General features: G+C 70.1%; 51 protein-coding genes and 2 pseudogenes. 32 read left to right on the forward strand and 21 right to left on the reverse strand.

Annotated elements, in window-relative coordinates:
• Positions 1–1314: dihydrolipoyl dehydrogenase (locus R6U01_RS03215; protein WP_410285020.1), on the reverse strand; the 1314-nt coding region annotated here is incomplete at its 3' end.
• Positions 1315–1499: 185 nt separating this feature from the next.
• On the opposite strand from R6U01_RS03215, the gene R6U01_RS03220 reads away from it, so the two are divergent.
• Entirely contained in the window at positions 1500–2285 is a 786-nt protein-coding gene (locus R6U01_RS03220; RefSeq protein WP_410285021.1) for a TSUP family transporter, read from the forward strand.
• Between the two features lie 12 nt (positions 2286–2297).
• On the opposite strand, the gene R6U01_RS03225 is transcribed toward R6U01_RS03220, so the two are convergent.
• Positions 2298–3038: a DUF547 domain-containing protein gene (locus R6U01_RS03225; RefSeq protein WP_410285022.1), complete on the reverse strand. Its 741-nt coding sequence runs from the start codon at positions 3036–3038 to the stop codon at positions 2298–2300.
• 99 nt (positions 3039–3137) lie between these two features.
• Between R6U01_RS03225 and R6U01_RS03230 the strand changes: the two genes are divergently transcribed.
• From R6U01_RS03230 to R6U01_RS03250, 5 genes are all read left to right on the forward strand, one after another.
• On the forward strand, positions 3138–3656 hold the full coding sequence (locus tag R6U01_RS03230; RefSeq protein WP_410285023.1) for a peroxiredoxin family protein: 519 nt from the start codon (positions 3138–3140) through the stop codon (positions 3654–3656).
• Between the two features lie 3 nt (positions 3657–3659).
• On the forward strand, positions 3660–4625 hold the full coding sequence (locus R6U01_RS03235; protein WP_410285024.1) for a prenyltransferase: 966 nt from the start codon (positions 3660–3662) through the stop codon (positions 4623–4625).
• 110 nt (positions 4626–4735) lie between these two features.
• The gene (locus R6U01_RS03240; protein WP_410285025.1) at positions 4736–5095 is read left to right on the forward strand and encodes a winged helix-turn-helix transcriptional regulator; all 360 of its coding nucleotides are present in this window, start codon (positions 4736–4738) and stop codon (positions 5093–5095) included.
• 172 nt (positions 5096–5267) lie between these two features.
• Positions 5268–6257, forward strand: a complete 990-nt coding sequence (locus R6U01_RS03245; protein ID WP_410285026.1) for a S49 family peptidase — start codon at positions 5268–5270, stop codon at positions 6255–6257.
• Entirely contained in the window at positions 6254–7333 is a 1080-nt protein-coding gene (locus tag R6U01_RS03250) for a hypothetical protein (protein ID WP_410285027.1), read from the forward strand. The genes R6U01_RS03245 and R6U01_RS03250 overlap by 4 nt, the downstream gene beginning before the upstream one ends.
• Before the next feature lie 39 nt (positions 7334–7372).
• On the opposite strand, the gene R6U01_RS03255 is transcribed toward R6U01_RS03250, so the two are convergent.
• Positions 7373–8116 (reverse strand): competence/damage-inducible protein A, encoded by a 744-nt coding sequence (locus R6U01_RS03255; RefSeq protein WP_410285028.1) that lies wholly within the window; start codon positions 8114–8116, stop codon positions 7373–7375.
• Positions 8117–8249: 133 nt separating this feature from the next.
• On the opposite strand from R6U01_RS03255, the gene R6U01_RS03260 reads away from it, so the two are divergent.
• From R6U01_RS03260 to R6U01_RS03270, 3 genes are all read left to right on the forward strand, one after another.
• The gene (locus R6U01_RS03260) at positions 8250–10760 is read left to right on the forward strand and encodes a penicillin acylase family protein (RefSeq protein WP_410285029.1); all 2511 of its coding nucleotides are present in this window, start codon (positions 8250–8252) and stop codon (positions 10758–10760) included.
• Positions 10757–11158 (forward strand): hypothetical protein, encoded by a 402-nt coding sequence (locus R6U01_RS03265; protein WP_410285030.1) that lies wholly within the window; start codon positions 10757–10759, stop codon positions 11156–11158. Before R6U01_RS03260 ends, R6U01_RS03265 begins: the two co-directional genes overlap by 4 nt.
• Before the next feature lie 99 nt (positions 11159–11257).
• Positions 11258–12103: a hypothetical protein gene (locus tag R6U01_RS03270; RefSeq protein WP_410285031.1), complete on the forward strand. Its 846-nt coding sequence runs from the start codon at positions 11258–11260 to the stop codon at positions 12101–12103.
• Between the two features lie 67 nt (positions 12104–12170).
• Here R6U01_RS03270 and R6U01_RS03275 read toward each other — a convergent pair whose 3' ends face one another.
• On the reverse strand, positions 12171–12944 hold the full coding sequence (locus R6U01_RS03275) for a pirin family protein (protein ID WP_410285032.1): 774 nt from the start codon (positions 12942–12944) through the stop codon (positions 12171–12173).
• Between the two features lie 81 nt (positions 12945–13025).
• Between R6U01_RS03275 and R6U01_RS03280 the strand changes: the two genes are divergently transcribed.
• On the forward strand, positions 13026–13652 hold the full coding sequence (locus tag R6U01_RS03280) for a class I SAM-dependent methyltransferase (RefSeq protein ID WP_410285033.1): 627 nt from the start codon (positions 13026–13028) through the stop codon (positions 13650–13652).
• Positions 13653–13755: 103 nt separating this feature from the next.
• On the opposite strand, the gene R6U01_RS03285 is transcribed toward R6U01_RS03280, so the two are convergent.
• The 3 genes from R6U01_RS03285 to R6U01_RS03295 all read right to left on the reverse strand — a co-directional run bounded on the left by R6U01_RS03285 (position 13756) and on the right by R6U01_RS03295 (position 17242).
• Positions 13756–15174 (reverse strand): MFS transporter, encoded by a 1419-nt coding sequence (locus R6U01_RS03285; protein ID WP_410285034.1) that lies wholly within the window; start codon positions 15172–15174, stop codon positions 13756–13758.
• A gap of 177 nt (positions 15175–15351) precedes the next feature.
• Positions 15352–15534, reverse strand: a complete 183-nt coding sequence (locus R6U01_RS03290) for a hypothetical protein (RefSeq protein WP_410285035.1) — start codon at positions 15532–15534, stop codon at positions 15352–15354.
• 1 nt (position 15535) lies between these two features.
• The gene (locus R6U01_RS03295; protein WP_410285036.1) at positions 15536–17242 is read right to left on the reverse strand and encodes an L-lactate permease; all 1707 of its coding nucleotides are present in this window, start codon (positions 17240–17242) and stop codon (positions 15536–15538) included.
• A gap of 526 nt (positions 17243–17768) precedes the next feature.
• Between R6U01_RS03295 and R6U01_RS03300 the strand changes: the two genes are divergently transcribed.
• Together R6U01_RS03300 and R6U01_RS03305 are read left to right on the forward strand one after the other, a co-directional pair.
• Positions 17769–18344, forward strand: coding sequence for a universal stress protein (locus tag R6U01_RS03300; RefSeq protein WP_410285037.1), 576 nt, complete (start codon positions 17769–17771; stop codon positions 18342–18344).
• A gap of 164 nt (positions 18345–18508) precedes the next feature.
• Positions 18509–19546: an NAD(P)/FAD-dependent oxidoreductase gene (locus R6U01_RS03305; RefSeq protein ID WP_410285038.1), complete on the forward strand. Its 1038-nt coding sequence runs from the start codon at positions 18509–18511 to the stop codon at positions 19544–19546.
• Between the two features lie 105 nt (positions 19547–19651).
• Here the strand turns inward: R6U01_RS03305 and R6U01_RS03310 are convergent, their stop codons facing one another.
• Positions 19652–19921 (reverse strand): hypothetical protein, encoded by a 270-nt coding sequence (locus R6U01_RS03310; RefSeq protein ID WP_410285066.1) that lies wholly within the window; start codon positions 19919–19921, stop codon positions 19652–19654.
• Between the two features lie 250 nt (positions 19922–20171).
• Here R6U01_RS03310 and R6U01_RS03315 point away from each other — a divergent pair, with 250 nt between their 5' ends.
• The 4 genes and pseudogenes from R6U01_RS03315 (at position 20172) to R6U01_RS03330 (ending at position 22478) form a co-directional block, all read left to right on the forward strand.
• Positions 20172–20576 carry an abortive infection protein gene (locus R6U01_RS03315; protein ID WP_410285039.1) on the forward strand — a complete coding sequence of 135 codons (405 nt, stop codon included), beginning with the start codon at positions 20172–20174 and terminating at the stop codon, positions 20574–20576.
• Positions 20577–20726: 150 nt separating this feature from the next.
• Complete coding sequence (locus R6U01_RS03320; RefSeq protein ID WP_410285040.1) at positions 20727–21020, forward strand: hypothetical protein; 294 nt, start codon at positions 20727–20729, stop codon at positions 21018–21020.
• A gap of 88 nt (positions 21021–21108) precedes the next feature.
• Positions 21109–21333: pseudogene (locus tag R6U01_RS03325) on the forward strand (DNA adenine methylase); the annotation flags it as partial.
• 98 nt (positions 21334–21431) lie between these two features.
• Positions 21432–22478, forward strand: coding sequence for a restriction endonuclease (locus R6U01_RS03330; RefSeq protein ID WP_410285041.1), 1047 nt, complete (start codon positions 21432–21434; stop codon positions 22476–22478).
• On the opposite strand, the gene R6U01_RS03335 is transcribed toward R6U01_RS03330, so the two are convergent.
• Positions 22479–23435 (reverse strand): DNA adenine methylase, encoded by a 957-nt coding sequence (locus R6U01_RS03335; RefSeq protein WP_410285042.1) that lies wholly within the window; start codon positions 23433–23435, stop codon positions 22479–22481.
• A gap of 472 nt (positions 23436–23907) precedes the next feature.
• Here R6U01_RS03335 and R6U01_RS03340 point away from each other — a divergent pair.
• The 4 genes and pseudogenes from R6U01_RS03340 to R6U01_RS03355 all read left to right on the forward strand — a co-directional run.
• Positions 23908–24099, forward strand: a pseudogene (locus R6U01_RS03340) (DNA adenine methylase); the annotation flags it as partial.
• Between the two features lie 127 nt (positions 24100–24226).
• Complete coding sequence (locus R6U01_RS03345) at positions 24227–24676, forward strand: universal stress protein (protein WP_410285043.1); 450 nt, start codon at positions 24227–24229, stop codon at positions 24674–24676.
• Positions 24676–25491 carry a DUF63 family protein gene (locus R6U01_RS03350; RefSeq protein WP_410285044.1) on the forward strand — a complete coding sequence of 272 codons (816 nt, stop codon included), beginning with the start codon at positions 24676–24678 and terminating at the stop codon, positions 25489–25491. The genes R6U01_RS03345 and R6U01_RS03350 overlap by 1 nt, the downstream gene beginning before the upstream one ends.
• 206 nt (positions 25492–25697) lie before the next feature.
• Positions 25698–25868: a DUF1059 domain-containing protein gene (locus tag R6U01_RS03355; protein WP_410285045.1), complete on the forward strand. Its 171-nt coding sequence runs from the start codon at positions 25698–25700 to the stop codon at positions 25866–25868.
• 201 nt (positions 25869–26069) lie between these two features.
• On the opposite strand, the gene R6U01_RS03360 is transcribed toward R6U01_RS03355, so the two are convergent.
• The 4 genes from R6U01_RS03360 to R6U01_RS03375 all read right to left on the reverse strand — a co-directional run bounded on the left by R6U01_RS03360 (position 26070) and on the right by R6U01_RS03375 (position 30450).
• On the reverse strand, positions 26070–26651 hold the full coding sequence (locus R6U01_RS03360) for a DUF2150 family protein (protein WP_410285046.1): 582 nt from the start codon (positions 26649–26651) through the stop codon (positions 26070–26072).
• A gap of 152 nt (positions 26652–26803) precedes the next feature.
• A complete protein-coding gene (locus R6U01_RS03365; protein WP_410285067.1) occupies positions 26804–27913 on the reverse strand; it encodes an SDR family oxidoreductase in 1110 nt (369 codons plus the stop codon).
• A gap of 89 nt (positions 27914–28002) precedes the next feature.
• On the reverse strand, positions 28003–28863 hold the full coding sequence (locus tag R6U01_RS03370) for a TatD family hydrolase (protein ID WP_410285047.1): 861 nt from the start codon (positions 28861–28863) through the stop codon (positions 28003–28005).
• Between the two features lie 60 nt (positions 28864–28923).
• The gene (locus R6U01_RS03375) at positions 28924–30450 is read right to left on the reverse strand and encodes a bifunctional metallophosphatase/5'-nucleotidase (RefSeq protein ID WP_410285048.1); all 1527 of its coding nucleotides are present in this window, start codon (positions 30448–30450) and stop codon (positions 28924–28926) included.
• Between the two features lie 278 nt (positions 30451–30728).
• Between R6U01_RS03375 and rpl7ae the strand changes: the two genes are divergently transcribed.
• Genes rpl7ae through ndk form a run of 4 tightly spaced genes read left to right on the forward strand, consistent with a single transcriptional unit; the run spans position 30729 to position 31994 of the window.
• Entirely contained in the window at positions 30729–31091 is a 363-nt protein-coding gene (gene rpl7ae / locus R6U01_RS03380; protein WP_092565764.1) for a 50S ribosomal protein L7Ae, read from the forward strand.
• Between the two features lie 6 nt (positions 31092–31097).
• Positions 31098–31322: a 30S ribosomal protein S28e gene (locus R6U01_RS03385; RefSeq protein WP_004046478.1), complete on the forward strand. Its 225-nt coding sequence runs from the start codon at positions 31098–31100 to the stop codon at positions 31320–31322.
• A gap of 3 nt (positions 31323–31325) precedes the next feature.
• Positions 31326–31514, forward strand: coding sequence for a 50S ribosomal protein L24e (locus R6U01_RS03390; protein WP_004046480.1), 189 nt, complete (start codon positions 31326–31328; stop codon positions 31512–31514).
• Entirely contained in the window at positions 31515–31994 is a 480-nt protein-coding gene (gene ndk / locus R6U01_RS03395) for a nucleoside-diphosphate kinase (RefSeq protein ID WP_410285049.1), read from the forward strand. It begins immediately after the preceding gene.
• 186 nt (positions 31995–32180) lie between these two features.
• On the opposite strand, the gene R6U01_RS03400 is transcribed toward ndk, so the two are convergent.
• The 3 genes from R6U01_RS03400 to R6U01_RS03410 all read right to left on the reverse strand — a co-directional run bounded on the left by R6U01_RS03400 (position 32181) and on the right by R6U01_RS03410 (position 34560).
• On the reverse strand, positions 32181–33485 hold the full coding sequence (locus tag R6U01_RS03400) for a PQQ-binding-like beta-propeller repeat protein (protein WP_410285050.1): 1305 nt from the start codon (positions 33483–33485) through the stop codon (positions 32181–32183).
• 128 nt (positions 33486–33613) lie between these two features.
• A complete protein-coding gene (locus R6U01_RS03405) occupies positions 33614–34291 on the reverse strand; it encodes a carbonic anhydrase (RefSeq protein ID WP_410285051.1) in 678 nt (225 codons plus the stop codon).
• Positions 34292–34425: 134 nt separating this feature from the next.
• The gene (locus tag R6U01_RS03410) at positions 34426–34560 is read right to left on the reverse strand and encodes a hypothetical protein (RefSeq protein ID WP_410285052.1); all 135 of its coding nucleotides are present in this window, start codon (positions 34558–34560) and stop codon (positions 34426–34428) included.
• 141 nt (positions 34561–34701) lie between these two features.
• Here R6U01_RS03410 and R6U01_RS03415 point away from each other — a divergent pair, with 141 nt between their 5' ends.
• The 3 genes from R6U01_RS03415 to R6U01_RS03425 all read left to right on the forward strand — a co-directional run bounded on the left by R6U01_RS03415 (position 34702) and on the right by R6U01_RS03425 (position 37765).
• A complete protein-coding gene (locus tag R6U01_RS03415; protein ID WP_410285053.1) occupies positions 34702–35367 on the forward strand; it encodes an AAA family ATPase in 666 nt (221 codons plus the stop codon).
• 127 nt (positions 35368–35494) lie between these two features.
• A complete protein-coding gene (locus R6U01_RS03420) occupies positions 35495–35779 on the forward strand; it encodes a translation initiation factor eIF-1A (protein ID WP_410285054.1) in 285 nt (94 codons plus the stop codon).
• Between the two features lie 144 nt (positions 35780–35923).
• Positions 35924–37765, forward strand: coding sequence for an SLC13 family permease (locus R6U01_RS03425; RefSeq protein ID WP_410285055.1), 1842 nt, complete (start codon positions 35924–35926; stop codon positions 37763–37765).
• 26 nt (positions 37766–37791) lie between these two features.
• Here R6U01_RS03425 and R6U01_RS03430 read toward each other — a convergent pair whose 3' ends face one another.
• Positions 37792–38433, reverse strand: a complete 642-nt coding sequence (locus tag R6U01_RS03430) for a hypothetical protein (RefSeq protein WP_410285056.1) — start codon at positions 38431–38433, stop codon at positions 37792–37794.
• Positions 38434–38570: 137 nt separating this feature from the next.
• On the opposite strand from R6U01_RS03430, the gene R6U01_RS03435 reads away from it, so the two are divergent.
• Both R6U01_RS03435 and R6U01_RS03440 read left to right on the forward strand, forming a co-directional pair.
• A complete protein-coding gene (locus tag R6U01_RS03435; RefSeq protein ID WP_410285057.1) occupies positions 38571–39257 on the forward strand; it encodes a helix-turn-helix domain-containing protein in 687 nt (228 codons plus the stop codon).
• A 103-nt stretch (positions 39258–39360) separates the two neighbouring features.
• Positions 39361–39552, forward strand: coding sequence for a hypothetical protein (locus tag R6U01_RS03440; RefSeq protein WP_410285058.1), 192 nt, complete (start codon positions 39361–39363; stop codon positions 39550–39552).
• Positions 39553–39614: 62 nt separating this feature from the next.
• Here the strand turns inward: R6U01_RS03440 and R6U01_RS03445 are convergent, their stop codons facing one another.
• The 3 genes from R6U01_RS03445 to R6U01_RS03455 form a co-directional block, all read right to left on the reverse strand.
• Positions 39615–41015, reverse strand: coding sequence for a M28 family peptidase (locus R6U01_RS03445; RefSeq protein ID WP_410285059.1), 1401 nt, complete (start codon positions 41013–41015; stop codon positions 39615–39617).
• 55 nt (positions 41016–41070) lie between these two features.
• Positions 41071–41262: a hypothetical protein gene (locus R6U01_RS03450; protein ID WP_410285060.1), complete on the reverse strand. Its 192-nt coding sequence runs from the start codon at positions 41260–41262 to the stop codon at positions 41071–41073.
• A 95-nt stretch (positions 41263–41357) separates the two neighbouring features.
• Positions 41358–41693: a hypothetical protein gene (locus R6U01_RS03455; protein ID WP_410285061.1), complete on the reverse strand. Its 336-nt coding sequence runs from the start codon at positions 41691–41693 to the stop codon at positions 41358–41360.
• 111 nt (positions 41694–41804) lie between these two features.
• On the opposite strand from R6U01_RS03455, the gene R6U01_RS03460 reads away from it, so the two are divergent.
• Together R6U01_RS03460 and R6U01_RS03465 are read left to right on the forward strand one after the other, a co-directional pair.
• Positions 41805–43730, forward strand: a complete 1926-nt coding sequence (locus R6U01_RS03460; RefSeq protein ID WP_410285062.1) for an ATP-binding protein — start codon at positions 41805–41807, stop codon at positions 43728–43730.
• Between the two features lie 85 nt (positions 43731–43815).
• Positions 43816–44277: a universal stress protein gene (locus R6U01_RS03465; protein WP_410285063.1), complete on the forward strand. Its 462-nt coding sequence runs from the start codon at positions 43816–43818 to the stop codon at positions 44275–44277.
• Between the two features lie 60 nt (positions 44278–44337).
• Here R6U01_RS03465 and R6U01_RS03470 read toward each other — a convergent pair whose 3' ends face one another.
• A complete protein-coding gene (locus R6U01_RS03470; RefSeq protein ID WP_410285064.1) occupies positions 44338–44625 on the reverse strand; it encodes a transcriptional regulator in 288 nt (95 codons plus the stop codon).
• Between the two features lie 158 nt (positions 44626–44783).
• On the opposite strand from R6U01_RS03470, the gene R6U01_RS03475 reads away from it, so the two are divergent.
• The coding region (locus R6U01_RS03475; protein ID WP_410285065.1) for a DUF4013 domain-containing protein at positions 44784–45163 on the forward strand (380 nt) is incomplete at its 3' end.

Here is a 45163-nt window from a genome sequence, read left to right on the forward strand (position 1 = left end):
GACCTCCTCGATCAGGTTCGACGCCTCGGGACCGAGGATGTGACAGCCGAGAATCTCGCCGTCGAGATCGATGAGCACCTTCACGAACCCGTCGGCGTGCATCGCGCTCCCGCGGGCCGTCTCGTCGTACGCGTAGGTGCGGGTGGCGTACTCGGCGTCGGTCGCCCGGAGGTCCTGTTCGCGCGCGCCGACGCCGGCGACCTCGGGCGAGGCGAACACCGCGAACGGCATCGCCGAGTAGTCGACCGGCTCCGGCTCGTCGCCGAGCAGGTTCCGGATCACGGCCTTCGCCTCGTGGTTCGCGCTGTGTTTCAGCAGGTACTCGCCGACCACGTCGCCGAGCGCCCACACCCCCTCGGCGTCCGTTCGGAGGTACTCGTCGGTCTCGACGAACCCCCGCTCGTCGGTCGCCACGCCGGTCGCGTCGAGGTTCAGCATGTCCGTGTTCGGACGGCGGCCCGCGGCGATCAGGAGCGCGTCGCCCGTCACCGTCACGTCCTCCGCCTCCTCGGGCGCGCCCACCGTCTCGCCGCCCGCCCGGACCGAGTCGGCCTCGGGATACGGCCGGGCCTCGACGGTCACCTCGCCGTCGGCCTCGTCGGCCGCGACGGCCTCGTACCCGGCGTACACGTCGAACCGGTCGGCGTAGCGGTCGGTGAACGCCTCGCCGACCTCGGCGTCCGCCTCCGGGAGGAGGTGCTCGCGCCGGCCGACAATCGTCACGTCGCTGCCGAACGTCCCGAAGAAGTGGCCCAGCTCGGCCGCGATGTACCCGCCGCCGACGATCACGAGGCGGTCCGGCGGCGATTCGAGGCGCAGCGCCTCCGTGCTCGTGAGGTAGTCGACCGCCTCGATCCCGTCGATCGGGGGGATAGAGGGGCGCGTGCCGGTGGCGACGAGGACGGTGTCGGCGCGGAGCGTGGCCCCCTCGTCGTCGCCGTCGACGATCTCGACGGTGCGGTCGTCGACGAACCGCCCGGTCCCCGAGAACAGGTCGTGGGCGTCCGAGGACGTGAGGCCCCGTCGGATCGACTCGGAGCTCCCCGAGACGTCCTCGTTGACCTTCCGGACGATCTCCGCGAAGTCGACGCCCTTCACCTCGGCGTCGATCTCGAACGCGCCGGCCCCCTCGATCGTCTCCAGCACGTCGGCGTGGTACAGCAGCCGCTTCGAGGGGATACAGCCGCGGTTGAGACACGTCCCCCCGAGCCGACCCTCCTCGACGATGGCGACCGAGTTGCCCTGGCCCGCCATCGCGTTCGCCACGTCCAGTCCCGACCCCGATCCGATCACGAGGAAGTCGAACTCTTGCATGGCTCCGACGACGGCCGCCAGCGTCATCAAAGCCCCTAAAGAGCGGTGACGGAGGCGTATGAGCCTCGGCCGACCGTGCGAGATAACCGCACACATGCGAAAGCGGAGTCGGTGCCGACCGCCGAGCGTGCCCGCGCGTCGCACACCCAACGGTCATTTATCACCGCCGGACGCCTCCGGATCGTATGACCCTCGCGCTCTCGGCCGAACTGGTGGCGACGATCGCCGTCGTCGTCGCGGTCGCGGGCGCCGTCAACGGGGTCGCCGGATTCGGCTTCGCCGTCGTCGGGACGATGGTGCTCGCCGCGACGATCGACCCCGCGACCGCCGTCGCGTTCATGATCCTCCCGATGTTCGCCGTGAACGTCGCGCTCGTCGGGGACCTCACCCGCGAGGAGCTCCGCACCTGCGGGACCCGATTCGCGCCGCTGCTCGTCGCCGCGCTCGTCGGGACGATCCTCGGGATGGCGCTGCTCAACCGGCTGCCCCAGGCGCCGGTGCGCGTGCTGCTCGGGCTCGTCTCGCTCGGCTTCGTGGCGACCGCCCAGCGCGCCGTCCCCCTGCCGGCCCTCCCGGTCGCGAGCGACCGAGACCGCGCCGGGAGCCCGCCGGTCATGGCGGTCGTGGGCCTCGTCTCGGGCGTCCTCTTCGGCGCGACGAACGTCGGCGTGCAGCTCGTCGCGTTCGTCCGAAGCTTCGACCTCTCGCACGGGCTGTTCGTCGGCGTCGTGGCGCTCGTGTTCGTCGGGATCAACGGCCTGCGGGTCGCGGCCGCGGGCGCGCTCGGCCTCTACCCCGACCTGGGATTCGCCCTCGCGTCGGCGGCGGCCGCGGTCCCGGCGGTCGCCGGGGTCGCCGTCGGAAAGCGGCTTCGCGGTCGGGTGACCGAACGGCTGCGCCGGGGCGTCGTCCTCGGCCTGCTGACGGTAATCGGCGTCAGGCTGGTGCTCGGCGGCGCTGGCGTCCTCTGAGGGACGGTCCCGTCACTGCGCCGGCCCTCGCTCCCGGAAGGCGTCGAGCGCGAGCGACCAGTCGTACTCGCGGTACCGGACCCGCGAGACCTCGTCCGGGTCGACGACGTCGTACTCGCGCAGGATCCGTCGGATCCCGCTCCCCCCGCCGAAGTCGCCCCGGTACCAGAGGAGGAGCCGCGGCAGGTAGGCGGTCCCGTCCTCGACGACCGTCTCGCTCCGCAGGTAGCGCTCGGCGGCCGCGTCGAGGTCGGCGTCGACCGACTCGGCGTCGTAGGCGAGGACGGCCGGACAGGAGGCCGCACCGCAGTTGACCGCGAAGTGGATCCGGAAGTCCCGCTCGGGGAGGCGGTGACGGCGGACGAACCCGGAGGGGAACGGGTTCGGGACGTACCCCAGTCCGTACTTCCACTGCGAGCCGCGGAGGACCCCGTGCTCGATCGCGTCGAGGCTCAGGTCCTCGCCCGCGACGGTGACGACGGGTTTCGAGAAGAAGCGCCGCCGGTCGTCGAACTGCGCCGGGTCCGAGAGCAGCGCGTCGCCGGTCGCGGCGTTGTAGACGTTCAGCCAGAGGGCGAGCCGCTCGTCTGGACCGAGGCGGTCCAAGTCGCGCTGGTCGAGCCCGGCGAGACGCTCGCGCGCCGCCTCGCGGTCCGGACCGCCGTCCGAACCGGCGCGGACGGCGCGGAGGAACCGCCGCGACTCCTCGACGGGAGCGGAGTCGGACGCTGACTTCGACTGCGACGCGGTCATACCCGGATCTCTCGGGCCGTGCGTGAATAGCCGCTGCGGTTGGGTGCGGCGCGTGTCAGACCGACCGAACATTATGTCTCGAGGCCGTCTACGTCTTGTATGAGCGACACGACGGTCCCCTCAGAGCGCGTGCCCGACTTCGAACTGCCGAACGTCGCGGCCGGTCCCGACCCGTTCTCGCTGGCCGCGGCCGCCGCGGACCCGGACGTCGACGCGGTCGTCCTGCTGTTCCAGCGGGACTACCACTGCGGGAACTGCCGGAAGCAGGTGCAGGCGATCGCCGACCGGTACGAGGAGTTCGAGGCGCTGAGCGCCTCCGTCGTCTCGATCCTCCCGGAGCCCGTCGACCGCGTCCGCGAGTGGCAGGCGTCGTACGACCTCCCGTTCGCGCTGCTCGCGGACCCCGACACCGGCGTGAGCGACGCCTACGACCAGCCGGTCCGGTTCGGCATCCTCGGCTCGCTCCACGACCTCGTCGGGCGGATGCCGGTCGCGATGGTGCTCGACGTCCGGTCGAGCGAGCCGGTCGCCGCGTACACCTACGAGGGACGGATGCCCGCCGACCGCCCGGAGATCGACGACCTCCTCGAGGAGATCCGGTCGCTGCGGGCCGACTGACGAATGGGCGGGACCGGACCGCGAGCCGAGGTCGACGGACGGAGCGTGGACGAGCGCGACGAGTCAAACCGCCGCGTCGTCCTCGTCGCGCTGTGGCGGATGTCGCGTCCCGCACAGCTGGCGCTGATCGCGCTCGTGTACGCCCTCGGCGTCGCGATGGCGCTCGGTCGGGGCGCGACGGCCGACCCCCGGAGCGTCGGTCTCGGACTGGTCGCGCTCCTCCCGATCGCCGCGAGCGTCCACTACGCGAACGAGTACGCGGACGTCGAGACCGACGCGCTCACCGACCGGACGCCCTTCTCAGGCGGGAGCGGCGCCCTCGTGGAGAGCGACCTCTCCCCGCGACTCGCGTTGCGCGCCGCGGTCGCGTCCGGGGCGATCGGTCTGACCCTGCTCGCTTCGGCCGCGGGCCCGCTCGGCGACCGGGCGCTGTCGGGGGTCGCCGCGGCCCTCCTCGTCGGTCTCCTCGTCGTCGGCTGGCAGTACTCCGTCGGGCCGCTCCGCCTCGCGTGGAAGGGGCTCGGCGAGGCGACCAACGCCGCGCTGGGCGGCGTCGCGCTGCCGCTGTACGGGTTCGCCGTCGTCACCGGCCGCCTCACGGCCGCGGCGGCGCTCGCGACCGTCCCGTTCGCGCTCGTGGTGTTCGTGAACCTGCTGGAGACCCAGTGGCCGGACCGCCGGGCGGACGCCACGGTCGGGAAACGCACGCTCGCGACGCGCTGGTCGGCCGAGCGGCTCCGGGTCGCCTACGGGCTGGCGAGTCTCGCCGCCGCGGGCGCCGCCGTCGCGCTCGCCGGCCGCGTCCTCCCGCCGACCGTCACGGTCGGCACGCTCGTCCCGATGGCCGGGCTCGTCCCGGGCGCGTCCCGGTTCACCCGTCGAGACGAGCCGTTTCCCGCGGTCGTCACGATGGTGTTCGTTGCCGTCGGAACGACGGTCGGGTGGGCGGTCGTCGCCGGTCTCGCGTGACGCCTTATTAACAGAGACCCTCCGGCGACCGAGCCGCGCGCGATTCCGATTACGTCTTCACAGTTACTTACTAAACGTATCTTTATTTCGCCGGAGTCCGTCCAGCCGGTATGAGTACCGATCCGGAGCCGCTGGAGGTGCGGTGTGCGGGGACCGAGTGGTGTCCGATCACGACGACCGCGTCGCTGATCGGAAAGAAGTGGCATCCCGTCGTCGTCCATCGACTCTTAGAGTCCGGGCCGCTGGGGTTCAACGCTCTTAAAGAGGAAGTCGACGGGATCTCGGGGAAGGTCCAGTCGGAGGTCCTCGACGACCTCAAGGAACACGGCTTCGTGGACCGGACGGTCGTCAGCGAGAAGCCGTTCCGCGTGAACTACTCGCTGACCGATCGGGGGGCGTCGCTGGAGCCGGTGATCGTCGCCATGCGCGACTGGGGGAGCGAACACCTCACCGCCCCCGACGACCAGTGAGCGACTCCCGCGATCCGACCACGGACGCCGCGTCGCCGACGAGCCTTCGGTGGTCGACGGCCGTCGCGTCGCGCGCGGTCCGGCGAGCGGTGTCAAGGGGCTCGCGTGACTACAGCGATTAGTTAATTTTCCGAAATTTTTATTTCCCGCTTGGCGCAGTGTCTACCCGGTCATGTCAACCAAACAGCCCTCCACGGCCCTCACGTCGCGGCAGCAGATCGCCGCCGTCGTGGTGGCCGCGGCGGTGGTCGGCGCCGTGCTCGCCCCCAGCGTGTACGCGGCGACCAACGACCCGGACGACACCGTCGCCGTCGTCGAGATCGAGGGGCCCGTCAACGCGGCCCTCGCCGACGACGTCGAGAGCGAACTCGCGGACATCCGCGCCAACGACTCCGTCGGCGCGGTGGTCCTCAAGATCGACACGCCGGGCGGCGCGCCGGTCGCCTCCGAGCGGATGTACAAGGCGGTCCAACGGACGAGCGAACAGATGACCGTGATCGCGAGCGTGCAGTCGATGAGCGCCTCCGGCGGCTACTACGCCATGGCGCCCGCGGACGAGATCTACGTGCTCCCGACCTCGACGGTCGGCAGCATCGGGCTCAACGCGCCCGCGCCGCAGACGGGCTCGCCGGTTCAGGGCCCGAGCGGCCCCGATAAGGCCGGCGGCAACGAGATCCAGGGGTGGGCCGAACGGCAGACGCTCGCGGACACGTTCGTCGACGCGATGATGGCCGAGCGCGGCGAGGAGTTCGAGATGCCGCGCGAGGATGTCGCGCAGGCCGACGTATACCTCGGCACCGAGGCGGTGCAGAACGGCTTCGCCGACGAGATCGGCTCGCTCAACGAGGCGGTGCACGCCGCCGCGACCGAGGAGGACCTCGGCGAGTACGAGGTCGACACCAGAGAGACCGGGCCCGACACCGGCTTCCCGATACTGCTCCGCACCGACACCCAGGTCGTCGCGGTCCACGCGAACGACCCCGGCTACGGCGAGGTCGAGCCGATGGGGCTCACGTACGTCCACGTCGAGGCGATCCCGCACGTCGACACGGTCGAGCGCTTCTCCGAGAGCGACCTCGACGTCGACCGCGGCGGATCGGCGGCCGGCACCGGCGCGACTGGCAACGAGACGGCACGGCTCTCGGGGGGTGTCGGCGCGTGAGCGACCTCCGCACGCTCGCGGCCGCGTTCGTCGTGACGTTGGCGGCGATCACCGGCGGCGCGGCGCTCACGGGGTACGTGACCGCAGACGGCGCCGCCCCCGCGCCCGAGATCCAGAACGACCACTACGTCGACGGCGACGCGGTCGCGAACGACACGCCGGGCGAGGCGACGGTCGAGATGGAGGCCGCGACGCGGCCCCAGACGGTGCTCGTCGACCCCGGCGTCGAGCCGACTGGCGCCGTTCCGGCGAGCCCGCTCGCGCTGCTCGGACTCGGGAGCCCGGGCGTCGCCGACCGCGACGTCCGGCCGCTGGCGAACGCCCTCATCGAGAACGGGCACGACGTCGACGTCTACGTGCCGGATCCGGAGCAGCAGCAGCAGCAGCGCGCCGCGCCTCCCGGTGCCGAGCGGGGACCGACCCAGCTCGGCGAGCGGCTCGCCGAGGCGGACGCGTTCATGACGTTCCGTACGGACTACGACGCGGAAGAGCTGAAGGAGATCGAGTCGTTCGTCGAGTCGGGCGGTCACGTGATCGTGGCGACGGAGCCGGACGCGGCGTTCGATCAGCCCGGAGCGACCGCGCTCGACGGGACGCTCGGCGTCACGACCGAGCCGGGGTACGTGTACAACATGGCGGAAAACGACCTGAACTACCAGCGCGTCTACGCGGAGCCGACCGGCGAGTCCGACGCCGCGCTGACCGCGGGCGTCGACCGCGCGGTACTGCCGTCGGCGACGCCTGTCGGGACGACGGTCGCCGGCAGCGACGTGCTCGGCCCCGTCGAGGGGAGCGAGCTGTCGACGACCCGCGCGTCGACCGAGTCGCCGCTGCTCGTCCGGACGGACGGCGTCGTGATGGTGGGCGACAGCGATTTCCTCTCGCCCGAGAACGCCCAGCGCGCCGATAACGACGCGCTGATCGGGAACCTCGCCGACTTCCTCGTGACGAACGACCGGACGCCGCCGGGACCGGGCGACCAGCAGCCGCCGACCGGGCCCGCCGAACCCGAAGGGCCGTCCGACCCGCAACGGCCCGCGGGGAACGAATCGGCGGAGAACGAGACGGCCGGCTGATCCGCACCGTTCTCGCGGTCGGCCGCGGTCGCTTTTTTATCAGTCCCAGTTCCGTCGAACAGGCGTCTCGCTCGCGTTCACGTGCTCCAGCAGCCACGCCCCCGCGTCCGCCAGCGCGTCGTCGTCGGTCGCGGTCAGCTTCAGGCGGTTGTGGTCGCCCTCGCGGTCCGGGTAACAGCCGACGGCGACGTCGAACCGCTCCATGGCGTCCTCCAAGGCGGGCACGATGTTGGACTCGGGCTCCACCGTGTAGAGGAACCGCGAGCGCCTGTCGCCGGCGAACTCGTCGGCGACGCTCGCGAACGCGGCCCGCAGCTCGTCCGGGATGCCGGGCATGACGTAGACGCCCTCGATCACGCAGCCGGGGGCGAGCCCGGCCTCGGTCGCGAGCGGGCGACTCCCCTCGGGGATCGCCGCCTCCGCCTCCACGTCGATATCGAACTCGCGGTCGGGGACCCGTTCGCGGATCGCGGCCAGCCGGCGCTCGACCGACTCGCGCGTGAAGTCGGTGGGCGCCATCTCGCGGTCGAACGCGTCCGCGACCGCCTCCATCGTCACGTCGTCGGGGGTGCTGCCGATTCCGCCGGTGACGATCACGGCGTCGAACGTCGCGGCGTACTCGCGGACGTGGTCGGCGATCACGGCTCGGTCGTCGGGCACCGAGAGGATCCGGGGCACGGTCACGCCGCGGTCGCTCAGCTCGTCGGCGAGCCAGTTCGCGTTCGTGTTCACCGTGTCTCCCGAGAGCAGTTCGTCGCCGACCGTGATCAACGCGACCTCCATCGGACCGTCGTTGGAGCGGCGGACGGATGTACGTTTCCCGCCGGGGTCGCCCCACGGCGCCGCCGCGGTTCGGACCGAACGACGCTCCGGTCCGATCCAAATAATCATGACTGACCGCCGGCTCTGTCACGAGGTGAGGAACGACATCACGCGCCGGGCCGTGCTCGCCGCGGCGCTCGCGGCAGGCACCGTCGGGCTGGCGCGCTCCGAGGCCGCCGCCCTCCTCGACTCGTTCGCGCCGCTCTCCGGCGACGCGTGGGGCGCGGCGGAACGCTCGCTCACCGAGACGGTCGAGAGCCCCCACGGCGACGCGACCGTCCGCGTCGACGACCGCGGGGTCCCGCACGTCGAGGCCGACGACGAGGCGGCGGCGTACTTCGCGGTCGGCTACCTGCAGGCGTTCCACCGCCTGTTCCCGATGGACCTCCAGCGCCGCGTCATGCGCGGGCGGCTCTCCGAGGTCGTCGGCGAGGCGACCGTCGAGAGCGACGAGTTCAACGTCGCGATGGGCTTTTCGGCGGCCGCCGAGGCGACGTGGGACCTCGTGAGCGAGACGGAGACCGGCTCTCTCGTCGAGGCGTACGCCGGGGGCGTCAACGCCGCGATGGCCGCCGAGACGCTCCCGATCGAGTTCGAACTGCTCGGCTACGAGCCCGCGCCGTGGACGCCAGTCGACTCGATGCTGATGGAGAAACAGATCTCGTGGACGCTCACGGGGAGCTTCGCCGGGCTCCGCCGGGCGCTGGTCGAGGACCGGCTCGGCGCGGACCGCGCCGCGGAGCTGTTTCCGCGACGGCTGGACCACGACGCGCCGATCCTCGACGGCGACGAAACGCGACTGGACGGCGACGAAACGCGACTCGACGGCAACGAAACGCGACTCGACGGCAACGAAACGCGACTCGACGGCGACGAGGGATTCGACGCGAGGAACCGACAGGCGCGCCGGGGCGATCGCGACGCCTCTGCGACCCGCCCGGACCCGATCGAGCCCGAACTGACCGGCTGGCTCTCCGGCTTCGAGTCGCCGACGGGCGTCGGGTCGAACAGCTGGGTCGTCGCCGGCGAGCACACGGCGAGCGGGACGCCGACGGTGACGTACGACCCGCACCTCTCGCTCACGGCGCCGCCGCTGTGGTACGAGCAGCGCGTCGAGACGTCCGAGCGCTCGGTCCGGGGCGCGACGTTCCCCGGCGTCCCCTTCGTCATCGCCGGCGCGAGCGACCGCGCGACCTGGTCGTTCACCAACGTCGGCGCCGACGTGCTCGACTGCTACCGCTACGACGTCGACGAGGCGGGCGAGCGCTACCGCTACGAGGGGGAGTGGCGCGAGTTCGAGACCGAGACGCGGGAGATCACCGTCTCCGGCGGCGAGGACCGGACGCTGGAGACCAAGCGCACGGTCCACGGCCCGTTCGTCGAGCGCGAGGGGCGCCACGTCGGCGTCGCGTGGACGGGCCACACCGCGACGCGAACGACGCTCGCCATCGACGAGCTGGGTCGCGCCGACGGGTTCGAGGACGCGCTGGCGGCGACCCGGAAGTTCGACCTCCCGACGCAGAACCTCGTGTACGCCGACGCCGACGGCCGGACGATGTACTACGCGACCGGGCAGCTTCCGATCCGGCGGATCGACGGCGAGGCCGTCGCCGGCGACCGGGTGTTCGACGGCTCCGCCGGCGAGGGGGAGTGGGAGGGGTTCGAGCCGTTCGGCCGGTCCTCGTGGGCGGGGTTCGTCCCCTTCGAGGAGAAGCCGCACGCGCTCGACCCCGACGTGCTCTCGACGGCCAACCAGCGCGTGATCGACGAGCCGACCCACTACGTCGGCGTCGACTACGCGGCCCCCTACCGCGGCGCGCGCATCGCCGAGCGCCTCGACGCGGCGGTCGCCGGAGACGAGCCGGTCGATCCCGACTTCCACCGCGAGCTCCAGCGGGACGTGCGCGACGGGCGGGCGGTCCAGCTCGTGTCGGACCTCGTGGCGGCGGCGGAAGCGCGAAGGGAAGGTGACGCGTCCGAGGACCCCGACCGCCTCGCCGCGGCGGCCGCGACGCTCGACGCGTGGGACCGCCGGATGACCGCCGACTCCCGCGGCGCGCTGCTGTTCGACCGGTGGATCGACCGCTTCCGGCGGCTGGTCTTCGAGCCTGCCCTCGCCGCGGTCGACCTCGGCGAGGCGTACTACCCGAACGACTGGGTGCTCGCGACGCTGCCGCCGGACGACCCCCTGTTTGCCGACCGCTCGCGGGCCGCGACGATGGTCGCGGCGCTGGAGGGGGCGCTCGACGAGATCGACGAGGCGGGCTGGGAGACGTACGGCGACCGGAACACGACGGGGGCGATCGCCCACCCGCTCGGCGGCGAGGCGCCCTTCCTGAACTACCCGGCGCTCCCGGCGGACGGCTCCCCGGCGACCGTGATGAACTACCGCGTCGACGACGCGGTCGGGTCGAGCTGGCGGATGGTGGTCCGCCCCGGCGAGGACGCCGCGGCCGTGATCCCCGGCGGCAACTCGGGCGACTACTTCTCCGAGCACTACGACGACCAGCTCCGCGCGTGGCTGGCGAACGACCAGAAGCCGATGTCGCTCGACCCGGACGACGAGAGCGGCGAGACGGTCGCCTTCCGGGGTGACTCGTCGTGAGCGACGACGGCTCCGGAGAGGACCCCGCGTCGCCCGCGCCGTCCGCTCCGCCCGCGCCGTCCGCTCCGCCCGCGCCGTCTCCGATCGCCCGGGTCCGCCGCGAACCGCGTCGTCGCGCCGCCGCCCTCGCGGTCGTCGTCGCCCTCGGCCTCGCGCTGGCGTCGGTCCACTGGCTCGGCCTCGTCGCGGCCGGCGCGGCGGCCTCGCTCGTCGCACCGACCGCCCGCCGGGGAGTCGCGTACGCGCTCGGCGTCGGCGCGCTGACGCTCGTCGCGTTCGCGGTCTCGCTCGGTCCCGCGGCCGCGTCCCTCCCCGAGGTGACGCCCGTCGTCTACGTCGCGGTCGCCGCCGCGCTCGGGCTTCCGCTGCTCGGGTCGCTGGCGAGAGGAGTTATTTAAAAGGCCGCTAGTGAGCGCTAGTGAGCGCTCGGGATCCCTCCCGACGGCCCGATACCCCTCATATAAGCGTTTACGAGGAGGAGTCGCCACGAGTGCGGTATGACAACGACCACCGGTGGGCCGGACGAGTCCCGCACGGTCCTCGACGACGCTCGGGAAGCGGTCCGGGTTGAGCGGCGCCGCACCGTCGACGAGCGCGAGGCGTTCCGGGCGTTCCGCGGTCGGGTCGAAGCGGTCCCGACCGAGCCGGCCTCCCCGAGCGGATCGCCCGCCTCTGCGGGCCCGGCGGACGTCACGGGTTCGGCGAGCGGGTCCGGTACCGCGGCCGGCACGGGAGTCGACGGTCCCGCCACGCCGCCCGGATCCGGACTCGTCGCCGTCAGGGACGCGTACGCGGAGACGGTGATGTCGGTACCGCACTACGAGGAGGAGTACGACGACACCTACGAGCGCAGCGTCGCCGCGGAGTTCGGTCCCGAACTCGCGTACGCGCTCACCCGGAGCTCGGGCTATCACCCCGAGTACGAGCCGGCCCTGCTCGACGCGATCGACGCCGCGATCGAGGAGCGCGACCGCTTCGTGGAGCGGCTCCGAGTCGAGGCGGAGTCGCTCGACCGGGCGGGGTCCCGGCTCGCGGCGATCCGGCGCGAGATCGACTCGCTCGAGGCGCCGGTCCCGGAGGGCGGGTTCGGCGCGCTCGACGCGTGTCGGGCCCGCGCGGGCGTCCTCGTCGGGGACTGCGACCGAATCGCCGCGCGACGCCAGCGCGTCATCGCGGAGCACGAGCGCGAGCTCCGGCTCGGCGAGGACGTCGTCGACCTCCCGACGTACCTCTATCAGTCGACCGCCGCGACGTATCCCGTCCTCGCGTCGATCGGGTCGATCGGCGACAGACTCGACGACCTCACGCGACGGATCGAGCGGGCGATGGCGCGAGTGGGTTGAGCGCGCTTCGCGAACCGGACGACCGCTCGCCTCCCGGACGACCGCTCGCCTCCCGGACGACCGCTCGCTACCGCCCGATCGTCCCCTGCCGCGTGATCGGCGCCTCGGGATCGAGCCGGAAGGCGACGACGACCGCGTCCTCGGTCGCGGTCAGCGTCGGCGTCGGACCGCCGGTCCAGAGGCCGCTCTCGGCGCGGTCGAACGACCGTCCCGCGGCCTCGACCGCGCCCTCGAACACGTAGAAGTAGACGTCCCAGCCGCCGGTGTCGGCAGTCGAACCACCGGATTCCGGAAGGCCGACGCTCTCGCCCGCGTCGAGCCGGAGGTCGTAGCAGTGGACCGCGTTGCGGACGGTCAGCGGGTGGTCCGTGCCGGCCGGCGCGAACAGGTGTCGCCACTCGTTCGCGACCGGGTCCGGGAGGGGCTCGTGTTGGATCCCCGGTTCGAGACCCAGGTCGTGGGGACGGACGAAGATCTGTAACATCCGGAGCGGCGGGTCGTCGGCGAGCGTCTCCTCGGAGTGCCGGAACCCGCTGCCGGCGTTCATGATCATGAGGCGGTCGGCGTCGGTGACGAGCCGGTTGCCCTCGCCGTCGTCGTGGCGCATGGCGCCCGCCGGCACCCACGAGACGATCTCCTCGTCGCGGTGCCGATGCATCGGGATCAGCGTCCCGGGGTCCATGAACGACTCGACGACGGTCGACAGCGGGCCGTACCCGTGGTCCCCGTGGTCCGGCCGGTTCCGACCGGGGAAGTTGAAGTTCGTCCTGAACGCGCCCTGATCTCGGGAGGCGGTCGTCTTCGGAGCCTTGTACAGCGCCGATCCGCTCGCGTGTCCCATTGGCCCTCGTACGCCGCTCGCGGACAAAAGCCGAGGGGTGGCGACGGGCTCTTCCGCGCGGCGCCCCTCCCTTCGACATCCGTGACGACCGTCCTCTCCGACCGCGACCGGCGGAAGCGCGACGACCGACCCGACGAGACGTTTTATAAAGAGCCGCGGTTCGTCACCCACGCCGACGACGCCTTTATCGCCCGGCTGACGGCGCTGTACGACGAGCTCCTCGACCCGGGCGACCGCGTGCTCGACGCGATGGGGAGCTGGGTCTCGCACCTCCCGCCCACGCCGTTCGAGCGCGTCGTCGGTCACGGCCTCAACGAGGCCGAACTCGCCGCGAACGACCGGCTCGACGAGTTCGTCGTGCGGGATCTCAACGCCGACCGGACGCTCCCGTTCGACGACGGTGCCTTCGACGCCGTCTGCTGTGCCCTGTCCGTCCAGTACCTGGAGTACCCGGGGCCCGTGTTCGCGGAGTTCGCGCGCGTCCTCGCGCCGGGCGGGGTCGTGGTCGTGAGCTTCTCGAACCGGCTGTTCCCGACGAAGGCCGTCTACGCGTGGCGGGCCGCCTCGATGGAGGAGCGGGCCGACCTGGTCGAGCGGTATTTAAGTGCCGGCGGCCTCCCGGTCGCGGACCGGATCGCGGAGCGACCCGGAACGGACCCGTTCTACGCGGTCGTGGGACGGAAGCCGGCGAGCGACGAACGCCAGTGACCGCGACGGCGGGATGCGGTCAGTCCGCCGACGGCGCCGCAACAGCGTCAGTCCGTCGACGGCGCCGCAACAGCGTCAGCCCGCCGACGGCGCCGCAACAGCGTCAGTCCGCCGGCGCCGGCGTCTCGGTCTCCAGTCCGGAGCCGCTCGGCGGGCGGAGCGCGAGCGCCGCCAGTCCCGCGGCGACCGCGAGACCGCCGCCGAGCGCGAACGTCGGGACCCAGCCGAACGTCGCGACGAGGTAGCCGGTGACGGTCCCGGCGAAGACGCCGCCGCCGACCTTCGCGGTGTAGAGGACCGCGTAGTTCCCCGAGGAGTTCTTCGCGCCGTAGTAGTCCGCGATCATCGACGGGAAGTAGACGTACAGCGGCGAGGAGAAGAACATCGCGCCCATCACGAACGCGACGAAGGCGACCCCCGAGCCGGCGGATCCCGCGCCGATCAGCGCGATCCGGAACAGCCCGGCGAGCACGAACGAGACGGCCATCACCCGCTTGCGGTCGAAGCGGTCGGACACCTCCCCGAGGATCATCCGCGAGACGCCGGCGGCGACGGGGAGGAGCGTCGCCGCCACGGTGGCGACGACCGCCGCCAGACCGAACTGCTCCGCGAACCGGACGACGTTGGCGATGACGATCAGGTCGGCGCCGGCGGTCGCGATGAACATCGCGTACAGCAGCCAGAACTGCCACGTCGAGAGCATCTCCCGAGTCGTGTACGCGCGTCCGCGGAGCGAGGCGGCCAGCCCCTCGTCGCTCCCGTCGCCGTCCGCCCGGTCCTTCAGCCCGAGCCAGTCGTCCGGGGGGTCCCGCAGCAGGAACGCGCCGACGAGGGTGACGACGAGGATGGCGAGTCCGACGTTCCGGAGCACGTCGCCGTACGCCGAGACGGTCGCGTTCGCGCGAACGTACGGGACCACGAGGGCGCTCCCGCCCGCGAACGCCATCGTGCCGATGCCGGTGGTGAGCCCCGTTCGGTCGGGGAACCACTTGACCGCGGTGTTCACCGCGACCGTGTACACGATCCCCACGCCGACCGCGCCGAGCGAGTACAGCAGGTACAGCTGCCAGACGGCCGTCGCGTACGCCAGCCCGACGTAGCCCCCGCCGGCCAACAGCGCCGCGAGGAAGGTGATCGCGCCCGGCCCGCGGCTGTCACGCCACTTACCGGCGGGAAACTGCGAGAGCGACTGGAAGACGACGTAAAACGAGAACACCGCGCCGAGCGCCGGCAGCGCGATGTCAAGGCTCTCCGCGAGCGGCTGCTCGATGGACGACCAGACGTACTGGTAGGGACTCACCGCGGCCATCATCCCCGCGGCGGCGACGATCTGCCACCAGCGGGAGAAGCCGAGGATCGACGACGCCCGGCCGGCGTAGTCGACCCCACCGCCTGACTCGTCGACCGCGGGGTCGTCGCCGACGGGGTCCGGTCCGGCGTCGTCGCCGATCGGATCGCTCCCGGCGTCTCCGTCCCCAGCCTCGCCGTCGTCCCTCCCGCCTCCGCCGCCCTCCTCACCCATCGTTTCCGTCCGTCGGCCGCGTGGTGGTGTTCGGTGTCATGTCGTGTGCCCCGGCCCGCGCCGCGGGAGTCGGTCCGCCGCGCGGTCCGCGCTGCTATCGGTACTGTTCGGACTGAGTAATTAAAACGCGTCGTTGGGGTCGTCCTTGCCTCGTCGGCCCCCCGGCGCGGGGAGCCCTCAGAGCGCGTCGGGGTCCGCCGCCGTGAAGCGCACTGCCGGCGGGATCAGCCCCCCGACGGCGAGCATCGCGAGGCCGATAACCCAGAGGACCGCGATATCGGCCGTCGTGCCGTAGCTGATCAGCGGCAGCGAGAGCGCCATCAGGACGAACGCCAGCGTGAACCGGTCCAGGACACCCATGTCAGGCCACCCCCAAGAGCCCCGCGGCGTTCAACAGGACGATCGCGAGCCCGACGAGCGCGCCGACGGCGGCGACCCACGGGATCGTGACCCGCAGGACGTCGCCCTCGCGGCCGACGATGCCGGCCGCCGTCGTCCCGAGGATGACGTTGCCCGGCGAGATCGCGTTCCCGATGGCGCCGCCGGCGCTCTGGCCGCCGAGGATCAGCGCCTCCGAGATCCCCCCGAGCTGGGCGGCCGTCTGCTGTTGGAGCCCGCCGAACAGGATGTTCGACGCCGTGTTGCTCGACGTCATGAACGCGCCGAGCGAGCCGATGAGCGGCGAGAGGAACCCGTAGGAGTTCGGGGTCGCCACGCTCGCGGTCCCCTCGGCGAGGACGAGCACCTGGCCGCTGTGGTCCATCAGCTTCGCCATGACGAGGAATGAGATCACGGCGATCGACGCCGGGATCGCGGTCGCCAGCACAGCCCGCGTGAACGCCGGCCGGTCCGCGTCGGCACGCGCCGCGGCGCCCTCGTAGTAGCCGCCGCGCCGGTACGCGAGGAACGCGGCCAGCGCGCTGACGAGCAGGAACGTCCCCGGGTGCGACAGCGGCGCGAACGGCGAGTACGGCGCGGCCGCCTCGGTCGCGACGCCGAGGCCCGTCGTTATCTCGGGGAAGCTCAGCCCGACCTGCAGGCCGCCGAGCGCGTCGCCGAGCGGGGTCACGACCGCGGTGACGAACGCGACCGCCGCGAGCACCGCGAACGGCAGCGCCGCCAGCGGGAGGCTCATGAGGTCGTCGTCGGGAGCGACGGCGTCGGCGGATGCGTTCACGCCGCCGTCGGCGACCGCCCCCGATCCCTCTCCGTCGGCGCCGGCGGCGGGGGGCAGGTCCCCGGTCATCGCGAGCCGCTTCCCGATCGCGTCGGTCGCGGTGGCGTACCGGTCCCACATCGCGAGCGGGGCGAGCGCGACCAGACCGACCGTCGCCGCGAAGAAGTTCGCGAACTCCGGCGGGATGACGGTCACCGCGGCCAGCTGGCCGCCGCCGTGGATCAGCGAGACGATGAGGACCATCGGGACGGCGTACCGGACCGCATCCATCCGACCGTAGATCCAGGCGATCGAGAAGCCGGCGACCAGGTTCGGGATCCACAGCAGAACGGCGAGCGCGAGCGCCGTGACCGCGACGCTCTGCATCTCCGTGACCTGCACCAGCGCGAGCCACGCCACCCCGAGGGTGCCGAAGGTGTTCGCCCACGCGTGGCCGATGAGCGGGATCGCGACCGAGTACACCGGCTTCACGCCGAGCGCGAGCAACAGCGGCGCGACGACGACGATGGGCGTCCCGAACCCGGAAATCGACTGCATGAACGAGACGAACACCCAGCCGAACGCGAGCACCAGGAACAGCTCGTTGTCGGTGAACGACGTGATCCGCGTCCGAAGGGCCTCGAAGCCGTCGGCCCGGTCGATGACGTGGTAGAACACCAGCGCCGGGAGGATCACGTAGAGGACGAACACCGCGTCCCACACACCCTTCGCGCTCGCCACCGAGAGCGCCTCCACCGGCATCCTGTACGCGGTCACGGCCACCGCCGCCGCCGAGAACATCCCGACCGACGCCGCCTCGTGGGCCCGCCACCGCAACACCACGAGCGTGAACAGCAGCACCGCCAGCGGCAGCGCCGCCAACCCGGCGTAGATCGGATTAACTGGCAGCACGGGCCCCCTCCCGGGACGCGTTCGCGCCCCACCGGTCCCCGACCGCCTCGGCACCGCAGTACGTCCTGTTCGTTCGCTTCCCTCCCGTGATCGACCGTACTTCACAGGTTTTATCCGGCATATGCTGACGACACGATCGGGAATAGACGGAATAATAAAAACATACTTATTATACTGATTGCAGGGCCTGTATCGTGTATTGGGTGTCTGAATACCTATTATTCGTCCAATTAGCTGCTCAATAGAGAAACGAACGAGTACCGGCCGTCGTGTTTCGGAGATGTCGGTTCCGAACGACCCTCGTCGCGGTCGGCGCCGAGAGCGTACCGGTCGGCCCTCGCACTTCCGGCCATTCGTATACAAAAATCGGCAATAAGCTGGTGTATGCTTAGTTGAGCCGCTAATTACCTTCGGATAGATAATGATAATCGTCTATACTGTCGAAAAATGTTAAGAGTCGCTCGCTCCAAGGTGGAAGCGAACACGACCGGCGCCCGGCCGACGGGCGAGTCCGGCACCACCCATCATGTCCGCCGACACCGCCGACATCGAGACCGACGACGCGAGCGCTGCCACCCGAACCGACACCGCCGATTCGGCCGCCTCAACCGAGACCGGCGTCCCGAACGCGGTCGACGACGGGACTCCGCGCGCACCGCGGTCGGCCGGGTCCGCGCGAGGAGCGTCCGTCTTCGACCGCGTGCTCGTCGTCACCGGCGACGACGAGGTCGGACGCGCCGCGGTCGACGCGGGACTCGACGTCGCCGCCGCCCACGGGGCGACCGTCGACGCCCTCTACGTCGTCGACACCACCGAACACTGGGACGTGGTCGTCGAGCGTCGCGAGCGGACGGGCGAGGCCCTCGTCGAGGACGCCGCGGCCCGCGGCGAGGCGGTCGGCGTCGACGTCGAGAAGCGGTTCCGGTACGGGACCCCTCACGAGGAGGTGCTCGACTTTGCCGACGCGCACGACGCCGATCTGATCGTGGTCGGCTCCGCGCGCCGGACCGGATTCGCCCGGCTCGTCCGCCCCGAGACGCTCCCGGTCCGTGTCCAGCGCGACGCCTCCGCCCCCGTGCTGGTCGTCGGCGCCGACGACTGAGGTCGCCTTTTCGGGGCGACGCCAGAACGCCCTTTTCCGAGCGACGCCAGAACGCCTTTTCCGGGCGACGCCGGAGCACCCTTTTCAGACCGACTTCCGTTTCTCGCGGACGCCCGCGGATCCGCGAGACGACCGGTTAAGTGACCGCGTCGCCTACGATCGGTATGACCGATATCGGCATCGTCGGGGCCGGCGCCGGCGCGGCGGCCGCGGCGTTCGTCGTCAGCGAGGCGGCGCCCGACGCGGACGTGACCGTGCTGGAGAAGTCGGGCGGGCTCTGCGGTCGCGCGGCGACGCGTCGCCACGGCGACCTGACGTACGACTACGGCGCGAACTACCTGAAGTCCGACGACGAGCGCGTCACGGAGCTGATCACCGAAACGCTCGACGACGACGGGCTCGTGGATATCACCGAACCGGTGTACACCTTCGACGCGGCCGGCGAGGTCTCCCCGGGCCGCGACGCCGACGAGCACAAGTGGAGCTACCGCAGCGGACTCACTCAGATCGCGAAGCGGCTCTTCGCTCAAACCGACGCGACGGTCCACCGGCGGACGCGCGTCGAGACCGTCCGGCGGGTCGAGGACCGGTGGGAGCTCGACGACGCGGCCGGCGAGACGTGGGGGCCGTTCGACGTCCTCCTCCTGAATCCGCCGGCGCCGCAGACGGCCGAGCTCCTCCGGGACGCCGAGTGGGAGTCGCCGGTCCGCGAGTCGCTCGTCGACGCCGTGGGCGACGTGGCGTACCGGTCAGTGTGGTCCGCGGTGCTGCACTACCCCTTCCCGCTCGACGTCCCGTACTACGGGCTCATCAACACCGACAAGGAGCACCCCGTCGGTTGGATCTCCCGCGAGGAGTGTAAGGCGGGGCATGTCCCGGACGGCGAGACGCTGCTCGTCGTCCAGGCGAGCCCCGACTGGTCAGTCGAGCACTACGACGACGACCCGGTCGCGAACGTCGCCGCGCTCGCCGAGCACGCCGCCGCGATCGTCGGCGACGAGCGGCTGGCGGACCCCGCCTGGAGCGACCACCAGGGGTGGCGCTACGCGCTCCCGGAGGGCGGCGTCGACCGCGGCCCGATCGACTCCGCCCGCCGCGAGGGCCTCTACCTGCTCGGCGACTGGGTCGCCGGCGAAGGGCGGATCCACGCCGCGGTCGCGAACGGGCTCGACACCGGCGAACGCGTCGTCTACAGTCTGTAGCGGCGGTTCGTAACAGAGCGGAAAGCGGAGGAGCGCGGCTGATTTATACCCGTATTCGCCGCGACGCTAATTCGGTCCGTGCGGACGTCGCGCGGGGTCGTCGTCTCAGCTCCGCGCGAAGCGGTACTCCACCGTGCCGAGGCCGGGAAGGCTGACCGTGCGGACGGCCCCGCCGTCGACGTGACGGACGAGCGAGCGCCCCAGCGCGACCACGGCGACGCCCCCGGCGAGCAGTCCCGCGGAGACGAGCGGGTAGGAGGCCACCAGCAGCGGGACCATGATCAACGCCAAGAAGGCGAGCGAGGCGACGAGGCCGCCGTTGGGCGGACCGTCGGACCCCGCCGCGACCGCACGCGCCGTGTCTCGGTCGTTCATCGGTTGCACGTCTACCCGTCCGTCTCCGGCGGGCATAAAATTTCATATTTCTTATATTTTTGAGTAGTGGTACCACGAGACACGCGCCCAGATAGTCTGAAACGATTGTTAACGGTGTGTGAGAAGTACCATGTCACTCGGTCCTGCATCTCTCGAGAAGTTGGAATGTTAGGGGTATCTGGTCGGGTCACCGGGCCTGTCGCCCGGCCGAACCGGAGGGCTTCTACCCTTCGCCGCCCCACTGTTCACCATGGTCTATCCGACGGTCCCGCAGTCCCGATCGAACGTCCCCTTCTGGACGACGGTCGCGGCGGCGGCGCTGTACCTGCCGGTGTCGATCGCGGCGCGCGCCCTCGTCGAGCCGGACTACGCGGCCGCGGTCGAGTGGCTCCCCCGGTCCGTCGCCGACGTCGCTGGGACCTCACTCGGCACGGCGCTGGCGGCGGCGCTGTGGCTCCCCGTCGCCGCCGGGTTCCTCTACGCCTTCGCGACGGAGCTGTCGACGATGCGGACGCAGACCGGGTGGTCACCCCCCGGCAAGGGGTACCTCATCCTCGCGATCGGCTCGCTGGCGGCGCATCCGCTCACCGGGCTCCCCTTCGTGTTCCTCCTGATCGCGGGGTACACGCTGCATCGGACGCTGCGCGTCCGGTAGGTCTGCCGGAACTCGCTCCCGACGCGGCTCGGTTCCGCCGCCGCCGACCCGCCCGCTCGGGCTTCTCTCTCCTTTTATGTGCCCTTTAATCCTTTTTTATTATCCCCTACATTTATTTCGTCGTAATGCAACGTATAGATACGAACAGCGATGTCAACGACACACGACACTTCTTACGGGGGGCTCGAAACAGTGGAGGCGCAGCGGGCGGTCGCCGCGCTCGTCGACGGCGCGGTCGAGACGATCGCGGACCTCCGCGTCCGCGGCCGGTCTGACGAGATTGCCGACGAGCTCCGGCAGAGCCACCTTCCCGCGCTGGAGGAGGCCGGCTACATCGAGTGGGACCGCGAGGCGGGAACGATCGCGCCGGGGCCGAACTTCGAGGAGGCCGCCGCCCACGTCGCCGACCTCCCCCACCCCGACGGCGAGCCGGCCGACGACTGACTCCGGGTCGCCCGACGACTGACTCCGGGTCGCCCGACGACTGACTCCGGGTCGCTTATACGCCGCCGAGGGAGAGTTCCGACATCGCATGGCCGAGCCGATCCTGAAGTGGGCCGGCGGCAAGCGCCAGCTGCTCGACGAGCTGTACGCTCGCTTCCCGGCCTCGCACGGGCGCTACCACGAGCCGTTCGTCGGCGGCGCCCTCTTCTTCGATCTTGAGCCGCCGGACGCGACGGTCAACGACGCGAACCCGCGGCTGGTGAACTTCTACGAGCGGGTGCCTAAGGAACTGGATTTGGTTATTTCCCGTGTTGAACTCATCTCATAGGGGGCAGCTGACTTCCGATAGAGAGACTTTCACTCAAGAGACGATACATAGACTTTTGTCATGTCGCCAAATGGGGATAATTAATGAAGCGTCCGGAGGCCAAAGATGAGCTTCTAGACCGTGCATTGAATATTGAGCCAGAACAGTTTGAACACTTGTGTAAAATTCTCGTGGAGCAAACAGAGCAGACGAGTGATATCGAGCTAACACCTTTCCACGGGGATGGTGGTATCGACATCCGCGGCTCTATCGGACGGGAGTTCTACTCCGGCCAGTTTGGAGTACAGGTGAAACAGTACACGCAAAACATCGGGAGCCCGTCGATGCGAAACTTCGTCGGAGCTCTAAGTACCCACAACTATCAGTTCGGTTCATTCATCACGTCTTCCACGTTCAACAGCGGAGCCATCGAGGTCGCCCAAGGCGAGGTATCTCAACCAATCACACTCATCGATCGTGACCGTCTTACGGACATCATGCTGGAGCGGGAACTGGGCATCGTCCACGTAGGAGACGAGTTCGAAATCGACCACGAGTTCTGGGACTTGTTCGGAACTTCTACTGGTGAGGATCTTGTTAAATCAGATGCGGTTCCGCAGGCCGATTCCTTTGATGTTATGAACATCGTGATGCAGGGCATCGACAAGGGATATCGGTATAAGTATGAAATTTTGGAGTATATGAAGCGTGAGACGGGAGACGACTGGACGCCTAGACAGGCGGACTACTACCCCCAAGCCGCGTGGGCACTCGGATACGTTCACAAGGATCCACAGGGCGAGTATAATGGTCGGCAAATGCGTCAGTGGGGACTCACTCGGGACGGCGAAGAGTATCTAACATTCATTCAGAGCGGGGACGATGAATCCGCCAAAGACAGTCTCCTAGAGCATATTCAAAGGGCCGACATCAGCCAGAGTATACTACAATACCTTCGCGAGAACGGCTCAATCAGCCACGATGAGCTGGGCCAAATCATTGAGGAGGAAAGTGAACTCAACGAAACGACTGCGAACCGGCGGCGCGGGACAGTAGGGAGGTGGCTCAATATGCTTCCTGAGGTCCGGCAATCTCGGGACGGACACACGTATAAATACGAGTATCTGAAAAAGAATCTGGATGATTATTGACTACTCTTCACCGCCGTCAGCCTTGACGAACTGATCAAGGTAAGCGGTCTTTTCCCTTCGGTTGTCTTCTGGCACGTTCGTGACAATAATTTCACCGACCTCTCCCCTCCCATCGCTGTCTGAGTTGATATGTCGCTTCGCACCAATATCGTGAACTTGGAACTCGTCAAGATATTCGTACAGTTCTCGCATCGGTGGTGAATTTGAGATAGCGACATGCGCACCCATATCATTCAGTTCGACGGCTACTTCACAGAGTCGCTCTTGCTGTTCCGGGCCGAACTCCTCCGATGAGTACTCGACGAAACTTGACGTGCGGGAGACAGGCTTGTACGGAGGGTCGAAGTACACTAGGTCATCTTCCGACGCGTGGTCGAGTACGTAAGAAAAGTCGCCGCACTCGATATTTACATTTTGAAGCGCCCGGTGTGCGTCCAATATACGAGAAGCCTGAACCCAGTTGGCCTCACTGTGCCGGCCAATCGGGACATTGAATTCTCCCGATTGATTTTCTCTATAGAGCCCGTTGTAGCAGGTCCGATTCAGGTACATCAGGAGAGCGGCCTCCTCCACTTTATTATAATCCTCCCCGTTTGGACGTCGATTGTAGAGTTCCCGTTGCTGGTAGTAATACTGGTCAATTTCTTTCCCCTTGCGGTTCTCCTTTGAGAAATCTCGATCGGGGTCGGGATTCGATTCAGGGCCATCGAATCCCTCTAGCAACTCAATGAGGTCTTCCGGGTCGTCACGGACTACCTCATAAAAACTCATCAAGCGCTCGTTAATATCATTGATACTACTGCCGGGCGCGTGAGGTCCCGTCTTGAAGAAGAGAGCGCCCCCACCGAAGAACGGTTCGTGGTAGGCATTTACATCAGACTCAGGCGGGAAACACGCCCGTATTTCGTGGAGGATTTGGCGTTTCCCTCCCGCCCATTTCAGAACCGGCTCTACCATCTTATTAGAGCGTGACTTGCCTAGCATTATAAACATCCCCCAAGTAGAGTGGAGGTGGAATGCTGTCTCGTGCCATGACTTGCTCACATCTGATGTGAACACATGAGAACAAAATCTATTTTTAAGTCTCGCCTGAGTGTGATTATCTCCGATTCGGCGTGCCATATTTGACTATCTGGGTTGAGATGAGCAGAGATGGTGGTTCAACGCTCAGTCCAATCCGTGTTCGCCAGCTAGAGAAAATTCAGATCATTGCAAATAGATGGTCTCCCACCTACGAACGCGACGGTTTCAGTTGAAACATTCATTCGTCTTCCTCAATTCGTTTCTCACCCGCCGCCGCGCACAGGTAGCCGTCCAGAGCGTTTTTATGATGAGCCTCAAGAATTGTTGAACCTTCTCGCACTGTATCTATTCCGTGGCATCCCGGCCGATGTCATCGCCCTTTGCCGTCAACGGGCTCGACTTCCGGATCATAGTGGGCAACAGCGGCGTGATGTACGAGCCGTACGCCGAGGCCGGGTTCAACGTCGAGACCGAGGGCGCGACCCGCGCGATCAACAGCGACGCCGACAACCGGGACGCCGTCGAGGAGATCGTCGCGACGAACGTGCCGCCGGAGGAGCGGCGGGGGGCGGGGCAACGCGAGCTCTCCGGGTTCTGAGCGGGAGCCTTCCGGGTGCTGAGCGGGAGGTCGCGAGACCGGGGGGCCGCCGGTGGCCCGTCCCGATCGGTCGAGACGCCGACGGCATAGGGCGGGCTTTTTGAACTCCCCCGACGACGACGAGCATATGACCGATCTCGACATCGACCTCGTCCTCGTTCCCGTCGACGGCAGCGAGGAGTCCCACGAGGCGGTCGACTACGCGATCGCGGTCGCCGCCGAGTACGGCGCGGACGTCCACGCCCTCTACGTGCTCGACGAGGACGTCGTCCGCGCCATCGACCACGGCGTGGTCGACGAAGACGACGTCGCCGACGACACCGAGGCGTTCACCGACTCCGTCGCGCGGCGCGCGGAGGCGGCGGACGTCCCCCACAGCTACTCCATCGCCTACGGCTTCTCGACGAAGGTGAAGACGGTCCACCCCGGAAGCGTCGTCCTCGACACCGCCGAGGAGCTGGACTCCGACTTCATCGTGGTACCGCGCGAGCCGGTCACCGGGGACCCCGGCGAAGTGCTGGGGAAGGCCGCCGAGTACGTCCTCCTCTACGCCAGCCAGCCGGTCCTGTCGGTGTGATGGCCGGCGCCGTCCCGTTCCTCCCCGAGGGGACGACGCTCCCGCCGGCGCCGTACCTCGTCGCCGTCCTGCTCGCTACCGGCGCGGTCGTCGCCGCGCTCCGCCGCGCGCCCCCGCGAGTCACCGACCGGCACGTGCTCGCGCTCGCGCCGTGGATGGCGCTCGGCTCCGCGGCCCACGTGCTGTACGCCGTCGACGCGCTCCCGCCGGTCCTCGCACCGCTCGCCGGCTCGCCGACCGTCTACCTCACGGTGGGGTCGCTGGCGGGCGCGTCGTGGCTCGCGCTCGCGTCGGGTCCGCCGGATCGCGTTCCGCCGCGTCTCGCCGTCGCGGGCGCCTCCCTCCTCGGTCCGGTCGTCGGCGTCGCACTCGCGACCGGCGTCTCGCCGGCCGGCGCCCGGTGGTCGGCGGTCGCGCTCGCGGCGACGGCCCCGATCGCCGCCGCCGTCTGGGTCGGTCTGACGCGGCTGCGTCCCGAGGTCGCGGTCACCGGCGGGGTGGGCGCGCTCGCGGTGTTCGGCCACGCCCTCGACGGGGTCTCGACCGCGGTGGGGACGACCCACCTCGGCTTCGGCGAGCGCACGCCGGTCTCCCGGATCCTCCTGGAGTTCGACTGGATCCCGGCCGTCCCGGTGCTCGGGGAGGGGTGGGTGTTCGTCCTGGTGAAGCTCGCGGTGGCGAGCCTCGTCGTGTGGCTGTTCGCGGAGTACGTCCGCGACCGGCCGGTAGAGGGGTTCCTCCTGCTGGGCTTCGTCGCCGCCGTCGGCCTCGGGCCGGCCGCGCACAACCTGCTCCTGTTCACCGTGGCGGCGTGACGGGCCGGGGATACCTGAGCGGGGCTCCGCGCCCGCGTCGCGATCGACGGTCGTCACCGGGCCGTCGTCGCACGCCTCACAGCACGGAAAGCGCTACAGCCGACGGCGACTCGGTGGCTTTCGGCTGGTGTGCGGAGACGGGGGTGTCTCCGCCGTTTGAGCGATAATACCAATATACTCGTTAGCACCTGACATACAGACGAATCATGACGAAGAGACTCGAATGTCCGATGGAAGGGTGTCACGCGACTATCGAGGGCGAAACCGAACAGGAGGTCATGGCCCAAGCCGAGGAACACGCCGGCAGTTCGCATCCCGAACTCGAACTGGACGACGAGACCGTCGAAACAATCAAATCGAACATCACCGAGGTGTGATAGTTATCTGACCTCTCGACCTCTCGTGGTATCGCTGACCGGCGGAAGTAGCGCCTTTTGCGAGACCTATCGCCGACTGAGGAATCTGACGGGTCGCTCGGTTCGGACGAATCCGGTATCGGCCGTCGCGGCCGTTCGGCGGCTCGACGGCTCCTCGGCGGAAGCGAAACGAGAGAAACCAGATCGGACCGGTCGCCGCGCTCAGTCCTCTTCCTCGACGACTTCCGGGTCCTCGATCGCGGACTGGAGCGAGTCGAGCCCGTTGACCCACTCGGAGACGAGCCCGTACTCCAGGTCCTCGACGACGTCGATGTCGAGCGGTTCGCCGTCGATGACGCGGGTCCCGGCCTGAACGATATAGCCGAGCGCGGCGTCGAGGTCGTCCTGGGCCTCGGCGTCGGCGGCCGCGTACACGAACTCGGTCACGTCGCCCTCCACGACGCCGCCGACGACGTACTCCTCGGCCGCGTAGAAGACGGGAACGAGCGAGGTCTGAACGCCGTCGATCAGCATCACCTTGTCCTCGTCGTCGAAGTCGACGTCGGCGAGGACGATCTCGCGCACGCCGCGGATCTCTTCGACCGCGCGGTCCTCGCCGATGCGGTCCTCCTCGAGCGCCGCGAGCACCTTCACGACGGCGATCGCCGCGTCGTCCTGGAGGTTCAACAGGAGCCGCGCCGAGTCCTCGTTCTCGGGGTCCAGGTCCTCCTCTTTCAAGCGATCGAGCCAGTTCTGCCAGCGGTCGTCGGTATAGAACGTTTCAACGGCGTCGTCGTCGGTCATGTGCGGTACGTCGCCCGGATTACTCAAATGCCTTTCCTATCGATCGCCGCGAGAGAGGGCGTCTCACCCGCTCGACCGCGGGATTCCGTCGCGGCGCTCCCGTCGTGCGTTCGGACCGGGGCGCCCGGTGACGAGCGTCCGTGACGTTCCCGTCACGCCATCGGGTCGGCGCCGACGGACGGGTTCTCGCGGGCGAACGCCGCGAGCCGGCCGACGTACGACTCGAAGGGCGGGACCGAGACGTCTGTCCCGGCCAGCGCGTCCCTCGTCTTCGGACACCGATAGCGGGTCGGGTGATCGAAGTAGTCGATCGTCGCCGGCTCCACGTCGACCCCCGCGACCGAGAGCAGCCCGGCGGCCGCCTTCGCGAGCCGCTTCGTGGTCGGGACGGTGACCGTCCGGCGATCGGCGGCGTCACTCAGGACCGCGACGAACGCCGGGACCGTCAGCGGGTCGGGGTCGCAGAGCTGGTACGTCTCTCCGACCGTCTCAGGTCGCCCGCTCAGCTCCGCGATCGCGTCGACGACGTAGTCGCGCGGCACGACGTTCAGCTCGGTCTCGGCCGCGGCCGGGATCGAGAAGGCGAACGCGAGCCGCTCGGGCTGCGCCGAGAGCAGCCGGAGGAGGTTGTACGGCCCGTCGAGCTTGTCGGTCTCGCCGGTCCGGCTGTCCCCGACCGCGATGGCCGGCCGGTAGACCGTCGCCGGGAGCCCGTCGGCCACGCGTTCGCGCACCGCGACCTCCGCCCGGTGCTTCGACGCCTCGTAGTGGTTGTTGAACGACTGGCCCTCCCGGAGGTCGTCGGCGGTGAACACGCCGTCGTACCGGCCGCTGACGTAGCAGGTGCTCACGTGGTGGAACCGGTCGACTGCGAGCCGCTGGGCGGCGTCGAGGACGCGTTCGGTCCCGCGGACGTTCACGGCCTCGGCGACGTCGGAGTCGACGCCCAGGTCGTACACGGCCGCGAGGTGATACACCTCGTCGACGCCCGCCAGCAGGTCCGCGTCGTCGAGCGCCGACCCGAGGCCCAGGCCCGGCTCCGTGATGTCGCCCTCGTAGAGGTGGACCGCCGGGGCGTCTGCGGCGTCCTCGCGCGCGCCGGCCTCGGCGTCCTCCCCGACCGCTCCGACGATCGCTCGGGCGCGCTCCTCGGCCAGCTCGCGGTACTGGGGCTGGATCAGGCAGGCGACCGGCCCGTCGCCGCGGCCGAGGACCCGCCGGAGCAGCGCCGACCCGAGGAACCCGGGGAATCCCGTGAACAGGACGTTCGGCGGGGAGACGGACGGCGATGAGACGTTCGGCGAGGAGACGTTCGCCGATGATGCGTTCGGCGGCGGCGTGCCGTCGTCGCTCACGGCTCCGACGCCTCCAGCGTCGCCTCGGTGTCGATCCCGTACACCGCCTCGGGCGTCTCGACGTGCGCGCGCCGGACCGCGTCGTCGTACCCCGCTTCCAGCATCCAGCGGACGCGGCGCGGGACGGTCTTCGGTCCGAGCACCATTCCCGGCTTCTCCGGGTCGTCGACGAAGTCGGTCTCCATCAGGAACGGCTCGCCCGACTCGGCGGCGCGTTCGAGCCGGTCCTTCTCGCTCATCACGCTCGGTATCGGCCCTTCGAGCCGCCCCTCGGCGTAGTGTTTCACCACGCGCGTCCGGTCGAGCCCGGACTCCTCCGCGAGGACGGCCAGGTCGGTGAGGTCCTCGCTGGTCTCGGTGTGCAGCTGGACGGCGCACTCGAGCGCGGCGCCGAGTTCGAACGCGCGCCGGGTGACCGCGTTCGACGCGTCCCAGACGGCGTCGCTCACCTCGTAGTGCGGCCGGCCTGACTTCAGCGCGAGCCCCCGCCCGTCGGCGACGAACTCGCTCGCGACCTCCAGCCCGCCGCACATCAGGTCGCGGGCCTCGTCGGGCGCGAAGCCGCGCTCGTCGACCAGCCGGCTGATCAGGCCGGGGTGAACGCCGAGGACGGGCCAGGCGCGGCCCGGGAGGACGTCGGTCGCGCCCGCGACCGCGTCGAGCGTCTCCTCGAAGACGGGGCGGAAGTCCGCCGGCTCGTCGGGCTCGACCCCGAGGTGCCACGAGGGCTTGTTCACCACGAGCAGGTGGGTGCCGCCGAGTCGGACGAAGTCCTCGACGGCGTCGACCCCGCGCCCGTGACGCGGGTCGAGGTGGAGGTGATTGTCGAGCACCGGCGTGTCGAGGTCGTCGGTCATACGTGGGCAAGAGAGCGGCCGGCGGTTATAAACAGCGGCCCGGCGCGGGCCCACCGGCGCTCAGCGACGCTCGCCTGCGGCGGCGTCGGCGCGGTTCCGGATCTCGATGCGCCCCTCGACCGCGGGGTCGATGCCGTGTTCGCGGGCGTACGCGGCGAGCACCTCGTACTGGATGTCGGCCTCGTCGATCCGGTGGCGCTGCGCGAGCGTCGGGAACTCGTGTTCGGAGTGGAGGAGGTACTCCGAGACCGCGACGGTGTAGCGCGCCTCGGGGTCGATCGGCTCGCCGCCGACGGTCGCCTCCAGAACCAGCTCGGCGTCGGCGTCCCAGACGACGCGGGCGTTCGAGACGTGCCCGTGCCACCAGTCGTCCTCGCCGAAGTCGACATCGGGCGCGGCCATCTCGCGGAACACGTCGTGCAGCTCCGCCCCGGTGACCGAGGCGAGCGTCACGGGCTCCTCGAACGGGATCAGGCTGATCAGGTCCGCCTTGGTCACCTCGTCCGTCCACGGGTCGCCCTGCCGGAGCCCGCCGGCGTTCGAGAGCCCCACGTCGGCGTCGTGGGCCCACCGGAACGCGTCCGCGACGAAGTTGCCGACGCGGCACTCGCCGCCGTGGACCACGTCGCCGGTGCGCTCGATCGGCTCGCCGACGACGTCGACGGTCTCGTCGAGGTCGGCCGCGGCCATCCGCTCCGCGAGCGCCGCCTCGAGCCCCGGCGCGGGGTCGGCGCCGTCGGGCTCGTGGAGCGTCGCCGCGGGGACGGGATCGCTCGGGCCGTCGGTCGCGACGGCCCCGGAGCCGGTCGCCGCGCGGCCCTCCGACGCGTCGTCGCCCGGTTCGCTTCCGTCGAGGTCGACCTCGGCGACCGTCTCGCCGTTGACGCCCGGGCGGACGATCCGGGTGCCGGCCACGACCTCGTTGCGTCTGCTGTGGACGTGTCCCCCCAGAATCGCGTCGACGTCGAGCGCCCGGGCGAGGTCGTCGTCGCCGGCGCCGAGGTGCGAGAGGACGACGGCGTGATCGAGCGCGTCGCCGTCCGCGCCGCCCCCGCGTTCCGCGTCCGCCCCCGTCCCGCGCTCGGCCGCCGCGATCCGCATCTCGGCGAGGGCGCCGCGCGCGGCGGCGACGGGGTCGTCGAAGGAGAGCTCGGCGGCCATCGGGTTCAGCGAGTCGGTCGCGGGGTCGGTGACGCCCACGAATCCGACCGTGGCCCCGTCGACCTCGAGGGTCGTCCACGGAACGACGCCCTCGGCGCGACCGAAGGGCTCGCCCGCCTCGTCGCGGACGTTCGCGGAGACGAAGGTCGCGGGCGCGTCGGCGACGAGTCCGCGGAGCGCGTCCGGCCCGTAGTCGAACTCGTGGTTACCGAACGTGTCGAGGCGGGTGTCGGTGACCGCGTAGAAGTCGAGGACCTGCCGGCCGCTCGCGACCAGCGAGAGGACGCCCGGCGCGGTCGTGTCGCCGGTGGCGACGACCGCCGCGTCGGGACCCGAGAGCGCCCGGATCCGACCGGCGAGGCGCGCCGCCCGCTCGGACGAGTCGAAGACGTTCTCGATGTCGGAGTAGTGAACGAGACGGGCCATTCGGTGTCGGACGAGAGGAGCGAGCGACGTTTAAAAAACGCGGAGTCGATCGGACCGCGGTCGACGCCGCGAGTTCGAGGGGAACGACATGCGGCCGCCGAGAGGACGGTTCCGACCCGTGACTCCCGCTCGCACACGCGAGGGACATTGAAAGCGCTTTTATGGATGTCCGGACTACGTCGCGTCACAGCCTCTGTGGGGTTGATGATGTGCCGTTCCGTTAGGGACCGACCACGGGACGGACACGCGAGCCCGCACGGAGGACAGGTGAACAACATATGCCCGTTTACGTAGACTACGAAACCCCAGCCGACCTCGCCGAGCGATCCCTCGAGGCGCTCGAGGTAGCTCGAGACACCGGTACCGTCAAGAAAGGAACCAACGAGACCACCAAGGCCGTCGAGCGCGGCAACGCCGACCTCGTCATCGTCGCGGAGGACGTCTCCCCCGAGGAGATCGTCATGCACCTCCCCGAACTCGCCGACGAGAAGGGGATCCCGGTCGTCTTCGTCGACACTCAGGACGACGTCGGCCACGCCGCCGGCCTCGAAGTCGGATCGGCCGCCGCCGCCGTCGTGGACGCCGGCGACGCCGAGGACGACGTCGAGGACATCGGCGAGAAGGTCGCGGAGCTCCGATAACCACCCATGAGCGCAGAAGAGGGCACCGGCGACTCGACCACCGCCGAGGTGATAGAGGTCGTCGGCAAGACAGGGATGCACGGCGAGGCCATGCAGGTCAAGTGCCGCATCCAGGAGGGATCGAACCAGGGCCGGATCATCACCCGGAACGTCCTGGGCCCCGTCCGCATGGGCGACGTGCTCCAGCTCCGGGAGACCCAGCGCGACGCGGACTCCATCGGAGGGCGATAACCAATGGTCGAGACACGCACCTGCGACTACACCGGCGAGGAGATCGAGCCCGGCACGGGCACGATGTACGTCAAGAAGGACGGACAGATCCTCCACTTCGTCGACTCGAAGGCGGAGAAGAACTACTTCCTCGGCCGCGAGGCGCGCGACCTCGAGTGGACCGAGGAAGGGCGCAACCAGGGTGGCGAGTAGATGAGCCACCACGACGAGCGCACCTTCGTGATGGTGAAGCCCGACGGCGTCCAGCGCGGCCTCATCGGGGAGATCGTCTCCCGCTTCGAGGAGCGCGGTCTGAAGCTCGTCGGCGGGAAGTTCATGCAGATCGACGAGGCGCTCGCCCACGAGCACTACGGTGAACACGAGGACAAGCCGTTCTTCGACGGCCTCGTCGAGTTCATTACCTCTGGCCCCGTCTTCGCGATGGTGTGGGAGGGCGCGGACGCGACCCGACAGGTCCGCGCGATGGTCGGCGAGACCGACCCCGCCGAGTCCGCTCCGGGCACGATCCGCGGCGACTTCGGCTTAGACCTCGGCCACAACGTGATCCACGCGTCGGACCACGAGGACGAGGGCGCGAACGAGCGCGAGATCGACCTGTTCTTCGACGAGGACGAGCTCGTCGGCTACGGCCTCGACACCGCCGCGTGGGTGTACGAGGACGAGACGCACTGACGCAGGCCGAACCGCACCGGCGACGAGCCGGGCCCCTTTTCCGACCCGCGGGACCCGGAGAGCGGTCGCGCCGGGGACACACCGCGTTTCCGGTGAACGACCGGCACCGCTCCCGTCGTGTCGTGCGGTTTTCCTGTCAGCGCAGTATAAAAAGGACAGAAGCGTCCGGCGCGACGACCCGGCCGATCAGTCGCTGAGCGCGACGACCCGGCCGTCGGCCGTGACGACGAGCACCTCGTCGCTGCCGTCGCCGTTCACGTCCGCGAACAGCGGTCCGGCGTACACCACGGCATCGCCCACGTCGCCTTGGGCGATGGGCTCGCCCTGCTCGTTCAACGCGAGGACGCCGCCCCCGCGGTTCACCGCTACCGGGCCGGGCTCGCCGTTCCCGGAAACGTCTGCGACGCCCGGGGCGTTCACGCGGGTCTCCCCGCCGTACTGCTGCTTCCAGACCACCTCGCCGTCGCGGAGGTCGACCGCCCAGACGCTGCCCGCGCCCCCGACGTATATCCGGCCGGGGTCCGCGTCGCCGACCGCGACGGGGAGGTCCTGAAGACCGACCTCGTACCTGCTGGACCCGTCGGTGAGCTCGATCGTCTCGAGGTTGCCGCTCGTCCCGCCGAGCGCGAGCACGGGGCCGTCCCGCGTGTCGGCGGCGGCCCACGTCAGGGGCGTGACGGCCGGCGTCGCGGTCCACCGCGCGTCGCCGGTCGCGTCGAGCAGGCGGATCGTCGCCTCGTCTCCGCCCGCGGTCGCGACCGCGACGCCCCGGGGGACCCCGTCCCCGTCGTCGTTCCCGTCGAAGTCGGCGATAAGCGGGCGTCGGTCGACCGGCGCGTCGAGGGCCGTCTCGAAGACCCGATCGCCGGTCGCGTCGACGGCGAGGACGGTCCCGTCGGTCGTGGCCGCGGCCACCTCGCTGTCGCCGTCGTCGTCGAGATCGCCGATCGCCGGTCGGAGCCCGCTCGGGCCGCCGAGGTCGGTCGCAAACCGGGTCGTGCCGTCCGCAGCGTCGAGGACGACGAGCGATCCGGTCTCCGTCGTGAACGCGACGACCGGGTCGCCGCCGAGCGTCGCCGAAACGAAGCCGCTGATCGCGGGCGCGTCGCCGCCGTCGGTCTCGTTGCCGGCGTCGCCGCCGGTCCCGTTGCCGGCGTCGCCGTCGGAGCCGGACTCTCCGTCGCCGCCGGCGGCGTCGCCCACGGCGATCGCCGACAGCGGCGTTCGCCACGCCACCTCGCCTCCGACCGCGGTCGCGCGCACGACCCGATCGCCGTCAGCCGTCGTCGACTGCAGGACGACCGGGTCGCCGTCCACCGTGGCGACGACCGCGCCGCTCCCGTCGTCCCCGTCGACGGGCTCCGTCTCCCACACGACCTCGGAGTCGGCCGTGGCGTCGTCGATACCCACGAACGCGAACAGGGCGACTCCGACGCCGGTCGCACCGCCGGCGAGGAGGATCAGACTCGCGAACAGAACGCGACGGTCCATTAGCCACTCGTTCGGGCGTCGCGGTGATACGGCTGTCGAATGCGAGCCGGGACCTCGGCTGCGACCTGGGGCGGTCGAATGCGAGCCGGGGCCGCGGGTACGGCCAGAGGGCGTGGATGAAGACGGCGCTACAGCAGCGTCGCCACGTTGTCCTCGTGGGAAGCGTCGACGAGCGCGCGGAGCGTCTCCGGGTCGCGATCGCCGTTCGCGTTCACGAGGTACACGGCGCCGTCGCGGTCGCCGTACGCGCCGTGGAAGTCGTACACGAAGCCGTACACGTCGGCGCCGGCGGCGGTGTCCGTCGCGCGGGCGATCGCGACCTGCTCGTGGACGTTGTACTCGACGAGGCGGTTGCGGAGGCTCGCGGCGGTGTCGTCTCCCTCGTCGATCGCCGCCAGGCCGGCCTCGAGTATCGGGACGAGGTCCGCCACGTCGGCCCGGACGCCCGGATCGCTCGGCAGCGCGTCGTCGCGGACCGCGTCGAGAGCGGCACCGACCGCGCCGCAGCCGGTGTGGCCGACCACCACGAGCACGTCGGTGTCGGTGTGAGCGAGCGGGTAGGCGACGCTCCCCGAGAGCACGCGCTCGCCGTCGACCACGTCGCTCACCCGGTTCCCGATGTTGCCGGCGGTGAAGAGGTATCCCGGCCGGTCGACGGACCACATCCCCTCCTGTGACACGCGGGAGTCCGAACAGCAGACGGAGACGACGGGCGGCCGCTGGCCGTCCCGGTGGGCGGCGAGATCGGCGGCCGCGGCGTGGTCGTCGTTCCCGTCGAGGAGTTCGGCGAGGAGCGCAGAGGTCACGACCGAGTGCTCGGTACTCTGGTTTAAAAAGAGGGCGGACCGGACGAACGTTGCCCCGGTCGGCACGTCGACGGGCGGGACCGGAGACGACCCCTCCCGTCAAGCGTTTACGGCGTTTCCGAGCACAGATCGACTCAGATCACGAGCCCGACGATCTGAATCAGAAACCCGAGGACGAAGACGGCGAGCAACGCGATCGTCGCGACCACGACGGCCGGAGCGAGGGCCTCCTCGTCCTGATCGAGGACGACGCTTTCCATGTCTCTCATACGTGGCGCCTCGTCACCGCGGGGTTTGAACGCTTCGCTCGCGTTCCGCGGCCGGGACCGGGTCGTGCGAGCCCCCCGGGGCGAGGGCGTCTCGGCGCCGAAGGGAACGTTCTTTTGCCTCTCGCGAGACCGTGCGAGTGGATGAGCGACAGAGGGGGCCACTCGCCGGACCGGACGGAGGTACCGATGTCGAACCGCGACGCCGTCGACGGCGCGGACCTCGGAGGGTCGGTCGTCGATACGGGAGACGACCAACCGATGGCCGACGACGCGGGAGACGACCAACCGATGGCCGACGACGCGGCCGGGGGCGGCGCCCTCGCGGTCGTCTGCGGGTTGCCGGGGGTCGGCAAGTCGACGGTCGCCGAGCGCGTAGCCGCCCATATCGACGGCGAGATTCTCCGCACCGACGTGATCCGCAAGGAGCTGTTCGACGAGCCGACGTACAGCGACGCCGAGACGGAGGCGGTGTACGCCGAGCTGATCGAGCGGACCCGACGGCGCGTCGCGACCGGTCGAGCCGTCGTCCTCGACGCGACGTTCGCCGACGCCCGGTTCCGCGACGACGTCAGGGAGGTGGGCGAGCGGGTGGCGGGGTCGTTCGACCTCGTGGAGGTCGCGTGCGACGAGGCGGTCGTCGAGCGCCGCATCGAGCGCCGCGACGGGATCAGCGACGCCGACTTCGAGGTCCACCTCCTTTTTAAAGACGCGTTCGACCAGATCGAGACCGACCACGTGGTCGTCGACAACTCGGGCGACGAGACGGAGACGTTCGCGCAGATCGACGCGGCGTTCGGTGACGCGTGAGCGACGGCGAGGCCGACGCACCTCCAGTTCCGCCACGGGCCGACGCCTCTCCGGTCGTGTCATAACGCGTGACAAACGCGCACACGTATCTCCCATCACTTATACCGACGAACGCACTACGATCCGTATGAGCGAAGAATCCGGGCGTCGGAACCTCCGAATGCCCTCGGACGACGAAGTGTTCGCCGTGGTCACCGAACACCTCGGCGGGAACCACGTCCGCCTGCGCTGTGTCGACGGTGAGACGCGACTGGGCCGGATCCCCGGCCGCATGAAGTACCGGACGTGGATTAGCGAGGGCGACGTCGTGCTCGCCGAACCGTGGGACTGGCAGGACGAGAAAGCGAACGTCGAGTGGCGGTACAGCGACGAGGACGCGGACCAGCTGCGGCGCGAAGGACACATCCAGTAACGCTTCTACGCGGTCTGTGAGGCCCGTCTCGAAACGAATCGCCGCGTAGCGACGCGTCGCGCCCGTTGCCGGAGACCCTACCGAAGCGAGGGTCGCGGCGGAGGGAGAGCGAAACCCTTTGTGGCCTCCCCGCGGGGTTCGACCATGTTCGCCGGCGCGTCGACGGGAGCGCTCGCGGTGTTCGGCCTGATAGCCGTCGCGCTGGTGCTGTTCGTCACCGAGGCCATCCCGAACGACACCACCGCAATCGGGATCGTCGTCGCGCTGGCGGCGCTGGAGCCGTGGACGGGCGTCACGGCCCGCGGAGCGATCTCGGGGTTCGCCAACACCGCGACGATCACCATCGTCGCGATGTACATGCTGAGCGCGGGGATCAACAACACGGGGATCGTCGAGCGGCTCGGGGTCCACCTCGCGAGGATGACCCGCGGGAGCGAGTCTCGCGTGCTCGCGGCCACCGTGCTGACCACGGGACCGCTCGCGGGGTTCATCAACAACACCCCGGTCGTCGCCGTGTTCATCCCGATGATCACCGACCTCGCCGACCGGAGCGGGATGTCGCCGTCGAAGCTGCTCATGCCGCTCTCGTACGCCGCCATCCTCGGCGGAACCCTCACCCTGATCGGCACCGCGACCAACCTGCTGGCGAGCGAGTTCGCGGCCACCCTCCTCGCCCGCGGGCCGATCGGGATGTTCGAGTTCTCCCTGCTCGGGGTCGCCGTCCTCGCCGTCGGAACCGGCTACCTCTTGACGGTCGGACGGCGGCTCACGCCTGCGCGCATCCCCGCGAACGCCGACCTCGTCGAGGAGTTCGACTTGGACGAGTACCTGACGCAGGTGCGCGTCCCGCCTGGGACCGACGCGGTCGGGACCCCGGTGGCCGACCTCGCGGAGCGGACTCCGGCCGGCGCGAGCGTCCTCCAGCTTCGCCGGGACGGGAAGGGGTCGCTCGCGGTCGAGTCCGACCGCCGACTGCGCTCCGGCGACGTGCTCGTCGTCCACGGCACGCCCGCGTCGGTCGAGTCCCTCTGTGCGGAGCGCGGCTTCCGGCTGCTCGGCGGTCGGGGGGTGACCGACGAGACGCTCGACGGAGCGACGGTGGACAGGATCCTCGACAAGGCGCTCGTCCCGGAGACGTCGCGGTTCGTCGGCGAGACGCTGGCTGAAACGCGTCTCCTCGAGGTGTACGATACGAGGGTGCTCGCGATCCGACGGCAGGGGAACCTGATCCGTTCCGGACTCGACGACGTCGAACTCGCGGTCGGCGACCTCCTGCTCGTCCGGATGACTCCGGAGTCGGCCGAGCACTTCGCCGAGTCCGGCGACCTCGTGAGCGTGGAGGCCGGGGGGCTCGATCGCCTCCTCGCCGCCGACGCGGAGGCGGTCGCACCGCTCTCGCCCCGCACGCCCGTCGCGGTGGGGATCATGGCCGCGGTCGTCGGCGCGGCCGCGCTCGGCGTGCTCCCGGTCGTCATCGCCGCGCTCGGGGGCGTGTTCCTGATGGTCGTCACCGGCTGTCTCTCGCCGTCGGACGCCTACGGGGCGGTCTCGTGGAACGTGATCTTCCTGCTCGCCGGCGTGATCCCCCTCGGACTGGCGATGGAACGGACCGGCGGCGCGGCCCTGATCGCGGAGGGGCTGGTGGCGACCGGAACGGTGCTGCCGACCGTCGCCGTGCTCCTGCTGTTCTCGCTGGTGACGGGACTGCTCGCGAACGTCATCACCCCGGTCGCGACGGTCGTGTTGATGATCCCGATCGCGGTGGACGCGGCCGCGCGGCTCGGTGCGAACGGCTTCGCGTTCCTGCTCGTCGTGATGTTCGCCTCGGCGACCTCCTTCTCGACGCCGGTCGGGTACCAGACGAACCTGATGGTGTACGGCCCCGGAGGGTACGAGTTCACCGACTTCGTCCGGGTCGGCGGACCGCTCCAGCTCCTGCTCGCGGTCGTGACGACCGTCGGCGTGACCGTGCTGTGGGGCGTGTAGCCGCGGTCCTTGACCCGACAGACCGCTCAGGCGAACAGCAGGATGATCACGGCCACGAACAGCAGCTCGCCGCCGACGAGGATGACGGCGACGAGCCAGTACCGGTAAGTCCAGAGCCACTCGCGCGAGCGCTCCCACCGAGCCGAGAGCCGACCGTCCGTCGCGGCGGCCGCTTCGTCCCGCGTCCCCACGTACGGCTCGTCGAGGCGCCACCCGTCCTCGGGGTCGTACGTCGCCGGGACCCGCGTCCCGACAAGCGCGTCCACGTCGAGCGGCGAGACGCCGGCGGCGTCGAGGAACGCGAGGAACGCCTCTGACTCCGCGAGCGAGCCGTCCCGCGGCGCCGGGAACCGCTCGACGTGGGTCCGCCCGCCGTGGGGCGGCCGGAACTCCACGGCGACGCGGCGACCGGTCGACCGCACGGCCGTCACGACGAGGACGCGCTCCTCGTCGTTGAGGTACGCCTCCCGGAGGCGGCGCTGCACCTCCTCGTCGACGGAACGCGACGCGGACGCCTCGTCGTCGACGGGCTGTGACCCGGACGGCTCGTCGTCGACAGGCTGTGACCCGGACGGCTCGTCGTCCGCACCGAGCGACGTCGTCGCCTCGCCGCTCCGATCGATCGACGGCTCCGCCGCCGGGCCGTCCTCGGAGGGATCCTCGGGCATTCGATCGGTTCGTAGGCGTCGCGCACCCATAAGCGCGCGGCAGGGACGGGGCGGGGAACGACGGCAGTCGGCGGCCCGAGCCGTCGTCGTCGACGCGTGCCGGAAACCGTTTGAGCGTCGGCGTCCACGGGTACCGTATGCGCGAAGTCACCCTCCGGATCCGCCACCACGGAGGGCCGGAGTCCGACGTGAGCACCCGTCACCCGGACGTGACGATGCGGTCGGTTTCGTCGATGACGGGCCGGGGAACCGAGCGGAAGCGGATCATCGAGCTCCGCGGACCGACCGAGGATCTCCGGTCGTTCATCGACGAGTTCCGCGCCGCCGACAACATCGTCGAGGCCGAGCCCCTCTCGCCGGTCACCGGCACGCACGCGTACGTCGCGGTGGTCGTCGACAGCGAGGGTTGGGACGGGATCCGCGAGCGGCTCTCGGAGATGGGGATCCACTACCGGACCGGGACGACCATCTCCGGCGGAATCGAGCGGTGGACGGTGTACATCGAGGAGGACGACGACCTCTCGATGGTGATCCGCGAGCTAGAGCGGGGGGGCAACGAGGTCGAGCTGGCGCGTAACGTCGAGATGTCGTCGATCGAGCGGCCGCCGGGGCTGCCGGCGTCGGGGATCCTCGACGGGCTGACGTCGCGCCAGCGGGAGGTGCTGGCGACGGCCATCGCGGTCGGCTACTACGACCACGGACGCGGCGTGGGGGTCGAGGACGTCGCCGACGAGATCGGGCTGGGGTCGACGACGGTGTGGGAGCACCTCTCGCGGGCGGAGTCGACGGTGATGAACGCTCTCTTCGACCGGTTCGAGCGGTGATCAGTCGGCCGGGAACGGTGGCCGGACGGCCGAGCGTGATGACGCGGTCGAACGGGTCGGTCTCCGAACAACGTTTTTGTAGCTACGGAGTCCAGCGTCAGATATGAAAGAGGGTTCTGTGCCCGTTCCGGCCGAGCAGTACGAGCGGCTCGCGGCGCTCGCGGCCGCCCGCGGCGTGACGCCCGAGGCCCAACTCGCCCGCCTCATCGACGACGCGTACGCGGGGCTCGACGGCGACGTGGAGCCGCCCGAGACGCTCCCGCTCGGTGTCTGCGACTCCGACGAGGAAGAGTAGGGCCGCTCGTTCGGTCGCGGTCGACACGCGGTCTGCGGGGCGACGGTCTAGCGCCGCGAGCCTCACTCCTCGTACGGCCAGCGACCGCCGGTCTTGAGCTCTTTGACGTAGCCGTCGTCGATCGACTCGCGGACGGCCGACCGCGACCGGTGCGCGACCGACTCACCGCCGGCCGTGCCGCCCCCGTCGGTCGCGAACCGGTAGGTCGCCGCCGCGATCAGCGTCGCCACCTCGCGGAGGTCGCGCGGATCCAGCTTGTCGAGCGTGTCAGCGTGGGTGTGGCCCCACCCCCGCCCGGACTGCTCCGACATCGTCGACGCCATCACCGCCGGTATCCCCTCCTGGACGAACGCCCACTGGTCGCCGTGCGGCGATATCGTCTCGCCGGTCTCGAGCGGGGCGTCGAACGCCCGAGCGACCGCCTCGAAGACGGCGCTCATCCCCTCGAAGCCGTTCGTCCCCACTCGGAGGTTCCGGGAGTTACAGGCGCCGTCGAGGTTGATCACGCAGGCGATCTCGTCGTGGGGAGTCGTCTCGGCGGCGTGGGACGCCCCCCACAGGCCGATCTCCTCCGCCCCGAAGGTGACGAGGTGAACGCGGGTGTCGAGGTCGCCCTCGACGCTCTCGAGGAGGCGGCCGACCTCGGCGACGAGCGCCGACCCCGCGCCGTTGTCGTTCGCGCCGTCGCTCACGTCATGGGCGTCGACGTGGGCGGTGAGGAGCACCGCCTCGTCGGTGTCCGGACCCACGTCGGCGACCGCGTTGACCGAGGTGGTCGGCTCGTTCCGGCAGTCGACCTCGATCGTCAGCTCCGGCGCGTCGGCCTCGCCGCGCCGGGCCCCCGCCTCGCCGCCGCCCGCCGCGAGTCGCGTCAGCCGCTCGCCGACCTCCTTCGAGATGCCGACGGCCGGGATCGGCCCCGGTCGGTTGTGGTACCCGACCTCGCCGGTCGGCGGGAGCGCGCCCTCGACGTGGTTTCGGAAAACGAAGCCGACCGCCCCGTGTTCGGCGGCGGTGACGTACTTCTCCATCCGATGGATCCACCGGCCGTGGGAGTCCGGCGTGCGCGAGGAGGCCATCGCGATCGCGCCGTCGAGTTCGTCGCTCGCCGCCTCGAACTGTTCGTCGGTGCCCTCTCCGACGTCGACGAGCGGGGCGCTCACCTCGCCCGCCGGCGTTCCGGGGAGCGCGATGACCTCGTGAGAGCCATCGTGTCGGCGCCCGACCGGACCGGCGAGCTCGACCGCGGCGTCGCCGCGCCACCAGCCGGGAATCTCGAACTCGTCGAGCCCGGCGTTCCGGAGGCCGGCCGCCTCGAAGGCCTCGACGACCCGTTCCGCGCCGCGTCGCTCCCCGACGGAGCCCGCCATCCGGTTTCCGATGTCGGTCAGGTCCGTGAGGAGGTCCCAGCCGAAGTCGCTCGTGCGCGCGTCGCCGACGACGCGGTCCGGTAACGCTGTCATACGACGTGGTTGGACCGAGGGAAAAAGGCGTTGTGGGAAGCGGAACCGCGGTCGGTCACTTCCGCTCCTCGGCGTCCTCGGCGTACTGGTGTTCGCCGCGATAGGTGTGACCCATGAACGAGAGGAGGGCCGGTCTGTCGCTCGCGGCCTCGGCGGCGGCCTCGCGTTCCGCTCGCGATCCGGGGTCGACGCCGTCCGGTTGGCCGACGCCGTCCGGTTGGCCGACGCCGTCCGGTCGGCCAGACACATTGCCCGTAACGGGGCGGAACGGGTATCTCGGGCGCGAGTCCCGACCGGCGGGTCCGCGACGTGCCGAACGGGCGGTGTCTCAGGCCGGGGCGGTCAGACCGGCTCCGCCTTCGTCGCCTCGACCTCGACCTCGTCGGGGTCGACGCCGATCCGGGCGAACTGCGTCCGGACGTGCTCCTCGGCCGCGTCGAGCGCGGCCGACTTGGTGTCGAACCCCCGGGGCATCGGCTCCTCGAACGCGACCCGTATCTCCTCGCCGTTGACGGTGAGCGCCGACCCGCCGCTCTCGACCTCGTAGAAGGCGTCGCACACCCAGACGTAAGCGGCGTCCTCGTCGGGCGCCCCCTTGTACACCGGCGGCTTCTCGCCGCGCTCGAACACCGTGCCGGTGAGGTCCGTCCCCCCGCCGCTGCCGCGAACCAGTATCATACACGGTGTACGGGCCCGACGCGGAAAAGGGGCCCGCGAGCGACGCAGACGGACCGCGGCGCGCCGCCGGGAGGGGGAAACGCTTTCGGCGTGGCGGGCGCTGGTTCGCCCATGACGCTGGAGGACTTCACCGAGTTCACCGACGACGAGGGCGACGGCGGGGGAGATGCCGCCGGCCAGCCCACCGACGACGTACCCGACGGCGATGCGAAGGGGGCGCGCGGCGGCGCGAGCCGCGACGGCGGACCGGCGGCGTCGGCCTCCGCCGCCGGGGAGAGGGCCGAGGGCGACGCCCGGGGCAGCGGGGCGGCCGAGGGCGACGCGGCCGACGACGGGTTCGCCGCGTACGACGTCGCACCGGCCGGCGAGGACACCGGGCTCGGGGTCGTCTCCGTCTCGCAGGGGCTCCGCGTGGCGGAGGAGGCCGAAGAGACGACGCTGAGGGCGTTCGTCACCACGGGGAACCGCGAGGCGGTCCGGCTCGGGAAGTACCTCCTCGTCCCGTACCCGGACGGCGAGCGCCTGTTCTGTCGGATCACGGGGCTGGAGTACGCCCAGGAGTTCCGGTCGGACGACGCCACCGAGATCCACGCCCGCCGGCAGATGCGCCGGGACGACTTCACGGAGCGCGATTACAAGTTCATGGCCGAACTCGAGCCGATGTCCGTCGTGTACGGCTCCGGCGACGACATGAAACGCCGGATGACGGACCGGGTGCCGAAGCCCGGTGCCGTCGTCGAGGAGGCCTCCGACGACGCCGAGATCAAGACCGGGCTGAAGATACCCGAGGAGGGCGTCTTCCTCGGTCACCTCTCTGTCGGCGGCGAGAAGGTCCGGACGGCCGCGGAGCCCCCCACCGTCGACTACCGGGTGAAGGACGACTACGGCGACGGCGACCCCCTCGCGTTCCGGCACACCCTCGTCGCCGGCGGGACCGGGTCGGGGAAGACCCACGCCTCCAAGAACGTCCTCCGGCAGTACCTCGACTCGGACCGCACCTACCCGACCGGCGACGGTCGCGAGTCGCGGATGGCGGTCGTCCAGTTCGACCCGCAGGACGAGTACGCGCAGATGCACGACGACAACCCCGACCTCGACGCCGACTTCGCCCGGCGGCTGGACCGGGAGGGGGTCGCCCACGGCGGCCACGGGGACACCGTCGCGCTGGTGCCGCGGGTCGCGAACGCGACGTACCCGGGCGAGGGCCACCGCGCCGAGCGCGTCGAGTTCACCATCCCCTTCTCGCTCGCCCGCGATATGCCGTGGCTCGTCGCCGGCTCCGGGCTCAACGACAACCAGTACCCCGCCCTGCTGACCCTCCTCAACCGCTTCTTCGCCGACTACGGCGACTCGGGGACGTACAGCCAATTCCTCTCGTACCTCGACGACCCGGCGCTGAAAGCGGAGCTCGACGAGAGCGGCCGGGTCCACGAGGCGACGTTCGACGCCGTGAAGCGGCGGGTCCGCGCGGTCCCCGGCGGCGTGTTCGACCAGGACGCGAAGCCGATCACGGAGCTGGACCACACCCTCGTCCGGCCCGGCGGGCTCTCCGTGATCCCGACGTACCACCTCCCGACCTCGCGGCAGAAGGAGATCGTCGTGCTCGCGGTCGCGGGGCTGCTCGTCGACGACAAGCTCTCGAACGACCCCGACAGCGACCGGATCGAGGAGACGCCGCTCCTCATCGGGATGGACGAGGCGCACAACTTCCTCGCGGACGCCGACAACGTGCAGGCGCGGAAGGTCGTCCAGAAGTTCACGGAGGCCGCGAAGCAGGGGCGCAAGGAGCGGCTCGGCCTCTTCCTGATCACGCAGGACCCCCAGGACGTCGCGGAGTCGGTATTTAAACAGGTGAACACGAAGGTCGTCTTGAACCTCGGCGACGAGGACGCGATCAACAGCGTGAACATCCCCTCGAACCTCGCCGGCAAGGTCCCGTACATGGAGAAGGGGCAGATGGTGGTCTACTCGCCGGACAACTCGGAGCCGGTGGAGCTGATCGGGCTCTCGAAGTGCGTGACGCGCCACGGCGACTGAGCGGGGCGACGGCCGAGCGACCCGCGTTTCCACGCGTCCGGAGCCGCCGTCGGCCTTTTTAAATCGAGCGAGCGAAACGCCGGACATGACAAAGCGGATCCTCGTGGCGGTCGACGGCTCGACGGAGGCGGCCGAGGCGCTGCGGTTCGCGGCGACCGAGTGGCCGGACGCCGATCTGACGGCGCTGCACGTGATCAACCCGGCGGACTCGACGACCGGCGCGGAGGGCGGGTTCCCGGGCGCGGTCGACCAGTGGTACGACAGCGCGAAGGGACGCGGCGAGCGGATCCTCCGCGAGATGAGCGAGGCGGTGGACCGCGAGGTCGACACCAGGCTGGAGGTGGGGCGGCCGACCGCGACGATCCTCGCCGTCGCGGGCGGCGACGCCGCCGTCGGCGACGAGGACGGCACGGAGGGGACCGGAGAGCCGTTCGACCACGTCGTGCTCGCCAGCCGCGGTCGGACCGGTCTCTCGCGGATCCTGCTCGGCAGCGTCGCCGAGGGGGTCGTCCGCCGCGCCGAGGTGCCGGTGACGGTCGTGCGGTAGCGCGGGAGGCGGGAGCAGGGACCGAGTTGGGTCGGGCGGCCCGGCAGATCGCCGCCGTCGTCAGTCCTCAGCGCGCTCGGCCTCGACGATCTCGCCGAGGACCGTCCAGCCCGCCTCCTCCGGTCCGGACCGACCCAGCAGCACCGACTCGTGGTCCTCGGAGGTGATCAGTCGGAACTCCGCGTCGCCGTCGGCGTCGGTGCGGACGCCCTCCCCGCGGAACTCCCGCTGGAAGAACTCGGTCGAGGAGAACTCGAACACGCCGGTCTCGCCGTCCTCGAGGGTGAGTCGGACCGGCTTCGGCTGGACGTTGTGGATCCGCTTCGCGATCGGGTGGAGATCGGGCATGGTCACGGGTCGGCGCGGTTCGGAGATAAAACCGCGGTCCGCCGCGCGGCCCGGGCTCCGGCCGACGCCGTCGAGAGCGCGGCCGGCCGTGTCACGAGCGCACTCGCGCCGCCGTACGTCTTTAAGATAACTCGACGCGTCAGTATAGGGGAACAGTCATGATATCCGCATCACTCGATTACCTGCGCGACGGCGACGACGCAATCGTCACCGTCCTCGTCGGCGGGCTGCTCCTCCTCGCGAGCCCGCTCGTCGTTCCGTCGATCCTCGTGCTCGGCTACGTCTCCCGCGTCCTTCGGCGGACGGCGGACGGCGACGACACGCCGCCGGCGTTCGAAGCGTGGGGTGACCTCCTCGTCGAGGGGGCGAAGGCGTTCGCCGTCACCCTCGTCTACTCGCTGTTACCGCTCCTCGTGTTCGCGACCGCCGCGCTCCTCGGCGTGGGCGCGGCCCTCGTCGGGGCGGACGGCAGCACCGGCGGCCTGCTCGGCGGGCTGGTCGGCGGCGCGCTCGCGCTGTTGATCGCGCTCGCCGCGCT

The sequence above is a fragment of the Halorubrum sp. genome, from assembly GCF_046498025.1.
Taxonomy (GTDB): domain Archaea; phylum Halobacteriota; class Halobacteria; order Halobacteriales; family Haloferacaceae; genus Halorubrum.

Coding starts and splice junctions, on each gene's coding strand:
- R6U01_RS03460 (WP_410285062.1), top strand. CDS start 41,805: ATGACGCTGGAGGACTTCACCGAGTTCACCGACGACGAGGGCGACGGC.
- R6U01_RS03415 (WP_410285053.1), top strand. CDS start 34,702: ATGAGCGACAGAGGGGGCCACTCGCCGGACCGGACGGAGGTACCGATG.
- R6U01_RS03385 (WP_004046478.1), top strand. CDS start 31,098: ATGAGCGCAGAAGAGGGCACCGGCGACTCGACCACCGCCGAGGTGATA.
- R6U01_RS03300 (WP_410285037.1), top strand. CDS start 17,769: ATGTCCGCCGACACCGCCGACATCGAGACCGACGACGCGAGCGCTGCC.
- R6U01_RS03230 (WP_410285023.1), top strand. CDS start 3,138: ATGAGCGACACGACGGTCCCCTCAGAGCGCGTGCCCGACTTCGAACTG.
- R6U01_RS03310 (WP_410285066.1), bottom strand. CDS start 19,921: ATGAACGACCGAGACACGGCGCGTGCGGTCGCGGCGGGGTCCGACGGT.
- R6U01_RS03345 (WP_410285043.1), top strand. CDS start 24,227: ATGACCGATCTCGACATCGACCTCGTCCTCGTTCCCGTCGACGGCAGC.
- R6U01_RS03410 (WP_410285052.1), bottom strand. CDS start 34,560: ATGAGAGACATGGAAAGCGTCGTCCTCGATCAGGACGAGGAGGCCCTC.
- R6U01_RS03465 (WP_410285063.1), top strand. CDS start 43,816: ATGACAAAGCGGATCCTCGTGGCGGTCGACGGCTCGACGGAGGCGGCC.
- R6U01_RS03390 (WP_004046480.1), top strand. CDS start 31,326: ATGGTCGAGACACGCACCTGCGACTACACCGGCGAGGAGATCGAGCCC.
- R6U01_RS03285 (WP_410285034.1), bottom strand. CDS start 15,174: ATGGGTGAGGAGGGCGGCGGAGGCGGGAGGGACGACGGCGAGGCTGGG.
- R6U01_RS03335 (WP_410285042.1), bottom strand. CDS start 23,435: ATGGTAGAGCCGGTTCTGAAATGGGCGGGAGGGAAACGCCAAATCCTC.
- R6U01_RS03240 (WP_410285025.1), top strand. CDS start 4,736: ATGAGTACCGATCCGGAGCCGCTGGAGGTGCGGTGTGCGGGGACCGAG.
- R6U01_RS03245 (WP_410285026.1), top strand. CDS start 5,268: ATGTCAACCAAACAGCCCTCCACGGCCCTCACGTCGCGGCAGCAGATC.
- R6U01_RS03440 (WP_410285058.1), top strand. CDS start 39,361: ATGAAAGAGGGTTCTGTGCCCGTTCCGGCCGAGCAGTACGAGCGGCTC.
- R6U01_RS03435 (WP_410285057.1), top strand. CDS start 38,571: ATGCGCGAAGTCACCCTCCGGATCCGCCACCACGGAGGGCCGGAGTCC.
- R6U01_RS03275 (WP_410285032.1), bottom strand. CDS start 12,944: ATGGGACACGCGAGCGGATCGGCGCTGTACAAGGCTCCGAAGACGACC.
- R6U01_RS03360 (WP_410285046.1), bottom strand. CDS start 26,651: ATGACCGACGACGACGCCGTTGAAACGTTCTATACCGACGACCGCTGG.
- R6U01_RS03355 (WP_410285045.1), top strand. CDS start 25,698: ATGACGAAGAGACTCGAATGTCCGATGGAAGGGTGTCACGCGACTATC.
- R6U01_RS03235 (WP_410285024.1), top strand. CDS start 3,660: ATGGGCGGGACCGGACCGCGAGCCGAGGTCGACGGACGGAGCGTGGAC.
- R6U01_RS03455 (WP_410285061.1), bottom strand. CDS start 41,693: ATGATACTGGTTCGCGGCAGCGGCGGGGGGACGGACCTCACCGGCACG.
- R6U01_RS03430 (WP_410285056.1), bottom strand. CDS start 38,433: ATGCCCGAGGATCCCTCCGAGGACGGCCCGGCGGCGGAGCCGTCGATC.
- ndk (WP_410285049.1), top strand. CDS start 31,515: ATGAGCCACCACGACGAGCGCACCTTCGTGATGGTGAAGCCCGACGGC.
- R6U01_RS03220 (WP_410285021.1), top strand. CDS start 1,500: ATGACCCTCGCGCTCTCGGCCGAACTGGTGGCGACGATCGCCGTCGTC.
- R6U01_RS03320 (WP_410285040.1), top strand. CDS start 20,727: ATGTCAACGACACACGACACTTCTTACGGGGGGCTCGAAACAGTGGAG.
- R6U01_RS03305 (WP_410285038.1), top strand. CDS start 18,509: ATGACCGATATCGGCATCGTCGGGGCCGGCGCCGGCGCGGCGGCCGCG.
- R6U01_RS03255 (WP_410285028.1), bottom strand. CDS start 8,116: ATGGAGGTCGCGTTGATCACGGTCGGCGACGAACTGCTCTCGGGAGAC.
- R6U01_RS03400 (WP_410285050.1), bottom strand. CDS start 33,485: ATGGACCGTCGCGTTCTGTTCGCGAGTCTGATCCTCCTCGCCGGCGGT.
- R6U01_RS03370 (WP_410285047.1), bottom strand. CDS start 28,863: ATGACCGACGACCTCGACACGCCGGTGCTCGACAATCACCTCCACCTC.
- rpl7ae (WP_092565764.1), top strand. CDS start 30,729: ATGCCCGTTTACGTAGACTACGAAACCCCAGCCGACCTCGCCGAGCGA.
- R6U01_RS03315 (WP_410285039.1), top strand. CDS start 20,172: ATGGTCTATCCGACGGTCCCGCAGTCCCGATCGAACGTCCCCTTCTGG.
- R6U01_RS03350 (WP_410285044.1), top strand. CDS start 24,676: ATGGCCGGCGCCGTCCCGTTCCTCCCCGAGGGGACGACGCTCCCGCCG.
- R6U01_RS03470 (WP_410285064.1), bottom strand. CDS start 44,625: ATGCCCGATCTCCACCCGATCGCGAAGCGGATCCACAACGTCCAGCCG.
- R6U01_RS03425 (WP_410285055.1), top strand. CDS start 35,924: ATGTTCGCCGGCGCGTCGACGGGAGCGCTCGCGGTGTTCGGCCTGATA.
- R6U01_RS03375 (WP_410285048.1), bottom strand. CDS start 30,450: ATGGCCCGTCTCGTTCACTACTCCGACATCGAGAACGTCTTCGACTCG.
- R6U01_RS03290 (WP_410285035.1), bottom strand. CDS start 15,534: ATGGGTGTCCTGGACCGGTTCACGCTGGCGTTCGTCCTGATGGCGCTC.
- R6U01_RS03330 (WP_410285041.1), top strand. CDS start 21,432: ATGAAGCGTCCGGAGGCCAAAGATGAGCTTCTAGACCGTGCATTGAAT.
- R6U01_RS03445 (WP_410285059.1), bottom strand. CDS start 41,015: ATGACAGCGTTACCGGACCGCGTCGTCGGCGACGCGCGCACGAGCGAC.
- R6U01_RS03225 (WP_410285022.1), bottom strand. CDS start 3,038: ATGACCGCGTCGCAGTCGAAGTCAGCGTCCGACTCCGCTCCCGTCGAG.
- R6U01_RS03270 (WP_410285031.1), top strand. CDS start 11,258: ATGACAACGACCACCGGTGGGCCGGACGAGTCCCGCACGGTCCTCGAC.
- R6U01_RS03420 (WP_410285054.1), top strand. CDS start 35,495: ATGAGCGAAGAATCCGGGCGTCGGAACCTCCGAATGCCCTCGGACGAC.